Genomic DNA, 57,671 nt, shown 5'->3' on the forward strand with positions numbered 1-57,671 from the left:
CGATTCCACTTTCATTTCCTTCCATTTATTTCAATAAAATCAGACTTTAGATCATGCTGCCGCTTGGACAACCTAGAGAAACAACGCCGCCATAACTCGTTGTGGGTGTAGCTACCATGACTAAATCAACAGGAAGAAACACAACGTCCGTTGCTAACGACAAAGGAATGTCAATCAATGAAAGTGGATATAACGCGATGGAAGTAATATCAGATCTTAAATAGCAAGGTTGTCGTGCGACTGATAACGCTGTGCCTGAAAACGGCTTTCCGTATCCGCCACCAGCATGCGCATCTATAGACGAACACCCCACCATTAAAGATGCTGACACCACAAGAAATACAACTTGTAGCTTTTTAAATATATTTATTTTCATTTAACCTAGATTCCAACTAACTATTATTTTTTAAAACTAAACCCTCTCTCAAATTGTATATTCAATGAATTTACTCATATGGGCCTAGTGCAACCATGTTAATACGTTCTATGTATTAGAAACAATTCATTTATTTCCAATAGCACCCGTGAGTTCATGCGACGTGACTAGAATCGCACTTAATTTTTTATGCAAGCACCAAGTTAAGCTCAACCTATTCGTTTTCCCGTTGGAGTCGCGTACCTTTCATCTGATGTAAAAAAGCCGCCAGAACCATTTGGCTCTGGCGGCTTTTGTTTTTATCGAAAACTCGATTACTGCTGTAGCTTAGCTTTGGCTTCTACTACTTTGGAGAAGTCTAGGCCCAGCTCTTCCACTGCTTCTTTAATCAGTACAGGATTTTGCATTACCTGCGCCATTAACGCTTGAAGCTGATCTTGTGGCAGACCTAGTTGGCTGATAGTTGCCATTGCAGCCAGAGGGTTTTGAGTTAACGCCTGAAATAGCTCGTTGATTTGCTCGTCGCTAATATTGTTTTCTTTCAACATCGCAAGAATCGGGTTCATCAAATTACCTTTAAATACTATGTAAAACAGACCCGCAGTTTACCACTGGGGTTTGTTAGTTTGCACGCAGACTTTAACCACCACACTACCATCGACCAAGTTATGGTCGAATATTGGTGAACGTTGCGGTAGTGACTCCATCACTTTGCGATGAAAGCGCTTTTATATCCGCGTTAAAGTAATATGGATTAAGTGACATTTTACTCTCGGCTGGTCGCGCGTAGTAAAGCTTGGCAGGCTGTTTTGCCATTTGTTGCACGTACAAATACCCGACCAACGCATGTTCAAACTGGTGGTAACCATTTCCCCAATGGAACGCTTTGGTTGATTTAGGATTCAGACCAACACCTCCGTATTGATGATCCACCCACACGTCCATAAAGGTGGGTAACGTGTATTGAAGCGTTTCTTTCATCGAACCATCGACAAGAGAAACCGTCATCGCCGCTTGATCGAGTTCAGCCCACTCCCAAGACGAGCTGTAATGCTTGTGCGGTCTTGATTGCCAAGCAGGAATGCTCTCTTGCGTCCATTTACTCTACCATTCTGGCGAGAAGAACGCTTTGACTTGCTCAAAGTTTTGCTGGTATTGCGCTTGTTTAAGCGTATGTTTCATTCCTTTGAAACCAAACTCTGTCCAATTGGAATTCTCCAACAACTGACCAGTGAGATACGTCATCCAATACGCTTTGATGGTGTGTCCAAAATCATTGTGCTTCGCATCTGGCATCATTACCGCTTTGTGGTGTATCGCGCCATAAAAGCGCTGCTCTTTGTCAGAGTGATAGTTATCTAGCATCACTTGCGTCAGCCATTGCAGATCTTGCTTCCACTTGGCTTGCGCTGGTTCTGGTAAAAGTGGCGCCGTTAACAACAGGTAGCCATTGATTTGGTCAAGTTGAGCGACTAACTCTTGCTGCTTCTCACTTTCTCCATCACCATCTTTCAAAACCCACGCCAGACCGCGATCATCGCTTCGTCGGTATTGTTTAAATATAAACGCTTGCTGGTCGATAAGTGCTTGTTCAACCTTTGGATCTTGCGTCAAGTAGTAGTAAATCGCCAAGCCCACCAAGGCGTAAGCTTGGTCTTGAGAAGTTCGCTGTTGCCACTCCATCCCCGGTTTTCCACTACGCGTAAAGCTCACAAAGCCGCCGTTTTTCTCATCTTGTAGATGATCAATCAGGTAATAAGTCCCTTTCTTTGCCAGCTCTAATGCTTGTTTGTCACCCGTAAGATGAAAAAGCACGCCATAAGCGTAAGTTTGGCGCGATTTCATGCGTGTGTATTCGCGATCGAAGTGCGGGCTAATCCACCCTTTGTTTAATTCTTCACACGGCTTTTGTGGGTCGAGAATGACACCGTTATCACAACGAAATGTCGGAAAATTCCCCGCAGGTTGCCCATGCGCGCTTTCCATCACCCAATATGGGGCTAGGCCATTCGTCACATGGTTTAACCAATCATCCCCCGAAGGCAGGTCCACATCAGCAAAGCTGTTCATGCTCGTCGTTGCGAGCAATAAGGTAAGATATTTGAAAGACATAATACTCAATTAAGTTATTGAATTTTATCCAGTATAAATAACTCCCTTTACGCATATTGTCGTCGTGGTCACAATCGCCTTACGCATTTATTTGCATTATTCGTCTGTCTGCCTTATTCGATGACTGAGTCGAGAATAAACGCCACTCTGTCTTCGACTGAAATTTTGGGCACTTCGATCAATTGATAACCAAACTTGCGGTATGCATCGACCATGTGTTGATACGTGGCGACCGCTTCAGAAAAATCTTGCTTTCGCTCTTCATCGTTGCTGAATATCGACGACCACGGTGAAAAAATGAACACTTGAGAATAATAACGAAGCGTGTGGCAATGCGTGATGAGCTCATGCGAGATTGGCAATTGTTCCAACTTGCTGTAGCCATATACGTCCACAATACTGCGATCAAAAAACACGTCCCCCTGGCGGACATTGAAAGCTCGGTAATTGCTCACTTCTGCCTTCATCATTTCGTCTCTAAAGGCTTGTTTGTCATTCCAAGGTAATGCTGAACCGTGATTCGCAACCTGCATTTGTATCACGTGACGACCTGTTTCTGGCGCGCAGATAAAGCCTTGTGTTTTTAGTTGTTCGATAACCGAGGTTTTTCCTGCACCGGGACCACCAGTGAATACGATGAGTTTGTTCAAAATCTTTTCCTTATTTTTTGTTTGAGTGAAGTAATGCGTGTACAGCCAAGAAAATTGGCATTATCTGGCGTTTGAAATTGGCATGGCATTTGGCACGCCAGCGTTAAGCGAGATCGGCAGTGGAAAGTTTTGGGATAGAAATGAGCAGTGAAAAATATTGATGAAATGAAAGCTTAAACGGCGTGTTCAGCGTTTATGAAAAACGGAGGAATTTTGAGCGAACCAAGCTTGCCCAAAAATTGGGTTGGAAAATGGAGAGATTGGATCAGCGGGTTAGCGCGTCAATTGGCTTTCTATATCAAGAAGATGGCACCTAAGCCTAAGAACGCAAAGAAACCGACGACATCGGTAACGGTTGTCAATACTACCGAGCCAGCTACGGCAGGGTCAATGTTAAACTTCTTCAACGTGAATGGTATCAGCGTACCCGATGCCGCAGCCGCCAGACTATTGAGAAAAATTGCGCAGCAGATAATAAGCGCCAATGGCCAAGAGTCAAACACCATGTAGACGACACCCGCGATGACTAATCCCATGATCAAGCCATTAATGGTGGCGATTTTTAATTCCTTATTCACCAATAGCTTCAAGTTACTTTGGTGCAAGTGGTTCAATGCGATACCCCGAATGGCCACCGCTAAGGTTTGGCTACCTGCGATGCCGCCCATACTCGCCACGACGGGCATTAAGATCGCAAGCGCAACGACTTGCTCGACCACATTATCAAAAATACCAATGATTGCAGAGGCAACAAAAGCGGTCAGCAAGTTAATCACCAACCAAAGTGTTCTTAGCCTTGTCGCCACAGTTAATGGTGTGAACAAATCCTCTTCGCTTCGTACGTTTTCTGCCACTACAGCTTGTAAGCTGAGTTCACGCAAAGTAATCGCGATGGTCGCCATCGACAAAACACCCATAATTTTGCCACCAGCCATGATAGGAAACCAATGCGCGCCACCATCAATCGAGACCTGTTTACTGACGCTTTGAATCGTTTGGATATCTTCCAGAATTGGCGTGACCACGGTCAAGTCTGTGAGTTTGGTATGGTTCTCATGCAGCAACAGGGTTTGAGGTTCTATCGTCCCAATAACGCCTCCGACATCGCGCACAATGATCAATCGCACCGGGCTTTGTCCACGTTTTAACAACTCGGTTTTGATGCCTCCTACGCTGTTTTTAGGATTTGCGACCAAAAAATTCGGCTCGGCATATCTCCCCACTTTGTTATCTTCATACGACAGCGCTTGTTGAATGTGCGCGACCGACTCTTCACTTTGGTCGATAAGGTACTCATCCACAAACTCGGTCGGCAGAAAGTCTGCAAAGATGATCAGTTCCGAATCCGTGATGTACGCTAAGCGTTCATGTTGCAGCTCTTTGTTGAGTGATTGATGAATGTGCTTGGCGGTGTCGTATCGCAGCAAATTTAATACCGTCCAGTACTTCTCTGGCGGCACCGCTTCTATCACGCGTTTACGATAAGCAATGTTGACCGACTCCAAAATGTTCGCGATTTGCGCTTCCTGATAGTCTTTCAAAAAACTGAGGTCTTCGGTCGACTCTATCGCTTTAATGATCTCGGCAAGCAAGTGAGGCACTTTGCGATTAATTTGTAATTGGCTGGAATCTATCATCATTGTCACCGATTTCCTTGGGCATCACGTTAGTATCAACACGATGTCTATTACCTAAAGGCATGAGATCCTGATGTTAAAATTCTAGGCAATGGCGCGCACAATTGCGGAATTTATATTTTGCTCGCAGAAACAGAACGTCTTTGCATTAGGGGATGGTATAAACTTTTAGTGTGCATTAGGCGCATTTGCCTCGTTTGATAATGGAGTAATCAATGGCACCAGTATTTTTTCTGACTCAGCAAGCCGCCTTACCAAGTCGTAAGGTGCTTCGTAAAGTGATTCAGTTTGCGACAGCACTGGCTCAACCCATCGTGGTATTGGTGGAAGATCACCGCCGGAGTGAAGATCACGCGTTCGCGCATTTCCTTAGTTTCAACTCTGACCATATAGAAAAGAGACAAGCTGAGTTTGAAGCTTGGACATCAAAATTTAAAGACTTCGTTATCGAACTTTGTGAAGAAGAGGAAGTTGAAACGCCAACACTCTCTTACGAGCATTTCAAAGGGAGTCATTGGATTGTTCAAGTCGCGAAACGGCTTGTCGACGACACAGATTTACTGCTCGTGGGGCATTTTAACAAGCACGACATTCAAACCTTACTCACCGAGCTAGCAAAAAACGATTGTGATTTATTGCTATTAAGTGAGCGTTCATGGCCTTCTCACGCCAACATGCTTTGCGCGATAGATCCGCTTCATCGAGGAGATGCAAAGTCGGTCGTAGATAAAGCCATCGTATCGCGAGGCTCAAAGCTAGAAAAAACCTTGGGCGGAAAAATGACGTTAGTTTACTGCCGCTACGTTGCGCCTTATCTATCTCGCTATCGTGCAGAGATTTTGAGCAACCAAAAAGCAGGCATTACGGACTTTATTACTGCGCAAAAGTTAACACGAGTACCACTACTGCTGCCAGAAGGAAACCCTGAAACGGCGTTACCAAAAGCAGTTAAGCAATCACAAGCGGCAATTCTGATTATGGGCGCGTGTAAACGAAGCATGTCATCCCAATTTTGGTCTGGCAGCACTGTAGACACGTTACTTGATCAACCGCCTTGTGACCTGCTGCTCGTCAATAGCACGAAGGATTGATCAGGCTTCCTCATTCCGCCGCATCTTAAATAATATCACGCGCAGTTATTGGCTCTTCATTGTCTCTAGTTGCGCGGCTTCATGTTCCGCGTTCAAGGCTTGTTTCTGCTGCTGTTTAACCTCATCCCAACTGCGTCCCGATTCAATCGCAGATACACGCTGCTCGTATTTAGTGCAGGCTCTTTCGAGTACTTTCTCAGGATCTATGCCCTTTTCTCTTTCCAACGCTTTTAATACGTTAAGATAGTTCCACAACACATCGCCTAACTCGTCTTCCAAATGACAAAGGCGATCCTCACGAATCTCTTCACGGACTTCATCGACTTCTTTGCCAATGGCCTCCAGATAAGTCTCTACGCCTTTAAACCAAGTGTTGGTTTGGTCATATTGAGATTTTCTCGTCGCAATTGCGTACAACTCATCAAATTTCTTCATTATCTCTCCGTAGAACGAGTTTTTATTTACGCCTCTTTAGGGCGAATAAACTTCCCTTTTGCCGTCACTCTAACTTCATTATTGACCAGTAATTGAGCCACCAGTTGATATATACCGCGGCGTTCACCTTCACAGTGTGCAGTAATCGTGACGTGCTCATCTAACTCAATAGGTGCATGGTAGCGCACATCCAACTGCGCGGTAAGGGCTTGAATGTCTTTAAATAACAAACAGTGCGTCATTGCACCATCGAGCAGCGAACTCGCAATGCCACCATGCAACAGGTCGGTGTAACCTTGATGACGCGGTAAAACGTGAAACTCTCCGACAACAGAACCATCGGCTAGGCACTGGTAGTTCACCGCCAAAGAGTTCGGATTCGCATCGATTGAAGAACAAACCGCACATTGATAATGAGATTCGTGAGTGGAATGAAAGTGGCTGTTTGCGGACATGTTAAGTACTCAGCTTGTAAAAAGAGTAATTAGCATATGCCAATTATTAAAAAGAAACGGCGAGTAATCTTTGTTTGCACGTTGTAGGGCCAACAACCTCATTATCCATAAAGTTAAATAATCATTTTCATAATTAACGATAATTTCCAGTTTATTTAGAGTGGCGATAAGGTTTGCATCGTGATTACGCAACGTTATGAAAGGCGACTTATGAAGTTTCTCCACACGATGATCCGTGTTGTTGACCTAGACAAATCTATCGAATTTTATACAAACGTTCTGGGAATGAGCGTTTTGGATCGTTTTGAAAACCAAGAATACCGTTACTCACTGGTGTTTGTTGGTAACCCTGAACAACCAGATGGCGCGACCATCGAGCTAACTTATAACTGGGATACCGGCAGTTACGACTTAGGTAACGCATTCGGACACATGGCGCTTGGGTGTGAAGACATTTACGCAGCTTGCGAAAAAATCAAAGCGCTTGGTGGCAACGTCACTCGCGAACCCAGTCCAATGAAAGGTGGAGAAACGCACATCGCATTCATCAAAGATCCCGACGGCTACCCAATCGAACTGATTCAAACTGAACAATAACGAGGTTTCCTATGACAGATGCATTATTTCAACCGATTCAACTTGGCTCTCTCTCATTAAAAAACCGCATCGTTATGCCTCCGATGACGCGCTCTCGAGCCTCTCAACCGGGTAATGTTGCCAACGACATGATGGCCACCTACTACGCTCAACGCGCCGAAGCGGGATTAATCGTTGCTGAAGGCACGCAAATTTCACCAATGGGTCAAGGCTACGCGTGGACACCGGGTATTTATAGCCCAGAGCAAATTGCTGGCTGGAAAAAAGTAACTGATGCAGTGCACGAGAAAGGCGGCGTTATCTTCGCGCAATTATGGCACGTTGGTCGTGTGACTCATCCTGACAACATCGGCGGCGAGCAACCTATTTCTTCTTCTGCGCTTAAAGCGGAAAACGTGAAAGTATTTATCGACAATGGCACTGACGAACCTGGCTTTGTCGACGTGGTTGAGCCGCGTGAAATGACCAAACAAGACATCAAGAATGTTATTGAAGAATACCGCCAAGCCGCATTAAACGCGATAAAAGCTGGGTTTGATGGTGTCGAACTTCACGCAGCAAATGGCTACTTGGTTAACCAGTTTATCGATTCTGAAGCGAACAACCGCACCGATGAATACGGCGGCTCAATTGAAAACCGTCTGCGTTTTCTTGGTGAAGTGGTCGAAGCAATGACGCAAGCCATTGGCGCAGAGCGTGTTGGTGTTCGCCTTGCACCATTCACTTCGTTAAACGGCACCGTTGATAGCACACCTGTCAACACCTACACCGCTGCTGCTGCGCTGCTTGATAAACTCAATGTGGTTTACATTCACATTGCAGAAGTGGATTGGGACGACGCACCAGACACTCCGCACGACTTTAAAACCGCAGTTCGTGAGGCGTATAAAGGCAAACTGATCTATGCCGGTCGTTACAACGCAGAAAAGGCGCAACACGCGATTGAAAGTGGTTTAGCCGACATGATCGGTTTTGGTCGTCCGTTTGTTGCAAACCCAGACTTACCAAGCCGCATCAAGCATGGCTATCCGCTGGCAGAACATGACCCTACGACATTGTTCGGCGGCAATGAAAAAGGCTTAGTGGACTACCCTGCGTATCACGCGGGTTAATTCATCTGCGTAAAGCTGATTCGCAACTCGCGACAAACCAACAGCTAACCCAAAAGAACCTTGCTCTTCCCCCTGTGACGCCAAGATGCAGGGTTCTTTTTTAGGCAAGCCACCAAGAATTAACGTCTTTGACAAGATGTACAACCTCGACACGCAGAGCGTGTCGTTTTACTTAGTAAACTGCGTTGTACTTTACAGTAGGCGTTTTTGAGTGCGCGGCGGCCTGAAAACCAATCATCCGGTTTAGTGAGGATTAAGTAGCCATTAAATCTCTTAACCAACTCGGTTCGGTTGTTTTCGATAAATCGGCTATCAAACTCGATTTCGAAGTAATCCAACGCTTGTTCGATACAAGTAAAGCTGGCAATTTTTTCCTGAATCGTATTCTCTGTCATCGTTTCTTTAGCGTTATCGTTTTCAATGAAGTTTATGTGTCTCGCGCTTTACGTTCTTTGATTTAGCGCTTCTAACATCACTCTTTCTGGAATTTCCATATTGAAATTCAATTTGGGAATTCGTTATTTCCCCCTGCCTTTTCATTTTGATAATCACTTTAAGGCTCTGATTTAAAGTAATATTATTTCTGGTTCATATTTTGCTCTACTTCGTTAAACGGAATGTTGGAGGGACACGATATGACTTACAGAGCGGAAGTAGACGGATTAAGGGCGATTGCTGTCACGTTGGTGATTTTATTTCATGCAGGAGTTGAGCAGTTCGCTGGTGGCTTTATTGGCGTCGACGTATTTTTTGTTATCAGCGGCTATTTGATCACCACCATCGTGATTAACGATTTGGAAAACCAGAAGTTCAGCCTCGGTGATTTTTATGAGCGACGCATTCGCCGCATACTTCCCCTGCTACTGGTGGTGATTGCCGTAAGCTATTTGATGTCTTGGTGGTTATTTTTGCCACAAGCGCACAAAGACGTTGGTCAGTTCGCAGTCTCTTCTATTCTTTCTTCATCCAACATTCTTCTGTATTTAAAAGGCCACAATTACTTCGGTTTAGAAGATCAAGCCAATCCGCTGTTTCACACTTGGAGCTTGGGCGTTGAAGAACAATACTACATTGTCATTCCTTTGCTACTCATGCTTCTCGCTCGTGGCAAAAACGCGTTTTTCCTGACTTTTTTTGTCGCGGTATTTGCGCTGAGTTTGATGACTATTGTCTATGCGAGCAACGATCCTGATTTCGCCTTCTACATGATCTTCTCTCGTGCTTGGGAACTGGCAACCGGTTCATTACTCGCATTAGTAATGAGAAAAGCTCAAGTTCGTTCCAACGATACGCTGGCAACCATTGGCATCGTTTTGATATTAGCCTCTGCACTTTTGTTTGAAAAATCGCAAGATGGCGCGGGTATCACTTTGCTGGTGCCGGTCATCGGTAGCGCGTTAGTGATTTTGTTTGCCTCTAAAGACAATGTCTGCGGTAAATTGCTGAGCCTCAAATGGGTCGTGTTCGTCGGCTTAATCAGCTACAGCTTGTACTTGTGGCATATTCCGCTATTTGTGTTTTACCGCTACATGCTGGACGCAACTCAAGACGTCAATATCCCGATTTACATTGCCGCTCTTTTTGTACTGTCTTACTTCACTTGGCGCTTTGTGGAAAAGCCGTTCCGCAGCCGAAAAGCCATGAGCATGCGCACTGTGTCTGCGGTTATTGCGGTTTTGACGTTACCCTTGCTGACGTTCGGCGTTATTGGTCATCAAAACGGTGGTTTTCCAGAAAGAAGTGCATTTTTCGAGGCCATGCGCGTGAACAACGGTTACGGTTTAGATTGCAACGGCAACACCGACGTTAACGATGTGTGCTCGTCTGCGCCGCAGCCCACCATCGCTGTGTTAGGCAATAGTCACAGCATGGTTTACGTGAAGCGTCTGTCCGAAGTAACACCAACTGGCGTGGTGCAACTTACTCAAGATTCCTGTGCGGTCGGTTATATCGACATCATCAAAGAGGCTGGCTCAGTTTCTTGCCGACAGTTCTTCAAACAGGCAGTCGATACCATTTTGCGTACCCCTTCTATTCGTCGCGTCGTTATCTCTTCCAACTTCAATAAAGAGCTTTCACAAGCCGATTATGAGGCATCATTAACTGGATTGCTGAATGAACTGGAAGGGAAAGAAGTGGTCGTTTTCGGCCCAACGCCTTCTGCACCTTTTGCGGTAGGAGAATGCCTTTGGAAAGCGCGTTTGTTTGGCGAGACGGAAGAGTCTGCCTGCGACTTTTCTCCTAAACAACATCACCCTCAAAACGTGGCGAAGTTAGTGAACTACTTTGAGCAATTTGAGCACGTTGAGTTTGTCGACTTGACCGAGGCCATTTGCAGAAATGGCGCATGTCGAATGAAAGTTGGGGCGAACAATGCGATGTATACGGATGACAGCCATTTATCTTACAAAGGTGCTGAGTTGGTGCTTCGGCATTACCACAGCAGTACGAATGGAGCGCAACAGTTCACTTACGACCGACAATAACCAAGGGAATAAACTTTTATGCTTCAGCGCTTATCTCAGGTAAGCGCTGAATATTTTAAAGCAAGACAAAGCCAGCGCGTCTATTTGAAAATGCGTGGGTCAAACGCAAAATCGAGCTTTTCGGCTTTCTTGATGATCTCTTTCATTTTGGGATGATTTGGGTTCACCACGTAGTTTTTATCACGAGGTGAAATCGTTGAAGGCACTTGCAGTGCGGCAAACTCGGGATGAGGGTCATTGAGAAACTGGTCACCAATGTACTGTGTAGACTCGCTCGCCGGTATTGCTCGCCACGTCACAGGGAGATCTTCTTCATCTAAGGTGGCGATGAGGTATTCTGGCATTTCAATACGATATAAATCGTACAGTTTGGTGATAGCTGGAGCGTTATTTACGTGAACGAACACTTCCAACGAGCAAAGGGATTCCGATTCAGAGAAGTAGAGGGCTTCGGTTCCTTTTGAGTTCCATCGCCCTCCAAATAACTTTGCGCCAACGGGGCTAAATGGCGTGTCAGCGAATTTCTTTTGTGTGAGACGATAGAGCTTCATATTATGAGAACACCCCGTGCTCTAAACGGCCGATCAAATCTTTTACGATTTCAAAATCAACCGTAGTCGACACCATATCAAGTGGACGTTTTCCACCTAAGCCGTACACATTTTCTCTCATCCATTTTAACGCGCGCTCTTCATCGTCAAACAGTTCTGTCGCGAGTTTCAATAACATCGCTAATCGATAGATTGCATCACTCTCTTGAGTATTAAAACGCTCATCATTTTTAAGACGACGCTTAATTGTACTAACAGGAATCAGTGTCACATGTTGGAATTCACTTTGAGAAAGCTTTACTCGATCAACAATGTTCCGGTATACCTTGGGCTCAAAGCCTTTGTGAACCGCATCAATACGACCCGTTTCAGCGTCTTCAATACCTAACATAAGCCAGAAATTGGCTTTATGCGATTGTTTCGGCTTAAAGCTTTTTAATGCAGCAGTTGCCATATCAAGCTCCTCTGGTTCATATGGTCCAGTCATTATGGCTCAAATGAGCTTAATTTTCAATCAAAGTAACAATCAAAGTAAAAAGACAGGTAAAGAAAAAGGCGAGCTTTGCGCCCGCCTCTCTTACTTATTCATCAACTTTATTTACGCATCTACCGATTTGCATCGTTTCACTTATTACAAGTCAAAACGGTCGGCGTTCATGACTTTCGTCCATGCAGCGATGAAGTCGTGGATGAATTTTTCCTGATTATCATCTTGCGCATACACTTCCGCGTACGAACGTAGAATCGAGTTTGAGCCAAAGACAAGATCCACACGGGTTGCCGTCCACTTCACAGCGTCGGTTTTACGATCACGGATTTCATATTGATTAGCACTCACTGGTTTCCACGTATATGCCATGTCAGTAAGGTTCACGAAGAAATCATTCGACAAAGTGCCTACTCGGTCAGTAAATACGCCCTCTTTTCCACCGCCGTAGTTACTGCCTAAAACGCGCATACCACCGATGAGTACCGTCATTTCTGGTGCTGTCAAACCCATAAGCTGCGCTCGGTCGAGCAACAACTCTTCCGGCTTAACCGCGTAGTCTTTCTTCAACCAATTTCGGAAACCGTCAGCAACAGGCTCAAGAACTTCGAATGATTCAACATCCGTCATCTCTTGGGTGGCATCACCTCGGCCTGGCGCGAATGGTACGGAAACATCATGACCTGCGGCACGCGCAGCCAGTTCAATACCTACGTTACCAGCAAGCACGATAGCGTCAGCAACACTACAGCCCTCTTCTGCTGCTATTTTTTCTAGCACAGCAAGAACACGACTTAGACGCTCTGGCTCGTTTCCTTGCCAATCTTTTTGCGGAGCCAAACGAATTCTCGCACCATTTGCGCCGCCTCGGCGATCAGAGCCACGGTATGTACGCGCACTATCCCACGCCGTACTTACTAGCTCACTAATGGATAGGCCATTTGCTTCGATTTTTGTTTTCACTAAATCGACATCGTAGTCTGTCTTACCTGCAGGCGTTGGATCTTGCCAAATAAGATCTTCGCTTGGCACATCAGGTCCGAAATAACATGATTTTGGTCCTAGATCGCGGTGTGTCAACTTAAACCAGGCACGAGCAAAAACGTCATCAAAGTACGCTGGTTCATTTTGGAACTTTTCTGCAATCTTGCGATATTCAGGGTCCATTTTGAGCGCCATATCGGCGTCAGTCATGATTGGATTGTAGCGCTTAGAGCCGTCTTCAACATCGACAGGCTTGTCTTCTTCTTCAATGTCGATTGGCTCCCACTGCCATGCACCTGCTGGGCTCTTCTTCAGTTCCCAATCGTACTTAAATAGTAGGTGGAAGTATCCGTAGTCCCATTGTGTAGGGTGTGTCGTCCAAGCACCTTCAATGCCGCTCGTTACCGTGTCACGGCCAATGCCACGTGTTTTGTGGTTAATCCAGCCAAGACCTTGTTCATGAACGTCTGCGGCTTCGGGCTCTGGACCAAGGTTTGCGGCATCACCATTACCATGACACTTACCGACCGTGTGACCACCCGCTGTGAGCGCGACAGTTTCTTCATCGTTCATTGCCATTCGCGCAAAGGTCACACGCATGTCATGTGCTGTTTTGAGGGGATCTGGGTTACCGTCCACCCCCTCAGGGTTCACATAGATAAGACCCATCATTACCGCAGCAAGCGGGTTTTCTAAATCTCGCTCACCAGAGTAGCGGCTGTTATCAGCATCACTTGTGGCTAACCATTCTTGCTCGGAACCCCAGTAAGTGTCTTTTTCGGGATGCCAAATGTCTTCTCGCCCAAAGCCAAAACCAAAGGTCTTAAAGCCCATGGATTCATACGCCATGTTACCGGCAAGGACAATCAGATCGGCCCAACTTAATTTGTTGCCATATTTTTTCTTAATTGGCCATAAAAGGCGACGAGCCTTATCGAGGTTTGCGTTATCTGGCCAAGAGTTGAGAGGAGCAAAACGCTGGTTGCCTGTCGCAGCGCCGCCACGTCCATCCGCGATACGATAACTACCCGCTGCGTGCCATGCCATTCGGATCATTAAACCGCCGTAATGTCCCCAGTCGGCAGGCCACCAGTCTTGGCTATCAGTCATTAACTCTTTTAAGTCTTTTTTAAGTGCTTCGACATCTAGCTTTTTCAGTTCTTCTCTGTAATTAAAGTCCTGGCCAAATGGGTTGGTTTTGGAGTCGTGTTGATGCAGGATGTCTAAGTTTAAGGCATTCGGCCACCAATCCATCACCGACTTATCTGTAGATGTTTGCCCACCATGCATAACTGGACATTTACCTACCGAACCGCCGTTTGTGTTGCTCATATAATGCTCCTTCGTATCGTGGTTGTGGTAACCACTCTTTGTTATTCAATAAATCGAATATCCACCTCAAACAGCGTAGTTCATACACTGAATTTTTAGTTAACGCCAAGTCAAAATTTCCATATCTCGGCTAATAAATAATTGTTATCAAACATGTACCTATATGCAGAAAATATGGATAGAGATCAGTTTAAGTCCATACCTGAATACTTGATCCCAGACAGTCTCGCCATGTTGTGATCCCAAGTCGCTAAATCATGGCGACTAAATTCATTCAGAGCGTGGTGACCACATGCCCTTGCCATAACTTGCATGAGCTCGACCGAGGATTCGAAGAAATTTTTCAGTTGCTGAGATGATTTTTCGATATCGAGACGCTGCCTCAAATCGGCATTTTGCGTTGCGATCCCCGCAGGGCAATTATTGGTGTTACAAATCCGGGCCGCGACGCAACCGATCGATTGCATCGCACTGTTTGCTATCGCCACTCCGTCTGCCCCAAGTGCCAACGCTTTGACAAAATCCATAGGAACTCGCAACCCACCAGTGATGATTAATGTGACACGGTCACTTGCGCCTTTTTCATCTAAGTACTTACGCGCACGAGCTAACGCAGGAATAGTTGGCACGCTAATATGATCACGGAACATAGTTGGCGCCGCGCCCGTGCCACCACCGCGACCATCTAAGATGATGTAATCGGCACCCGCATCGAGCGCAAATTGTATGTCTTGCTCAATATGGTTTGCACTGAGTTTAAAGCCAATTGGAATGCCGCCAGTGATGCCACGGACTCTGTCAGCAAACTTTCTGAAATCGTGAGTAGTATGAAGATCTTTAAATGTTGGCGGTGAGATCGCTGGTTGTCCTTCGGGGAGACCTCTCACCTGAGAGATCTTACCTACATTTTTATTTGCAGGCAGATGACCACCCGTGCCTGTTTTGGCGCCCTGCCCACCTTTAAAATGAAAAGCCTGAACATTAAGAAGCTTAGATTCATCGTAGCCAAACTGAGCACTGGCAAGCTCATAGAAATACCGCGAATTTGCAGCTTGTTCTTCAGGTAACATCCCCCCTTCACCGGAGCAAATCCCAGTCCCTGCCAACTCAGCACCTTTTGCTAGCGCAATTTTCGCCTCTTCCGAAAGTGCGCCAAAACTCATGTCCGATACCAATAAAGGGATAGCAAGTTTGAGCGGCTTACGCGCGTTTGGCCCCACAATCAACTCAGTTGATACGGGAACGTCTTCCAACAACGGTTGTGTCGCCATTTGCGCCACCATGATTTGTATAGCATCCCAATGTGGTAGCAAATGCCTAGGAACCCCCATTGCAGCCATCGGACCATGATGACCGAGTTTAGAGAGCCCTTCTCTCGCTAACTGGTGGATAAACTCTAGGGTTGGTTCTTCTTGAGTAGCGGACGCAGTCGGTTTGTCACTTTTCTCTCGTTTTTTCTCATGGCCTTCTTTGCCGACTTGCTCAGAAGAAAAACGCTTATGTGTTCCATCACAAAATGGGGCATTAGAGGTATGCTTGCACTGGCAGAGATACGCCTCTTCATCTTTTTCCGCAGTAAAGCTCATTGGCTTTAAGCCTGTTCCCGAATGCGACCCATCGCAATAAGGTTGATTTTTAGAACGTCCACATCGGCAAAAGTAATATTCTTGCCCTTCGGTTAGATTCACTTTAATCGGCTTATTATCGGCGATGATTGGCTTGCTCATGTTGCCCCCTGTTTATTATTGTTAACCATGCTTTCTCGCTGGCTTGCAATAAGCGTAGAACAGGAGCGGAAAGAGCGTCAGCGAAACCAGAGTAAAATACGCGATTGTCGCTTGCCTCACCTATACTCTTTATGGGTCTCATACACGTGGAGGCTATATGACGATTGCAACCCGATTAGATGAATATTTGACTGAGCATAACATTCACTTTCAAACCGTGAATCACAGCCATAGTCATAGCTCGCTACAAAGTGGTGTTGCTGCAGGTGTGCCTTTAATGAATATCGCAAAAGGCGTCATTCTTGAGGATCATGAAGGGCATCATATGATGGCGGTCTTACCTGCCAACAACAAAATCAGTTTGTCGAGATTAAACGATGAATTTAACGCTACTTTCCACTTGGTGAAAGAGCGTATGGTTTACCGACTCTTCACTGATTGTGAGCACGGCGCGATTCCACCGATTGGTAGTCCTTACCACATGTCGACCGTTTGTGATGAAAGATTAGCAAACTTGGAACATGTCTATCTTGAAGCCGGCGATCATGAAACTCTGATTAAGCTAGATAGAAAGGCATTTAAAGAGCTAATGAACGACTGCAAATACTTAAGATTCAGCAGTGAAGTTCTGCATTAAACTTCCAAAAATCTGTCGACATTTCGTGAAAAAGGCTCTTTCAAAAAGAGCCTTTCTTTTTCTATTGGCGGTGCATGTCGGAAGCTTCTCGGCTTTTAGTAATCCGCAATTTAGAACGCATAGAAACCAGAAAATCCGCCCGTTTGGGCGTTTTTTTCAATCCAACCACTATCGAACAAAAATCTTTTGAATCGCTTTTATCGCCATAGCTCTGCGACGCATTAATGCCCCCGTCCTTGGCAGCCATTTCGGCGTGTGGAGTACGGTTTTCGCGTGGCTAAAGGTTCTGAATCCTTCCACTCCGTGATAATGACCAATGCCTGATTGACCAACGCCACCGAAAGGCGCATCTTCAGCGCCAACGTGTAATACCGTGTCGTTAATGCCGACGCCGCCACTGTGTGTGTTGCGTACAATATGTCTGATGGTCGATTTGTTGTCCGACATAACATACAGCGCAAGTGGTCTTTGGTGTTGATTAATGTAGTCAATCGCTTCGTCTATCGCTTTGTAAGGCTTGATGGGTAGAAATGGCCCAAATATTTCCTCTTGCATGATGCGCATATCTGTCGACACGTCTGTGATCAAATGAGGATACAAAAGCCTTTCCTGTTGAGGTGACGCTTCAACAGTATGGATGCTTGCGCCCTGAGCTTTGGCATCCTCAAGTAGCGCAGTCAAACGATCATACTGTCGTTGATTGATAATATGGGTCAGCTTTTGATTCTTGTTGGATTTCAAATAGAGTTTTTCAAAACGTTTTAAGAACAGCGTGATGAACTCTTCGACGCGTTCTTGTGGTACAAACGCGTAATCAGGCGCGACACAAATCTGACCGGCATTGATGCATTTACCAAACAAAATCGCATCAACGGTTTTCTTCATGTCTGCATCTTCCGCAATGATCACCGGGGATTTCCCGCCCAGCTCTAGCGTCACTGGAGTCAGGTTTTCAGCCGCTGCTTTTGCCACAGCGCGACCAACATTTGTCGAGCCAGTAAACAAAAGATGATCGAATGGCAGTTGGCTGAATGATCGTGCAACGTCCGCTTCACCTTCAAATACTTCGACATATTCAGACAACTCGCGACAAATATTGACGATGACTTTATTGGTTTTGGGCGTAAATTCGCTGAGCTTCATCATCACACGGTTGCCTGCGGCCAGTGCAGTGACTAAAGGCGCAAGGCTCAAAATGACAGGAAAATTCCACGGCGAAATGATCCCGACCACGCCGAGTGGCTGATACTGAACAGTCACTTTCGACGGAGCAAGCAACAGACCGGATTCACGCTTACTTGGTTTGCACCACTTTTTTAGCTGCTTGATGGTGTAATTGATGTGCGAGACCGTCGGCAAAACGTCGGTCATGGCGGTATCAAATTCGGAACGATAACCAAAATCGTCACTCAGCGCTTCCACCAATGCTTGTTTATTCGCAATCAGAGCTTGTTTTAGCAAGACAAGGCGCTGCTTACGCTCATCCAAACTAGGATAAGGTTCGGCGGCATACGCCGCTTTTAAGCGATCAAGGCTTTGTTGTAACAGGTTGTCCACTTCAACCTCTGCGATTGCGTTCATGATGCTTCTCCTAACCTAGTTTCAACCAATGACGCTCCAAATTAACACGAGCGCAACAATGTTACTATTGTAGCGCTCGCGAAATTAGGGTTCGAACTCTGATTAAAATATCAGTGGGTTTGGAGCTAAGTCAGACGCAACTCATAAATGCCGAGCCGTTGAGAGCGGTCAAGCGTCTCGAACTCGTGATCAATGTATTCTTTTAATGTAGCACCAGCACGCTCAGCAATATTGATACTGGCAATGTTGTCTTCCATACAGTGGAATTGGATGAATTGCGCGTGCCCTTTCTGCTTCAAAAAAGGAATCAACACCGCGAGTACTTGGTCGATCACTCGGTGTCCTCGCCCATTGTTGGCAAGCCAATAGCCAATCTCAGTGACGCGTGTGTGCGAATCCACACCTTTAATGCCAATAACACCCGAAAACTGCTCATCAAAATAAATCGCGCACCAGTGTGCATCTAACGCTTTGCTGTTCACGCGCTGAGAGATGTAGTTCACTGCTTCTCTGCGGTTGGTCACAAAGTCCGTCCAAGGCAAATAGCCAGAGAGGCTGTTTCGATACGTGTTCACCACTTCCAGTAAAACTTTCGCGTGTTTGGTGGTAAGAGGCTCAATTGAGACCCTGTCTGAAACAGAAAAACTGGCCTGCATGCTATTTCCTTGATACGCCTTTTGGCACATGACCTCATCCATCCACATTATCCCTTTTTCAGTAAACACTACTCACAAATCCTACCGCCTCATTGCGTTGAGAACAAACTTCCATATTCGTTATTTCAAACGTGCTTAAAAGGATGGTTATCTCGTCTAGTCTGTTTGTTCAATCAACGTAAATGGCGTCAACGACTCCACATCCACGTAATGCCTCCACACATGTTCGTAAAGGTGGTGCTGATTTGCAAACGGCGCTAGTCGCTTTGCTTCTTCAAGCGTACACCAACAATACTCAGTGTGTTCTTCGTTAAGTACAACCGATTGGTTAGGCGGACAAAATAATACGAAGCATGGAATAACCATGATGCGGTTATTTTTTGCTTCGTAGAACTGTTCTAGAAAGTCTGCAGTATGTAACTCAACATCGTCAATTTGCGTCTCTTCTTTCAGTTCTCTGAGAATAGTTTGCCATCCGGTTTCACCGGCCTCTACACCACCAGCAACATGGCACCAATAACCACCTTTAACACGTTTGAGCAACAGCACTTTATCGACGCCATCAATTTTAGAAATGACAACGCCAGAAGTATGCGTCGCTTGTACTGGGATCATGTATGCTCCTTAAATATCTAGATATTTCCTAGATGCGCTCCATGCGCGAATCAAAGATAGGGTTGCTTGAGACTCCATAGTCTACTGCTTATTCTCACTCTCGGCGGATGTGTTTGAATATCACGGATCATTTTGTGAGCTGAGTATGCTAAAGTGCGATCTGTCGCAACAAATGAGCAGTAAAATGTCTAATTCATTCAACACTCTGGTTCCCATTGGTGTGCGCTTTATGGTGCTCTCCGCATTCGGTTTCGCGCTAATGTCTGCCACAGTAAAGCATGTCAGTCTTCATGGTATCCCTGTATTTGAGATTGTTGCAGCGAGGGCACTCGTCTCACTTGTTATCAGCTATTTAGATGTTAAGCGAAAACGAATTTCTGTATGGGGCAATAATAAGCCATTACTGTTTGCGCGTGGCGCAGTGGGCACCATGGCATTGATGTGCGTATATTATTCGGTGACTACCTTACCTTTGGCAGAAGCGACCATCTTCCAATACATTCACCCAGTATTTACTGCGCTCCTAGCCGTCTTTTTCTTGAAGGAACGCATTCAACCATCGACGTTCCTTTGCATTGCCTTGTGCTTACTCGGCATCTATATAATGGTAAGTCCAGAAACAGGACAAGAAGCAGAGCGCACTTTACCTATGTTTAGCGTAATGATTGCAATCTTGGGCGCATTTGGTAGCTCAATTGCTTATGTCATTGTTAGAAAACTTAGCCAAACTGAAGATAGTTCAGTGATCATTTTCTATTTCCCTCTGGTTGCTCTACCCGCTTCACTCTTACTGATTGGCGATGATTTTGTTATGCCCGACCTGTATCTGACTTTCATGTTGGTTTTGGTTGGTGTATTCACCCAAGTTGGGCAATTGGGATTAACCAAAGCAATGCAAACTCAACAAGCGGGCAAAGCGTCTGCTTACTCGTATATTCAGATCGTATTTTCTGTGTTGTTAGGCATCATTTTCTTCGGCGAAATCCCGCTCATCTGGACGTACATCGGTGGTGCACTAATTGTAGCGGGCGCACTCATTAACGTATTTGGCCACCATTTGCGATTGCCATTCGTTAAGCGCAGCGCTTAACCCTTCAGCCCCAAAGCGAGATAACACTAAAACGTAAAAAGCCAGAGTCGACTCTGGCTTTCTTTTTATGTTTAACCTGACGTTAAGCGGATAATTTTAATCCGGCGATACCAGCTACAATAAGCAATAAACTCAGCAATTTTATCAGCGTCGCGGGCTCGTTAAATATGTAGATACTGACGATTGCTGTTCCAATCGCTCCTATACCTACCCAAACGCCGTAAGCGATACCGAGAGGTAGCGTCCTTAATGCAATTCCAAGTAACCAAAAGCTCAACACCATAAACGTAACGGTAAAGCCAGATGCCGCCAATTTGGTAAAACCTTGTGAGTATTTTAGTCCGACAGCCCATGCCACTTCGCATAAGCCAGCAATGAAGAGAATTCCCCAAGCCATGTCATATTTCCCAACGAGATGGGGTCGTCCCCGAGAAAAGATAGAGCGGTGAGGTCGTCCTCACTTCTTTGTGACTCGCTATTATATACAGAAAATTGAACGTAAAAAAATAAGGCCCTGATATTTCAGGGCCTCTTTACATAAAAATCGCTAGGGCTTAGCGATGATGAATACGGTACCATCCGTCAACGTAAAGCTAACCTCACTGGTTTTCTTTCCGATACCGGATAAACTGCACTCGTTATCGTTATCACACGGCGTATTTGAAATAACATTCCACACGCCATTCATCAAGCCAGAACCAGTAATAATCGCCGTCCATATTTTACCATTGTTGATTGATTGTGTAGTAACTTCATCAGATGGTGGTGGCGCTTCTTGTCCTACATAACTTGCTTCCACGTTCAAGTTACTGTAACTGCTGTAAGCGTACACGCCAATGTGCCACGTTCCTTCATTCGGAGAAGTAATACTACATGCTTCATTACTGTTGCTACTGTATGAGCGACAATCGTAGCTGGTTAAACTTGGTTCACTTCCCAGCTTAACGTAAAGATCCGCATCGCTGTTTGCTCCCGATGTGGTAACAGTAAAATCTGAACTGTTGGTAGGCACATCAATCGTAAAACAATGCCACTCACCAGTAGATGAAGAGTCTATGTTGCTGAAAACACCATTGTTTAGGGCGATAGCCTTACACGTGCTAGATGGTGGCTCGACGACTCCGCCATCAACTGAAACACCGACCTGAGCAAAAGCATCGGCTACATCATTCGCCGCCACGTTTAAGCTTTGGGCGGCCGCCAATACACCCAAAGCTGCAGAGTCAAACGTTTCGCTTGGCGTCCAGTAGTTCTGGTTAGCGTACGCAAAAACCTCGAATGCTTGTCGCGTTCCCCAATTGTACTCAACGGCCAATAGATAAAACGCTTTGTTAAACACACCACTTGAATAATGCACATCCATGCCACTCACATACTGAGACGCGTGATCAATTGAACGACCATCAAGGGGCGGATTATCCATATAGCGCAACGCCGCATTGGCAGCCTTTCTAATATCGTACCCAACTTTCCAATCGTTAGAACCACGTGAATAGAATTCAGCCGCCTCACCTGCCATATCTGAGAAAGCCTCATTGATTCCGCCAGATTGCTCTGAATAAATCAGATCAGAGTTTTGTTCTGTAAATCCATGGCTAACCTCGTGCGCTGAGACATCTAAACTCACTAAAGGATAGAAATAACTCGCACCGTCGCCAAAAGTCATACTCGAGCCATTCCAAAAGGCGTTTTCATAGCGTTTTCGGTAATGCACTCGCATTTGAAGCTGAAACGTTAAGGGAGCGGTATTTAGCCAATCTTTGTACATGTCGTATACCACTTTGCCAAAGTAATGCGCATCGTTTAACGGGCTGTACGCTCCATTAATTTCTTTAACACTATTGGTTGGACAAACGAACGTATGTGTATTGCCAGACGTCCTACCATTCAAGTTGATGGTTTTGACCACGCCAGGAATGTCCATCAAACACGTATCACCGGATTGCTGGACTAATAGAGACTCAAAGTCCACACCATAATGATAACGACCAATTTTTTGGTTTCCTCCTGGACCATTCGCTTCTACGTGCGCTAACCCCTCATATTGCAGCAAAATGTTTCCTGTTTTAGCATCAACAAGAAAGGTGGGACGCGTAGGCTTACCGCCATGCTCATTATCAGCAAAAAACTGGACAATATAAGCTAAGTGCGCCACGTCACTTTTATCGACATAAATACGCAAACCTTGGCGCTGATTCTCTATTTGGTATCCGTTTTCACGGTACGGCTTTTGCGTTGAAGACATTACTTGAGAAAGTGACAATTTAGGCACCATATCATTGATATCTCGGGCAATATCCTTTACGAGAGTGCCGTTGATATGCTTGATTTGGCCCTGTTCATCACGATGTACGACAATTTGCTTGCCCCAAATCGGGACGCCTTTAAACATCTGCTGATAACGACTATGCGTACCGCCGTTTTTACCTTTGTTGGTTTTCAGCTTTTGTACACGATTTCCATTTTGTAAACCTAACACACGATCTATATTTTGTGTGGCTGCAAGGTTGCGTTTTTCTAAAGCAACAACAAGACCATGGTTTTGCTCTAGCCGTTCGGACTGAGCGGCGGATAAAGATGTTGAAAAAAGAAGTGGTGAAGCAAGCATTGCCGTGACAAATAACCTGCTCTGATAGTTTGATACTGAACCCATCGGTTAGCCCCCTATTTTGCATCAATAGCAAAGCCAAACTGACCAGTTCTTATTTGTTTGTTTCTCACCCAAAAGTGAAGTCAAACTTATCGTAATCATCCCGCTAATTGATTTTAGCACACACAATCATACAGCTTATGTTTTAGTGCCATTTCATCTATTAAAAACGACACCGTTTTTTAACAATTTGCATATAACCTTTTGGTGTTGAAAGTGTTGCGTTTATTGCACAAATCACACAAAAACTAATTGAACATGTAAATATGAAAACGTTTGTGTGATTGATATCGCTTAAAACAATTACTGATGACTTTAATATTCAGCCGAATCAATTATAAGGTATGACGTACCCATGAAAACAATCAAAACCTCTATCGCTCTCCTGGTTGGCGCCGCTCTATTATCTGGATGTAATGACGACACTGAATACGTCAATGTTCAGCCTAAAGAAGTAAAAATAGCGACTTACAACCTCTCTTTTGACCGTGCAACTTTTGAAGCTTTAGTGAGTGAAATGCAAATTGAACCAGCGCAGCAAACTGTATTGGTTACTGCCTATTTAGACGGTTCTATCGCCGCTGAAGACAAAACCACTGCGGAAAAAGTCATTCAAATTCGAAACGTTGCTGCGATTATTCAGAAGAATCGCCCTGACGTTCTTATGATGGCGGAATACAACAACGACGGAACAGGCGAGAACAAAGCAGCTCTTGAAGGCTTCCAGAAGAACTACCTGTCTGTCGCGCAAAGCATCAATGGTGCAGGCGGTGAAGCGAATCTTGAACCTATCGAATATCCTTACGCGGAGTCTTACTCTACCAACACGGGTTTGCTAAGCGAGTTTGACCTCGACAACAACGGAACAGCAGGTCAAATGCCGGGCGATGCATGGGGCTTTGGCATGTACCACGGTCAATACGCCTTTGCCCTAATGTCTAAATACAAGATTGATACGGCAAATACGCGTACGTTCCAAGCGTTTAAATGGAAAGATATGGAAGGTGCGAAGATTCCAACCATTACTATCTGTGACGGCTCACAAAAGATTCCAGATGGCATGAAGTGTGGTGATGAGTGGTACTCTGCAGAAGAATGGGATCAAGTACGCCTATCTTCTAAAAACCACGTAGATGCACCAATTATCATTCCGACTCGCAATGGCGAGGAAGTTGTGCATCTACTGATGTCGCACCCTACTCCACCAGTATTCGACCCAGGTAAAAACAAAGCGCAAAACGCAGCCGAAGTAGAGTTCTGGCATCACTACATTCAAGGTAAAGACTATTTCTACGACGATGCAGGTAAGCAAGGTGGCTTAGCGAACGGGGCTAAATTCGTAATGATGGGCGATCAAAACCTTGATCCAGTAGCCGGTGACGGTATTAGCTCAGTAATGCAAGAACTGCATAATGACCCATTGGTTAACCAAACCGTGATGAATGGCGAGCTTTATCCGACAAGCTTTGGTGCAGCCGAACACGCTGTTGACCGCAGCTCCACTCACCCATATCCGAATCGCATCACTTCGACGTTTGGCTTGGGTGTAGATTATGCCTTGCCTTCTGCAAACCTAAATGTGGTGGACTCTGGTGTATACTGGTCAGCTTCTTATGAAGAAGGTCGTAAGCTATTTAACGATGCGCGTATCGGCAAGTATGGTGATGGCAAAGATGTGTCTTCCGACCATCGCATGATCTGGATTAAAGCACAGTTCTAAACTGTGTCATTTAAATAAAAAAAAGCCAACCACAAGGATTCGTGATTGGCTGTATATATTTGTGAACAAAGTGGTTCACTAACAACGTCAGTTGGCTAGGTGACCCTCGGCTTAGAAAGGGTCACTCATACTAAAGCATGAGACGTGCCAACTTTGTAGTGCACAAAAACAGGTTGTTATTTAACCACTTTCATTAAAACTTCACCAATAGCCACTGTTTGCTCACGCAATGAATTGCAATTTGCAAATTATAATTAGCATTTCGCAATAAACCCTACCGTTAACTTTTGTTCTATGGCTTCCTAGCCAAATCACGTGCGAGGATTAATGCGAGTCCGAATACTTGTAAGAAGAGCCCGATATTCTTGTACCAAGCGATCTTTTCATCTTGCTTTGCCATTACCTCATTGAGCTCTACATTCTCAATGTAATAGTCATCAATGCGACCTCTATACGAAGCTTGTGCTTGGTTTATCTTTGACATTAACTGAGGGAGTTTATCTATTTGTATTTCATCCGATTCGTGATGAGTCCAAGAGGATAAGTGCCCTTCCAATATCTGTTCTATCTCCGAAGGTATCGCTGCGCTCTGACCTATGTGCAAGTGAAGCAGCAACGCCTCTCTTTTTCTTTCTAGAGTTTCAACGCTATTCCACGCGAGTTGGATGGAATACAAGTTTTCCGCCTTTTGCTCTGCGAGTTGCGAATACTGTTTGCCAAGCCTATCAAGGACCAAGCTAGTAAGAACGATCGCGCCAATATTCAGTACTAACCCAATCAGAACGAGTACCCATGGCGGCGGGATATAGCTACGAAGACTTACCATAACTTATCGTACGGAAGATAAATCATATTCAACACAACCAGCGAAAGTATCACTAGGAATGTCACCTGCATGCCCCTAACACGCCTTTTTAAGTCCTCTTTTAATATACCTCGAGCATGGATAATTCGACCGATCACGAAAATAATGCCTGTGAGATGTATCCAGGTTGGGTAAGCACTATTGGATTCTAATAGTGCCATTAGAATCAGAGTAATGGGGATATATTCTGTCGCGTTACTCTGTGCACTACGAGCGATTTGGAGAGCCTCTACTCCTCCGTCAGCATAAGCAACCTGATTTAAGCGACGCTGCTTAATCACTTGAACGGCCAACCAAATAATCAGTATTGCAAGAATGCTAGCGTATAGAGCTGTGATCATATGTCGTCCTTTTTGATCCGGTTTTCATTATATAGCGTGTCACTTGGCTATAAATATAGCGGTATCCTAATGATAATGCGTCAATTAACCTCAAATTATGCTTATAAGAAAACGAGTAAGAGAATACTTTATGGAACTAAAAACGCCCTCGAATAGAGGGCGTGAGAGTGAAATCGTGAATATTCAAGAATAGTGCACTATAAAGGATGATTGGCCAACTTTTTACGCTTATGCCCTTTGACAGTACTTTCAAAGATTGTAAATAACAGCCCCACCCAAATAAAGGCAAAAGTCACTGCTTTAACTTCATCAAACAGTTCACCGAAAAACATCACAGCCAAAACAAATTGCAAGCTTGGTTCAATATATTGCATTAAACCAACTGTCGATAAGTTTGTTATACGTATCGCGATAGAATAAAAAATCAGTGGTAAAAGCGTGATCGGTGCGCTGCCAAAGTACAAAAGCAATGTTGTGATATCTACGCCTGAAGCCAACTCACCCACTGTCCATTGTTTGTAAAACAAATACGCCACGGCAACTGGAGTCAATAGCAGGGCCTCAACAAACAAGGTGGTGCTCCAGTCGTATGTTATCTTCTTCTTGTACAAGCCATACAAAGCAAAGAACAACCCCATCGTTAGTGCGATAACAGGCAACTGGCCATAATGAATCACTTGATACATCACGCCAATTGTTGCTAGCACAATTGCGATGAGTTTGCCTTTTGAAAGCTTATCTCCAAGAATAAACACGCCTAACGCCACTGACACCAACGGTCCAATAAAAAAGCCTAAGCTTGCATCAATGACTCGATGGTGAGTCAAAGCCCAAGTGAACGCACTCCATGAAATACACATCAAACTGCTCGCGACAAACGTGTACCACAAAGATTTTTTGTCACACCAGATTTCTTTCCAATTCGGTCCTCGACGGGTTATACCAAGCACAATTAAAAAACCGACCGGAACTGAGCCGATGATTCGCCATGCCAGCAACTCATCCATTGAAGCATTCGGTAAATAACGATAATAAATGGGTAGCAGCCCCCAAATTACAAAGGAGAATGCTGCCATAAAAGTGCCATAACGAGTGTTATTCATAAAACTATCGCTCATCTAAACGAATAAGTCAGCGCAAACAAATCGCGCTATGCATGATAAAAGGAACGCGATATCCCTGTGAGTTTAAGATGCTGAGGGCATTACTGGTTCAACGCTTGTACTACTGCTGTAAACCCACTCACAAAACACAACATAAGTGCTCCAAACCGAATTTTTTCTTTTGGTAACGATTGGGTGGTTTTCATCGCGAGCCAATACCCAAGTGCTGCCGCAGGTAATAGCGGAATAGTAATCACCAAATGGTGTAATGTGAAGAAACCTGCGGGAATTTGAACAACGAGCGAAATGATGGAACTGAAAACAAAAAATGCCGATAGGTTACCACGTAACTGATTCGCTTCTTGATGTTGCAACAACAGCGCCATCGGTGGGCCTCCAATCGCCGAACTGGTACCAAACAATCCAGAAAAGAATCCTGCTAATGTCATACGCGCTGGTGTGGGTTCAACCCGAAACGGTAAAACACTCACCACAACCGCGAATAACACCAAAAAACCAATCCAAAGTGTAAGAGCTTGAGTCGAGACAAAAAACAGTAGCAAGCCGCCAGCGACCGATCCGGGCACACGCCCAATCAATGCCATTTTTAAACCGCCGATTTCAACACTACTGCGGTGCTTCATCGCATTCATCAACGAAATAAATAACGCGACTAAACAGATTGGTGCAGGCACATACTCCGGCGCCCAAAGAATCAGTAAAGGTGCGGCAACAATTGCCAAGCCAAAGCCTATTGCGGTTTGTACATAAGAGCCAAGAAATATTAGCCCTATCGCAAGCAAGTTTATCGAATCGAATTCCATTTAGATTATTCTTATATTTGAAAGCCAAACACGAAAGCAAAGCACATTCGCACGATGAATGCGTCGAGTGTGTTGTGATATGAATCTCGCGTAGCATTCATCAAAGTGAACAAAAAGACAATCCATTTGTGCGGTTTGCCATCACTTCTTTTCGTCTTTCATTCAGCCAATGTACACGTATGCTTATATCTAGACGAATTCATGCTCGACTATTCATACAGCATTTCTTCAACGGAATTAATGACTGCTCAAAAACGGCCGCATTAGATCTTTGAACCCTCCTCCCGCTCTATATAGGCGTAATCGATTCTCACTACGTCGGTATAGCACTTTATGACTCATCGCTTTATACTATTGATCATTTTGTCATTACCGTACTTATTTACACAACAACAAGTGTACGGTCAGTGTTACTTTTTCTACCTTTAACTTGCTGTGAAAATAATATGAGAAAACAAACTGGATTTACTCTAATAGAGTTAGTCGTAGTTATTGTCGTGCTTGGCATTCTTGCTGTCACTGCCGCACCACGCTTTTTAAACCTTCAAAGTGATGCGCGTGAAGCGCGTTTAGAAGGCATGAAGGGCGCGATTGCATCAGCGCTCGGTGTCGGTTATGGAAAAATGGCGACTGCAGGGTTGGAGAGCAAAGCATATGTTGCAAATTTTGATAATAAATTCACCAAAGCAGAGCTGCCTTTCGAAGGCTGTACTATTGGCGCCAACAAGCGATGCGTCTTCTTATACGGATACCCTGATGCAGATGAGACTGCTTTGGGGTTGCTTGTTCATGAACTTGAACATCAGTACGGTACAACAGATTGGAAAATTGAGGCTTTTGAAGATAAAAGGCTCGTAGCGATAATGGCAAGAGATGACAAGAGTGCGTCAAAAGAGAAGTGCAGTATCATTTATGGTCCACCACTTAGAGAAAACCAAGACTATACTCTAGTAATTAATCATTGTTCTTAAAACAACAGGGCTGCACATCGGCAGCCTTATTTTTAATCTTATCGGGTTTGTTTACGCAAAGTTAAATACGTATTTATCCATCATATTCACCATACGGCCAATCTCTGGCTTGGTAATCGTATCATTTGCGCCAAGAGACAGTGCTTTCGCTCGGTTATCCTCACTCATCAATGATGAGAACATAATGATCGGCATTTCATGAAACGCTTCAGTATCGCGTAGTCTCTTCACTAAGTGCATACCATCCATTCGAGGCATTTCTACGTCCGTAACCACCGCATCTAACAGCTCTTTAACTGGCAAGTTTTCTTCTTTCGCGACCTCGATTAAGCTCATTAATTTCTCATGAGCCTCACCACCGTCTTTACAAGTGATCACATTGTAACCTGAAGAAGCTAATGTATCTTGAATCAAAGAGCGAATAAATGCTGAGTCATCCACCACCATGATCGTTTTAGCATTACGCTTACCCACCATTCTCTGGTTTAGATCTACCGACTTATCCCCTTTCACATCGTATTTTTCCATACTCAGCTCTGGGTTAATATCCGCGATGATTTTTTCAAAGTCGAGAATCATGATCAGGTTGCCTTCTTTGCGGACAACTGCCACTACACAATCTTGTTCGCCCGCTTCCAAAAACTGACTTGGTGATTCCACATCATTCCAAGAGATACGATGAATACGTGAAATACTATCAATCAGAAAGCCATTGGTCATTTTGTTGAAATCAGTAACGATAACAAACTTACGCTCTAGGTCCTGGCGTGTTGGTACACCTAACCAACCAGCTAAATCAACTAAAGGCGTCAATACATCTCTGGACGAAAACACCCCGATCATGTGAGGTTGTGCGTTTGGATAATCGGTTGTCTCTGGTACGCGAATCACTTCTCGTACTTTCGCAACGTTGATGCCGTAATAACAAGTTTTTGTGCTGCCATCCGGCAATGTTTTTTCTAAATGAAACTCGATGATTTCAAGCTCATTGGTACCACTTTCTGTCAAAATGGTGCTGGTTACGTTACTCATAAAGCCAATTATCCAACCAAAATACGCATCAGAAAAAGTTTGATGCAAACGCCATGAGAAGCCATTCTCAGGCTAAAAATCCAAGCATCCTTTTTAGTCGTTACAACAAAGTTTGTAAACCACCAAAAGGACGGCCAACGCACATTTCCATATCAAACTGTGAAAAAATGTCTCATTTTTGAACAGGATAACATGAGTTAACTTAGTGCGACCTTACCTTCCCACTTTTAGCGGCCATTTCGATGAAAAGTTTAGGGTTAATATTGATGTTTTTCGTTGGCCTATCACTATACCCACACATATGAAATCCCTCGTGTATTGGCGTATTCGACAGTATCTTATTCAATTGTGCTCAGTGAATTTCAATTATAGAAAATGTCATTTTCCTTTCCATCAGAAAGGTTTTTCCTACAATCCCTCTTAATACAATCATATTGCGTTGGGCGGTATGACAGTTCGGATAGTAGTGAGGCTCCATTTGAATAATGTTCTTATCATTGATGACCAACCACTTTACAGCGAAGCACTGACTTCTCTTGTTGAGAGCGTAATCAACACAGCCGAAGTCATTCAGTCGAAAGACAGCGCAGAAGTAATGGACTTAGTTCGAAATACAAAAATTGATTTTATTATTCTAGACGTTGTCCTTGGTGATCGAGATGGTATGCGTTTGGCGAAGAATATTTTAGCTACGGGCTATCAAGGTAAATTACTTTTCATTTCTTCACGCGACTATTCCAGCCTTTCTAAAGCGGCTTACGAGATTGGAGCTCATGGTTTCTTGAATAAAAACGAGACAAAAGAAGCGATTACTGACGCGATTGTGAGCGTCTCACGTGGGTACTCTATGTTTAAGTCTACTCACGCTCCTTCTACTGGTGATGTCACGCTATCCAATCGCGAAGCCATGGTGTTCCACTACTTAGCTCAGGGCTATTCAAATAAACGTATTTCAGAACAACTATCGCTCAGCGCTAAAACCATCAGCACTTACAAAACTCGTATTTTGAAAAAATACCATGCAGATTCATTGATTGAATTACTGCATACGATCCCAAGCGCTGAAAACATTCAATGCGATCGTTAGTTCTTCATATATTTTGCAATGGCATCGGTTAATATCTGGTGCATTGCGTCGTGACGATGGCTTTGCTTCATCTGAAGTACAACCTTTGGCCAGCCGTTGGGGTAATAAGATTCAGGAATACGAATAAAACGGTATCCTTCGATTGGCGCCTGATACTCCAGAAAAACCGTCGCCGCCTTTTTTTGTTTGAGCAGCTTTAGCACACTGCTCACGTTATCTAGCGCTGCAATTCGATTGATCACCATACCGTGGTTCTCCATTGCTCGTTTTGCAAGCTGCTCTTTCTCTTTCCAACCGATAATTTCAAGCATAATAAATGGCAGTTTGGCAGCCTCTTCAAGAGTGGTGATCCCAAGCTCTTCCGGAACAACAACCACAGCAGGCGCGTAGCCAATAAATTTCTGATGGATAGATTTTGGCAATTCATCATTGAAGTAATGAAGCTGGGCATCCACTTTGCCTAAAAGGATTTCGTCCACCGTATATTCCGTGATGGTTGCGACAGTAATATGAGCTTTAGGAAACAGCGTCATTAAATCCATCGCCAACAAGTGTCCAAATGAGTACTGAGCCGTTTGGGGTAAACAGACCGTTATATCCTTACTGTATTTTTCTGGTTTGAATTCTGATCGAACTAAGCATGTTTCTAAGTTATCTAATGCATCTGCTATTTTGGGTAACTGACGCATCAGAAAGTTGGTAGGTTCTAAATGATGTGGGTGACGAATGAATAGTTCATCACCAAGCTGGATGCGTAAGCGAGCAAGATATTTACTGATCGACGCCTCACTCTTGCCCAAGGCTTTCGCTACGGGTTTAAGCTGACGATGCTTTTCTAACAGAACCAGTATTTTTAATAGGTTTAGATCAAGGTCTTTGTTCACGATACAGTACCAGTTGGGTCTTATGCTAATCAGCAATCAAAGGAGCATTATGCATTGCTCGACTAATATAAAAGACCAAGGGTACTGCTTGGTCAAATTTATCAAACAGTTATGTCATGGTTATGTATTGTTGTCCTCAAACACGCTGTTTTTTCATTTCATATAATTCTTCATCTGCTCTCACGATCACCTCTTGCAGCGTTTCATCCTCTTCGCGCGCAGCAACACCAGTACTAACGCTGATCTCTATATCTAATGTACTTAAACGATTGTGTTTAACAACGCCACGGAGCTTTTTCGCTAACATGGAAGCTTTACTCATGCTGCATCCGGGCAAAATGACAATAAACTCATCACCACCAGTCCTGACTAAGTAGTCACTGTTCCGAAAAACCTTTCTCATTGAGTCTGCAATAATAACAATGACTTCATCGCCAACATGGTGTCCGTAACGATCATTAATCTTCTTGATACGATTTCCGTCAATCGCAATGATAGAGTATGGTTCAACCTCCATCCGATGTTTAAACCGATCTTCTTTAAATACTCGCCGATTTAATAATCCGGTTAAGTCATCTTGCGTTACATCACTCAGAGCATTTTCTAATTGAATTTTGCTCTGTTTAGATTCATTAGCTTTTCGATAATAGGCGAACGCTACGACAAAATAGATGACAAGAATAAAGCTGTAGTCCACCAAAATTTTACTAAACGGATATTGGTAAACGACGAGATTATTATTGTCGGCAACATAGGATTGAGTGTAAGCAAAATGAGCTAAGGGGTAGCTCGGAAAGTAAATAATTATCTGCTTATTTCCGTTACTAACCTCTACGTCAACGGCTTTGCCTTCATTATAAAGCGATGATAAATACAGTTGTTCCGAAAATTCGCCGACAAGCTTCCCTCTATAGTAGACGGGACTCATTATACTTAATGCCATCTCATCTGAATACGTGGTTTTGAAGGGCTTAGAGATAAGAACTCGGTCGGAGAGCTGCTCTTTCCACGCGGCAAGAATACAAGCGTAATTCACTCTGCACCATTCTATATCAAACGTCTCTTTAGATCCCTCTAGAGCTGGGATTGGTCGTTCTAAGATGAGTTTGTCACTAGTGTAAGAACGAAAGTACAATATGGCGTCTTCTCTATCGTAGACATTGGACAAATGAGCTTCTGCTTGGTGTAGGGCTTTACGAGCAACAGTTTCCACATAATCTAGGTTTTTATACGGCTTTAAAGCATAAATTGCATCTTGAAAACTGAAGTCAGTCAGTACTTCTATTTGTTCGATACTGAAGTTTTCATACTGCGCCAATTGAGCTTCGGTCAACAAGCCTAGCAGAATGACCTTCTGCTTTGTTTTTGCTAAATTGTTAGCGTACGTATTAAATTGCTTCTCCTCATAAGAGATGAGAACAGCACCAATCATGGCCACCGATACAATAAATAACAACATCGCAACCGCAAAAGAAGAAACAAAACTTCTTACATTCATAACACTTTATGTTCCCACTACTTTTGCAAGTTCAATAACATTATTTACATTAAACTTGTCTAGAAATCGACGTTTCTTGATACTCACGGTTTTATCACTGATAGCCATACAGATAAGCATTTGATCATCAAAGATCAAACAGTTCAATTCTTTCATATTTTTACTTCAAAATAGTGATTACCTCTAACGGCATGGGCTTATCAATGTAAAAGCCTTGGCAGATGTCTATTCCACATTCGCGCATGGTTTTATAGGTTGCTTCGTCTTCGACACCTTCTGCGACAATACGAATATTGAGGCTTTTCGCTAAAGCACAAATAGCGATGACAATGCTTTTCTTTTTCAGGTCTTCACTCGCTCCGTAGACAAAAGCGCGGTCAAGTTTGATCTCGTTAAAAGGTAACTTTGCCAACTTTTCAAATGTAGATGAGCCCGTACCAAAATCATCAATTGATACCGTGACACCTATCATTCTGAGTTTGATGAGGTTTTTGTAGATAGACGTGCTAGCTTGGAAAGCTTCCCGCTCTGTAATCTCAATGGTGATTTGTGACGGGTCGACACCACTTTCCGAGCATTGTTGAATAAAACGATGCGAGAAGTCAGGGTCGTTCAAGTTTTCGTGGTCGACATTAATCGAGACCTTTTGGGTTAATCCCCTATTGTTGATGTCATAGATTGTATTAATCAGCACTGATTGAAAAAGTTCAGAAGACAAATGGCATCGTTTTACGATCGGAAGAAAGTGGTTTGGTAACAACACGCCATAAATGGGATGCACCCAACGCGCTAACGCTTCATAACCTAAAAGCTCACCACTGTGTGCGTCTACCAAAGGTTGGTAATAATTCTTCACTCGCCCCTCACCCAAAGCAAACAAAAACTCTTGGTCTTGCAGTACGATAGGTTGAGCAAACGCTGTTTTTCGCGTTCTTCCATCTTTTATTTGGTTGAGGAGTTTAACCACTTGCATTTCGTCGTACGGCTTAGGCAGTTCTCCTAATATCTCAAAACTAAACCCTTCGCACATTTCTCGTACTGCCGAGATGATGCTCTGCTCCAACAAACCGACTAGCACGACTTGCCCGTGATACTGGATTTGGTCGAACACTTCCAAGATGTCGATACCGCCTTTTCCAGGCATCTGGAGATAGCAAAAGATCACATCAAAATATTGCTTTTGTGCACATTGAATAGCAGTGTCCACACAATTGAATGTACTGACTGAAGCGCCACTATGGCCCAATATTTGGGTAAGTATCTTGGTTTGTAGAGGATGACCATCAATCACCATCACATTAAGCTGTGTATTCATTTATCTCTATCCAATAGTCTATATTTTCGATCTCCTGCTCGATTGGTTAAATTAATCCTGCCACTCGCTGATCAAAATCGACCAGCATTACTCAGCCTCAATGTAAAACTCCGTCTGCTTGTCAGTTCTCAATAACTCTCACTATCAATGAGTTAAAAAAGAAACTACTGGCAAAAATGTGGCAACGGACAACGCTGTAATACGACTTATCGTACTGAGCATAAAGCCTTACTCGGACTGGGCAGTCAGATTAATTTGTGTCGGCTAAATGTCAAATTTCGACTAATAGCGAAATGAAATATAAATTACTGATATAAAGATAAAAATTTAAAATAAGTCAGAAAAAACCGACAAAACAATCCACCTTTGACTATACAATATTTGCGCTCAATATCTCACCAAAGTGAATACTTGTTGTAAGTCCGTTGGCGAGCATACTCAACAAATGTTTGCTTGCTCGTTTGTAAACCGTGGCTTTTTGTCTCCATCTTGAATGCTTCGCCTTCATTCCGTGATAAACTAGCTCATTAACACAAAAGAAACGCTCAACTTTGCGGTACAGAGCCACAAAAGTAAGTACGGTTTTAACACACTCTGTCTAAAACTATGCTGCTCGAAGCTCAAATTACTACTCGTACGCCCGTTGGAGCAGTAAGAAAATTAAGGTATTAAATTCAAATGGTTAATAACTCAATCCAGTGGTTTCCTGGCCACATGCACAAAGCACGCAAAGAGATCGAAGAAGCAATCCCACAAGTGGATGTGATCATCGAAGTACTGGATGCTCGTATTCCTTTCAGTAGTGAAAACCCTTTGATATCTCAAATCCGTGGTGACAAGCCAGTCGTTAAAGTCTTGAACAAGCGTGATTTGGCCGATCCTGAGTTAACTCAATTATGGATTGAGCACTTGGAGCAAGAGCAACACGTAAAAGCAATGGCGATCACGACGTCAGAACCGCAAGAAGTGCATCGAATCATGGAGCTTTGCCGTAAACTTGCCCCACACCGTGAAGAGATCGGTAAAAACATTCGTACCATGATCATGGGGATCCCAAACGTTGGGAAATCAACAATCATCAATACTCTAGCTGGTCGAACGATCGCGGTGACTGGTAACCAGCCAGCGGTAACACGTCGTCAACAGCGCATCAACCTGCAAAATGGCATCGTTTTATCTGATACTCCAGGGATTCTGTGGCCAAAAGTGGAAAACCCACACAGTGGCTTCCGTTTAGCTGCTACTGGCGCTGTAAAAGATACTGCGATGGAATACGACGAGGTTGCGTTTTACACCATTGAGTATCTAGCAGCCCACTATGCAGACAAGCTTAAAGAGCGTTACCAAATCGAAGAGCTTCCTGAATCAGATATCGAGATCATGGAAGAGATTGGTCGCCGCCGTGGTGCACTACGCGCAGGTGGACGTGTGGACTTGCACAAAGTATCAGAGATTTTGTTGCACGAACTTCGCCAAGGCACACTAGGCCAAATTACACTAGAGCGCCCAGAAATGATCACTCAAGAGCTGATTGAAGTCGAGATTGAAACCGCTCGTAAAGAAGAAGAAAAAGCGAAGCGTAAAGAAGAGCGCCGCAAGCGCTATCTACGTAATAAGCGATAAACTGATATTATCTTTTCCCAATCATATTTTAAGGCGCGATTTTCGCGCCTTTTTTGTTATCTAATGCGCCCATTTTTTCACTTTTCAAACTTTATATTCTTCATACAAAATCCAGATATGAAGCACGAAAAAAACACCGCAAAATCGCCGTATAAACTTTAAGCACAAACTAGTTTAGACCCCGGGCCCCTATAGAGTTACAGCCACCATCCAACCCTCAAATGTCGAGTTTGCAAGGGTCTGCAAACTTATGCAACCTGGTTAGTGACACTCTCCCCAAAATCCGCAATATGAATAAGTGTCAGCGCTGGCGTTTTTCCATATGAAGAAGAGATTTATTATGAGTGAAACTATACAAAGCAAACCACTTCCTTCCTTTATTGAGGAACGCCTAGATTTTCATATTCAAGATCTAATTGAACCGAACGAGAACAAAAAACACCTTGTTCTTGGTAAACGTCCACCATGTAATGCTATTGTTATGCAAAGCAATGATTACCTTGCACTGTCTCATAACAAGGAGATTCAAAACGCGCATCGTGATGCGATTTCTCAACACGATGACAACGTCGTGATGTCCGCGATTTTCTTGCAAGATGATGAGTCGAAACCTGCATTTGAAACTCAACTAGCCAGTTTTGTCGGCATGCCTAGCTGTCTGCTTTCCCAATCGGGATGGGCAGCGAATGTCGGTTTATTACAGACTATTTGTGCACCGAACATACCTGTGTATATCGACTTCTTTGCGCATATGTCTTTATGGGAAGGTGCACGTATCGCAGGAGCACAAATTCATCCGTTCATGCATAACAACACCAACCACTTGCGAAAACAGATTTCACGCCATGGTTCGGGAATTATTGTTGTGGATTCGGTTTACAGCACTATCGGAACCATTGCTCCTCTACGTGATATCTACGAAATAGCACAAGAGTTTGACTGCGGCTTAGTTGTGGATGAATCGCACTCGTTAGGTACGCACGGTCCGCAAGGCGCTGGGCTACTGCAAGAGCTGGATTTGACTCATATGGTGGATTTTGTAACCGTAAGTCTTGCAAAGACATTTGCTTATCGTGCTGGCGCAATTTTAGGGGCAGAAAAGCTGGCGAAGACGCTTCCATTTGTCGCGTATCCTGCCATTTTCAGTTCTACCGTGTTACCGCAAGAGATCATTCGGTTAGAAAAAACACTGGACGTCATAAAGAAAGCCGATGACAAGCGGGAGATTTTGTTTAAAAGAGCGAAGTCTCTAGCCGTTGGTTTAAAACGTATTGGGTTTACTATTCGCAGTGAGTCGCAAATTATCGCGCTAGAATGTGGCAACGAAAGAAACACTGAGCGAGTTCGCGACTTTTTAGAAGAAAGGAATGTCTTTGGCGCAGTTTTCTGCCGCCCTGCAACAGGAAGAAACAAGAACATCATTCGTTTTTCTGTCAATGCGGACATGACTGCCGCCGAAGTCGATCACGTTCTTTCCGCCTGCCAAGAAGCGTTTGTTCATCCTGATCTAGATTTTGTATAAGCTAGAGTGTAGGTAAAAATAAAGAGCTCAGCAGTTTTGCTGAGCTCTTTATTCGGATTCGCATTATGAGCAACTCGTCTCAAGATAACACAGTTGCGAGTGATTAAATCCAGTTTGCGATTTTGTCGAATAAGCGATTTTTATCCGCTGGTTTTACGATAAAGTCAGACATGCCAGAAGAGCCTATTTTGTCCAGCGTAACAGGTGAGCTATCCCCAGTATGCGCAATAATAGGTACCGACGCATAGTTTTTATCCGAGCTTCGAATTCGCCTTGAAGCTTCTACACCATCCATGATGGGCATCTCGATATCCATAAGAATGAGGTCAACGTTCTCTTGCTCTAATGTATCCAGTGCTTGCTGCCCGTCTTCTTTCTGAATCACTTCAAAGCCCTGCTTTTCGAGTAACATCGCGGTAAATTTTCGCAAAGATTCGTTATCATCCACGACCATAATTGTCCGCTTATTTGACGTATCCAAAGCCACTGAGGCCGTTGGTGTCGACACATAGCTTGAATCATACAAGAGACGGTCAATGGTTGGCTTAGTATTCAATAACCAGGCTTGAGTCTCGACCCAAATAGGCTCATATGCCGCTTTGCGTGCTCTCTGTGTTGGGTGATGCTCAAAAAGATAAACGATACGAGCTTCCGTGAAAGACAAAAGAGGTTCTAATCTATCCAATTGGTTTGCTCTTGCATCCAAGCTCTCAAGGTCGATAAAAATCAGGTCGAATTCGAACTCATACTCTTTCTTTTTGAGCACTTGATTAACATCTAAGATCGTTGATTCAAAACCCATAAAACGGCTAATGTCCGTCACTTTCGACACAAGAATATCTTGATTAGTCACCGTTAGGATGGTTTTGAGTTTGGTCAAATCGTTTTTAATTTCAGTCACGATATCAGATGTGATCGGCGGGAAAGTTAACGTGAACTGAGACCACTCACCTAGCTGAGACTGGCATTCAATGTTACCTCCAAAAGAACGCATCACTTTTTTACAAAATGGCAAACCCAAACCATAGCTGCCTGACTTACCAGTTGTGTAAAAGTCCTGAAATATATTACGTAGGACATCAGGAGCAATACCAGCACCATTATCGGTTACAACGATTTGGTTTGAGTGCTCCGTGCTCATCATGGACACATGTATGTGGAAATCTTCAGATGTGCGGTGATGGAAGGCGTTCTTGAAAAGGTTGTACATAACGTATTTAAGTAAGGTATCGCTACCAAGAAAATCAAACTCACTTCTCGCATCTAGGGATATAGCAAAGCGATCCGTCGCACGCTTATAACTAAAGCTTTCAATCGCTTTTTCAACCACAGAGTGAGCAGAATGCTTTTGAAAACTGGATCGCGAGACACGGTTTTCGTCTATCGATGTCAGAAGTAAATCTATCGTCTCGTTGCCCGACTGGATGATGTTCATCGCATCCTCACTAACTTCGCGCAGCAGGGTGACATCCTCTCCGCTCATCAGATATTGGTCTTTCTCGGCTTCTTTTTTATTGGGTAAGACTGATTGGATAACATCGATTGACGTGCAAAGGCCACTTAAAGGGTTACGCATTTCATGCGCAATTCCGGCCCCGAATGACTTGGCCAACGACACTTTCGCTTCGTGCTCTACTTGGTTCCGAAAGTAGAATAAATTGCCAAATACATAAATAAAGAGAAAGATTGGCACATGCGTCCAGTCCATTGTTAAATCGAGATGAAACCCTTTCGCCACCCAAGCAAAGAACGTCGCTAAACCTATTCCGGCAAAAGTTTGAGCGAACATAACTCTTGTGACATGAACCAATAGAATGTGCAAGAAAATCGCGGACATAAAGGACATGACCCAAACATTGGACCAGTCATTCATCAGTAACATATAGAAAAAGAAAAACGGTAAGCAAATCGTTATCGTCACTTGGTAGTAAATATGGATATATTCTCGCCACGTTGACGACAGGCGATTTCTAAAAATGATGCCAAAGAACAATAGTGAACAAAACAATCTGAGCGGCAAGTTTTCATAAGCCTGTGGGAAAACAAAATCCCAAACAAAGTAGTACAGCGGAAAGCCAAGAAACCCCATCCAACCAACGAGAGTCAGGTTGGGTTCTGCATATTGATAAACCTTACGTATCGAGTCCATATTATCTATTTTGCCTACTCCGCCTGACGTCCCAATAGTGTGATTTGCATTCATTCTTATCGTTTTATTATTAAGTAATTATATATTACTTAACGCTTATAAGCAGCGCGAAATGGCGCAAATATTTCGCGACGCTTGTCTTTAATTTCAATCTTTTAAGATAGCGACACTTGATTTACAACCAAATAAATGAAGTTGCATATAGTTTAGTGTAATTTTGCGATAATCGCGTTGTATCCTAAGGGATGTTAATCTCATATACGTTCGAGACATTTAAACAGCGCCTTTGGCTCGAACTTCCAAAGATTTAACGACAGCGCTCACTGTGGATGTAACGCGGTGATGAACAATTGGCTTGGGGTGTGTTATGGAACCTTTACAAATAAAAAACGTAATTTTTGATGTGGGAAATGTATTAGTACGCTGGTCTCCGGTAGAGATTGTTCGCTTAACATTTGGTCACTCAGTAGAAGCGGAAAAAATGGCTCAGTTGCTGTTTTCATCACAAATCTGGAAAGACTTAAACAAAGGAATCATTTCCGAAAAGGAAGCCAAACTGTGCTATCAACGTGAGCACAAAGTGACAGCGGAAGAAATGGACCGCTTTTTTTACTACGTCAAACATACACAAATATTACTTTACGGCAGTGTCGAACTGCTAAAAAGAATAAAAAGTGCAGGATATCGCGTTTATGCGCTCACAGACAACGTCAACGAAATTGTCGAGCATCTTCGTGCTACCTATGAATTCTGGCCGCTGTTTGACGGTGCAATCATCTCTTCTGAAGTGCAGTTACTAAAGCCACAACCAGAGATCTACCAAACCCTACTTTCAACGTATCAGCTTCAGGCTGAGGAAACGGTATTTCTTGATGATATGCCATACAACGTCGAAGGAGCCCGAACGGTAGGCATGTCTGCCATTCAATTTGAAAATGCTCAGCAATGCGAGTCAGAGCTAAAAGCCATGGGGCTTTGCTTTTAAGTCGCCCACTGAAACACAAAACTTTAGGACAGGCACAAAAAAGAGCAGCGTTGATGCTGCTCTTATTGCTAAGCTAAAACGTCAGACTAGGAGTAAATAACGTTTTCTTCTATCCCACTAACTAATGACTGAGCATTCTTCCAACGGAATACCTTCTCCAATACTTCTGTACCACCTGGCGCACGCCAAGTTCGCTCTTGACATTCTTGACCTCCAATATGGCGGTAGAATTCAATTGCAGAAATGTTTTGCGATACGACTTCTAGATAAAGACCAGTGTCTTTAAAATACTGTTGTTGCCATTCTGCGACAGCAAGTAATAGCTGCTTGCCAATACCACGACCGCGGTAGCTGTCATCAACATGCAGTGCGTCAATAAAGGTTCCACGCTCGAAATCATGGTTGCCAAACACACAAACGAAGCCGAGCAACAAACCACCCTCTTCCGCCAAGACAATGTGCTGGTTGAATGGTGGGTTGGTCAGACGGGTTTGCCAGATCAGTCGTTTGTCGTCAATCGCCTCTTTATCAAGATAGTTATCACTAAGAATGCCACGGTAATGACGCTTCCAACTATCCGCATGAAGATGCGCAATGCGCTCGTAGTCCTTATATTCCGCTAATCGTAAATCCATTACGTATTCCTATTTTCTTACATTTTTTGCTTCTTTATAGAGTCTCGGCATATTCCACCTTTATAACACTTGTTTCTTGGCAGATTTTATACACCTTAAGCCAGAGCTCATTTTTTAATACTACTCATTATTCAATTAAAAGCAAAATATCCCATCAAGTTCCTTAATGTACATCCAATGGAACAGTCACATTTGTCTAACTTAAATTTGACTTACACGTGTACGCTGATATTCTGGCGAACAGTTGTTAGCTCAAAGTTAGGAATACACCTGTGACTCAAAACAAACCACCCATTATCTGGTTGAATACATTGATATTTTCTTCCAGTTTTGTTCTGACTTTTATTGTAATGCCTTGGTATGCATATCATTTTGGACTGGGTTGGGAGCATCTAGTTTGGGGAGTGATGGCATTCAGTTTTACGAATCTTTCTATTACAGCAGGCTATCACCGACTCTGGAGCCACAAAACATACGAAGCTCATCCAATTTTACGTGCTATTTTTGCGATTGGAGGAGCATTTTCTTTGCAAAATAGTGCATTACACTGGTCTTCTGATCATCGTGTACACCACAAGCATGTCGACAATAACGACAAAGATCCTTACTCAGCAAAACGAGGCTTTTGGTATTCTCACATTGGCTGGATGTTACGCGACTACAACAAATCGCAGGAAAACGAATACACCAACTGCCGCGATTTAAAGCGTGACAAAATCGTCATGTGGCAACATAAGTACTATGTTCCACTTGCTCTACTCACCAATATTGGCTTTCCGGTCGCTCTTGGTATTATCTACGGCGATATTTGGGGTATGTTATTAGTAGTTGGTGCCGCTCGACTCTTTATGAGCCACCACACGACCTTTTTCATTAACTCACTTGCGCATGTTTGGGGAAAACAGACTTTCACGGACAAAAACACCGCTCGCGACAACGGCGTGTTAGCCTTTTTCACATTTGGTGAGGGCTACCACAATTTCCATCATATCTTCGAGAATGACTATCGTAATGGTGTCTATTGGTGGCATTACGACCCGACCAAGTGGTTGATTAAGTCATGCTCTTGGCTAGGACTGACATCTAAATTACGCACAACGCCTACATTTAGAATTGAAAAAGCTCGCGCAACTCAACTCTTGAAGAAAGCAAAAGAAAAACTGGGAGCAAAACCGAATACGCAGACGATTCTCGATCAGTTACAACACGAGTTTGATGCGCTAGTTCATCACATGCAGGAATATTATGAGATGCGCAAGGAAGTACTCGGTGCAAAAACAGCCAGTGTAGTAAAAAAATACGAGTGCTCTGTGACCAAGATAAAGTATCAGCAAATCAAAGCGGAGTTCGAGCGGCAACAACGCAGTTGGAACCTCATGGTGCGCCGATACGCTTAACTTAACCCATCCTTACGATTTAGCTTCGCTTCGGCGAAGCTTTTTTGTTGCAAGGATTATTACCCTCTTCCAACTCACTGAGTTGTTTCTTTTTCTCATTTTGAATCAATTCCCTCACTATTTATTCAAATTTCTGGTCATATTTTCCTTCCTGCAAACAGCTTCAAACCAGCACATAACACTTAGAAAACCAAATTCCAACAATACAATCTAACGAAATTAATTATTAAATTATTATTTGTCTCAGATCATGCAAGCCCCATATTTGTCTCGTGCCACAGTTAAGAATTCTGTAAATTCCTTGTCATAAACTGAAACAGTTTCTTTCTTTTTTTCATAACATTCGGAGATCCCTATGTTAGAGCTCTTAATTGGCTTAGTTGTCACCATTGCTGTGGGTTACTTTATCGTCAAAGGCTATAAAGCAGCGGGCGTGTTACTGACGGCTGGTATTGCTTTACTTCTTATGACTGGCGTATTGGGGCATGACGTGCTGCCCTCAAAAATCACCTCAACCGGTAACATGGTGACAGACGCGCTAGAATACGTGAAATACATGCTACAATACCGCGGCGGCGGCCTTGGTATGCAAATCATGTTGCTATGTGGCTTCGCTTCCTATATGACTCACATCGGCGCGAATAACGTTGTAGTGAAACAGTTCTCTAAACCGCTTTCTGTTATCAAGTCTCCTTATGTCCTTTTGGTAGCGGCTTACATTGTGGCGTGTTTGATGTCTCTTGCAGTAAGTTCTGCAACCGGCCTTGGCGTACTATTAATGGCGACATTATTCCCAATGATGGTCGCGATGGGGATCTCTCGTCCAGCAGCGGTTGCAGTTTGTGCCTCTCCTGCGGCAATCATTCTTTCTCCAACCTCTGGTGATGTGGTGATCGCCGCCGAAAAATCTGGCTTGGCGCTTGATGTATTTGCGGTACAAACAGTGTTGCCTGTTTCTATTTGCGCAATCATCGTGATGGCTGCCGCGGCTTTCTTCTGGAACAAATACTTAGATAAGAAAGAAAATACGCCAATGGAAAAAATTGACGTATCAGAGATCAAAGCCGATGCACCAGCGTTTTATGCGGCACTGCCATTTCTACCTATCATCGGCGTGTTCCTATTCAACGGTCGTACCATTCCAGGACTTAGCCTAGACATTTACACTATTGTGGTCGGTTCGATTTTCCTTGGCGCTCTGATCCATTACGTTGTAAATAAGTTTGATGGTAAGAAATCACTGGAAGATTTAGATTCTTGTTACGCTGGCATGGCTGACGCGTTCAAAGGCGTTGTGATGCTTTTGGTTGCAGCGGGGGTTTTTGCGCAAGGTCTAATGTCTATCGGCGCTATCGATAACCTACTTCACCTTGCAGACAATGCAGGTGCAGGCGGTGTTGCTTTAATGCTTATCCTTACTGCATTGACAGTTGCAGCAGCGATTGCAACGGGGTCTGGTAACGCACCTTTCTATGCATTTGTGGAGTTGGCACCATCTTTGGCTGCGAAAATGGGACTAAACCCAGCGTTCCTAATTATCCCGATGCTTCAAGCATCAAACCTAGGTCGTACTATCTCACCAGTGTCTGGCGTAATCGTTGCGACATCCGGTATGGCGAACATCAGCCCGTTTGAGGTTGTAAAACGTACATCTATTCCGGTTCTTGCTGGTCTTATCACAGTTATAATTGGTACTATGGTGCTTGTTCCAATGAGTGCCTAACGGCATCGCCAATATTGCTTATCGACAAGGCCCGGCTTCTAGCTGGGCCTATTTCTTTCATCTCTCCAGTGTCATTATTCTTTCTGTATTGCTTTGTAAATGCATTTTAATTGTTACTCAACTCGTGACATATTTCTCGGTTATTACATCGCTTCTTCAGAAGCATTTGCTTAATATCTCAACAGTTTATATAAGAACTGAATACATTAAGAAAATGGGATTTATTATGACTGCATTTATTGTCTTTATCGTTATTGTCCTGCTCATTGTGGTGTACGCCGTCAGTATCTACAACAAGCTCGTTACTCTACAAAACCGTTTCAAAAACAGCTTCGCTCAAATAGAGGTTCAATTAAAACGTCGATACGATTTGATTCCGAACTTAGTTAATACTGCAAAAGGCTATATGGAACACGAAAAAGAAACATTTGAACGTGTCATCCAAGCTCGTAATCAAGCAATTGCTGGCCTGAAAGCAGCCAGTGACGCACCTGGTAGTGATGCGGCAATTAGCCAACTAAACCAAGCAGAAGGCATGCTGCAAAGTGCGTTGGGCAAACTTAATGTTGTAGTGGAAGCCTACCCTGAGCTTAAAGCGAATGAAACCATGAGTCAGCTTCAAGAAGAATTAACCAGCACTGAGAACAAAGTTGCGTTTGCTCGCCAAGCATTTAATGATGCGGTAACCAGCTACAACACATACAAACAAACGTTCCCGCCCGTGTTGTTTTCCAACGCATTCGGATTCCAAGATGGCAAACTGTTAGAGTTTTCTGACAGTGCTGAAATACAAGCGGCCCCGAAGGTTGAGTTCTAATGGATTTCTTTGACCATCAAGATACCGCGCGTCAACGCACTGGGCTTTTGGTGTTCCTGTTTTCCTTAGCAGTTGTCACCATCACTGGTTTGGTAAGCGTATTATCGATTGGTATCTATTACGGAGTAACAGGCGAACACTTTGATCAAGAAACCGCACTTACCTACGTCTTGTTGTGCTTTGCCGGTGTATTGCTGGTTGTTGCGAGAAGTTCAACGGTTCGCTTATCCGCCCTCACCTCCAATGGAGGCCGAGGTGTTGCTGAGAGCATAGGCGGCAAGCTGATTTCCTCAAACACCTTAGATGCAAAACATAGACAACTGCTCAACGTTGTGGAAGAGATGGCAATTGCATCTGGTATTCCGGTTCCTCCCGTCTATGTGATGCAGGAAGAGCGCGGTATCAATGCTTTCGCAGCAGGAATGAGCATTGATGATGCCGTCATCGGCGTCACACAAGGCGCACTGGATAGCTTCACGCGAGATGAACTACAAGGTGTCATTGCTCATGAATTCAGCCATATCTTAAACGGAGATATGCGTTTGAATACGCGTCTTATCGGCGTACTGTTTGGCATCACTTGCATTGCACATTTTGGACACTTGGTCTTAGATAACACTCATCATACGAGTCGCGTATCAAGAAGTTCTTCCGATTCCGATAAAGGCTTTGCGGTTATCATGCTGATTGCGATTATCTGTTTGGTTCTGGGCTGGATTGGCACCTTGTTTGGCTCGATGATCAAAGCCGCAATCTCTCGTCAACGTGAATTTCTCGCTGATGCCAGTGCCGTTCAATTTACTCGAAACGATCAAGGCATTGCTGGTGCACTCAAGAAAATTGGTAGTCATATGGCGGGTTCTTCATTGAATACAAAAGCAAGCGATGAGATGAGCCATATGATGTTTGGTCAAAGCAAACTCTCCGGCTTTTCTGGCCTATTTGCGACTCACCCTCCACTAGAAGAACGGATTCGCCGAATTGAACCTGGTTGGGATGGAAGTTTTTCTCAAAGTTCGCATCGTCCAACGACAAGCTTTGAGAATGATAACGTTAGTGGATTCACATCAGGGACATCGACACAACCGGAGAAACCAACCACTGCAGAACTCAGCGAAGTAGGTCAACAACTACTTAACCAACTTCCTTCCGAACTTGTCGACATCGCTCGTGAACCATATAGTGCGCGCTTTATTGCTTTTGCCTTGATATTTGATGGCAGTGAACTCCAGCGAGAGATGATAAAAAGTCATATCCCAAATGTGTCTCAAGCACAATTATTACCATGGCTAGATTATGATTTGCCTCTTCATCTACGCTTTCCATTACTCGAACTCTCCATCCCTGCCTTGAAATCGCTGAGTGAGGGTCAGAAAAACAGACTGTGCCAGGTGCTACGTGAACTCTCTCAAACTGATGACCACTACTCACTCGCAGAATGGTGTGTCATCAACTTATTGGAGAAACAACTACTCGAATCGTATGGATGTACAAAACAGATCCAGTCTTTAAAGCAATTAAAAGAGAGTGTGTTTTGGCTACTGCGCGAATTGGCTTGGGTTAGTCACTCTCAACCGGAAGACGCTCAACGTGCATTTAGCAGCGCCCTAACTTGTTTGGGCTTTAATGATGCAGAGTTACAACCCGCAAATAAGAACTGGGGCCTAAATCGCGCCGCTTTAGAGCTCCTACTGCAGCTCAAACCGAAAAGTCGTCGCTTGTTCGTAAAAGCGTGTCGATTAGCGATTGAATCGGATGGAAAGGTTACCGTTGCGGAAGGAGAACTCTATAGAGTAATCGCCTGCTTCTTAGAAGTTCCAGAGCCGCCACTAACAGTATCAGTCAATACAGGACAAACCCTACCGAGCCAAACACAACAAGCTAACTGACTTAGCTTTAAACAAAAACGCCAGCACTTTTGCTGGCGTTTTTTCATTATGTTTTCTGATTTGACGATTTACGCTGACTTAAATCGATCAGGGATCTTAGTGATACTCTCTCGATAACTAAACCATAAGTAGGTCACGGCGAGAGAGAAGAATAAATACGAAAGTGCGAATACGATTGGAGATGTAATTAATTCAGCCGACATTCCCCACATCACACCAACAACCGTTATCGTCAACTTAGAAAGCATGCCGCAAATTAGTAAGAATAAAGCAAGCTGTGGAAAGCGCGAGCTACGGAATGCAAAGAAATAACAGCTCCCTACCGCTAGAGAAGCAATAGATAGACCCAACATAAATGAATGGATGTGATCTGCAGATGCGACACCAGCAGATACCGAAGCCATGAGTAATAGGAACAGTTTCATAAGTCACCTCACAACAAGTCTAAAAAAGCATCCCTTCATAAATGAAATCTCATTTTTCGCTATATTCTGCTCCTATAATCTGCAATTACAAGTGACTTTTTTGTTCACTTAATGCACAAAAAACCTAATCAGCTCTAGTTATTACAAAAGGTTAACAATTTAAATTTAAGAAACCCTTTACATCCAATACTTACGGCGATAAGACGATATTTCAGTCATTTTTGTTACAGGGAGTTAACACGGTAACATTTTGAAATTTTTTATATGAAATGTGAGCTGTGCACCCAACTGCGCACTGAATTCTCTGTTTTGACTAGTTCCTCGTTCCTCACAACAAAAATCATCACTTTTTGATAACACTCCAACCACATACAAAACCATGAATTCACATCCGCTTTTAATGTTTCAAATTATTTTATCAGTAACGGCAAAAAGAGATTCCAATCACATATTTATTGGTTATAATCCGCGCTCATTGCGTTAATCGTTGAAAAACGCAAACTAATTTTGAGAAAAAACATCTTTAAACCAACCCTCTTTGCGGCATTGCCAACAAGAGGAAAAACTGAGAATGAAAATGAGCAAGATTGATAAAGCTATGCGCATCCTGTTAGCAGGGTTCTGTATCAACCTTTGTCTTGGCATCCTGTATGCTTGGAGTGTATTCAACAAGGCACTGGTAACTGAATCAGGCTGGAGTGCTGCAGAAGCTTCTGCACCTTACGCAACTGCAACCATCACTTTCTCTATCTGTCTTCTTGTTGCAGGTATTCTGCAAGACCGCATGGGTCCGCGTATGATCCTTATCCTAGGTACTGTTCTTACAGGTCTAGGCATGATCGCGTCTGGCTTTGTTGACACTCCACTCATGCTGAACATTACCTTCGGTGTGATCACAGGTGCAGGTATCGGTTTTGGCTACGCATGCCTATCACCTTCTGCAATGAAATGGTTCCACGCTTCGAAGAAAGGCATGGTTAACGGCATTATCGCGGCTGGTTTTGGTCTAGCGGCTATCTACCTAGCACCAGTAACATCATCATTGATCGACAGCATGGGCATTCAAACGAGCTTTATGGTTCTTGGTGTTGGTATCTTGGCAATTGCAGTTCCTCTTGCTGCAACCATCAATAACCCACCAGCAGACTACACGCCTGCAGAGCCGAAAGTAAAAGAAGGTCAAGCACCTAAAGCGGTGAAAAAGTCAGATGACCTAACTTGGAAAGCAATGCTGAAGACGCCACAGTTCTACTCTCTATGGATCATGTACGCATTCGCAGCTTCTGTTGGTCTAATGATCATCGGTAACATCACGACAATCGCAAGCGTTCAAGCAAACTTACCAAACGCCGTTTACCTAGCGTCTATTCTTGCTGTATTCAACTCAGGCGGCCGTGTTGCTGCGGGTATGCTTGCAGATAAAATAGGCGGTGTACGTACGCTTCTACTTGCGTTCGTCCTACAAGGCGTAAACATGGTGCTGTTCGCAACGTTCGACTCTGAGTTCACTCTGATCATTGGTACTGCGATCGCAGCGGTAGGTTACGGTACACTTCTAGCGGTATTCCCTACTCTAACGGCCGAGTTCTACGGTTTGAAAAACTACGGAACTAACTACGGCGTGCTTTACACTGCATGGGGTATCGGTGGTGCAATCGGCGCAGCAGTTGTTGGCTTCTCTATGACGAACGGCGAAGGCTACACCTTGGCTTACACTATTTCTTCAGCAATGATGGCAGTATGTATCGTACTTGCGTTCATCACTAAGCCACTGTCTGAAGCGAAGGTAGCGCAGCTAAAAAACGCATAATTGCGAATTGATTTGATAGCGAAAAGGCTTAACCTATGGGTTAAGCCTTTTTTGTTATCGGTCGTTTATGGAAAGCCCTATCGAACTTGCACCAGACTACTATCTAGAAAACTTCTTTAAGCTGACTCACCACGCAGTAACCTGGTACAGCGATTTACTGGCTGAGGAAGAACACGCTTGGCTTTGCTCGTTTGATTCCTTGAGCAAACACGCCCAGTGCCTGTTAGTGCGTTTATACAGCCGAAAAGGGTGTTGGTTTCGAAGTGATAAGCTGAGTTATCAAGAAATACCTTCAATCAATGAAGCACTGGCAGAATTGAGTCAACATCAGTTTGTGGCCCTTTCCCCCACACTCTCTCATCAAGAGTTAGCGTCTAACTTACTGACGAAACCGGAGATCTCTGCACTTTACCCAGAGCTACCGAAGTCATTAAAGAAAGATGCCCTTGTAGAGCGTTTAAGCAACACGGAATTTGATCGTTTTGAGCAGCTTGAGTTTACGATCATCAAACTCAATTCAGCTCACATGATCGACGTATTACTCACTCTGTTTTTCGCCAACACCCATCAAGACTTAAGTCAGTTTGTGCTTGATGACTTAGGTCTACATCAGTTCGAGCAATACCAATTGAGTAAAGTGCGCCGTTTCTTTGATTCACGTGAGCAAATAGACCGCTTAATTGAACTGAGCCAACTGAGCAACCTGTACTGGCAATTTGATCGAAAAGACAAAGCGAACCTCGACTTATTAATTGAGGCAATGCCTCAGCCTGTTAATCACCATTACGTAGATCGTAAACGTGAGCACATGTTGAATGACATAGCACGTGATTACGAACGGCTTAATGATCTAGAGACCGCCCTATCTCTATTTAGCCAAACTCAGCTCGCTCCGAGCCGAGAACGACGTGCACGTATCTATGACAAACTAAACCAAGATGATTTATTTAGTGACATTGTCACAGAGATACTGCAGTCGCCAATTGATGTGTCTGAGCTCGAAGTCGCACAAAAACTTGAGCAACGGTTGAAACGAAAACAAGGCGCGAAAGTACCAAGAGTAGCGAAGCCACTCTGCTCCGAATACCATATTGAACTGGATTTATCTCAACAACGAGTCGAGCTTGCCAGTAAAGCGTATTTTGAGTCCTTAGGCTGGAATGTGTTTTACGCTGAAAATGCGTTGCTCAACTCGCTACTGGGGCTCACATTCTGGGATGCGATTTTTGCTCCTATTGAAGGGGCATTCATTAACGCTTATCAACACCGTCCTTTAGATTTATATCACTCAGATTTTGTTACCAAGCGCCAAGCTTTGATAGACACCGCTTTTGCCGAACTAGAAGCGGGCAACACCCAGACGTTATTGACAAAATACGATGATAAGTTTGGCATCAGTAATCCATTTGTACATTGGAATTTAATAAGTAAAGAGCTTCTCGAAACAGCGCTCAACACTATCCCAACCAATATGCTGATGGCGCTGTTCAAAATACAATTGAGCGACCTTAAGCTTTACCGTAATGGGATGCCGGATCTCATTGCTTTTAAAGAAAATGAGTTCGAGTGGATTGAAGTGAAAGGCCCTGGCGATAAACTCCAGGATAACCAATGGCGTTGGATCAAAGAGTTTACTCGCCTTAATGTCCCGTTTGCGGTGTGTTACGTCGCAGCAACTTAACTTACTCTATATAAAGAGCTTGGTGTTTGTTCACTCAAACCGCCCCTCGGTTATCGCCCCTTGCTCTTTTTTCTAAAAATTTTTTCGTTTCTTCACGATCGCTTCACGCTTATTCACACAAAATGCGCTTCTACTCACTAAGTTGACTTGAAGAGGAAAAATAAAATGAACAAAACACTTCTTGCGTTACTTGTTACCTGCTCAGTTTCGGTATCTGCGGCTCCTTATGTAGGTCTGGAATATGGACTAGGCACCACTGACCATGATTTGGAACCTCACTTTTCAACTGACAACGTAACACTCAACCCTGAGCTTGAAGACGGTATTTTCTCAGGCTTTGTCGGTTACGCGTTCAATGACAACTGGGCGCTAGAGTTGGGCTACAGCCAGTTTGACCTTGATGATAGTCGTTCAAAAAACCTAGGTATCAAGTCAATCGATGGCAAAGATTACCATCATGAAATGGATTGGGATGCGTCAATCAAAGCCAAGCAAGTGTCGCTGGCACCTGTGTTTAACTATGCATTAAATGATAAATGGACAACAAAATTCAAAGCGGGTTTAACGTACACGGAATACAACGCCAAGGTTTCTAAACATCAAGAATACGAGCTTGTCGCGAACGACGATGTGGAAATGAACAACACGCTTTTCCATAGCACGGAGAAAAACAACGAGCTAGGCGCAATGCTCTCAGTGGGTGCGGAATACAGAATTTTCCCGCAGCTCACCATAGGTGTAAACGCAAAATATCAACTAGACCGATACGCGAACACTGCATCCTTTAACGTAGGCACAACTTACTACTTCTAATTTAAGGAGACGATAATGAAAAAAAAGATTTTAGCAGCCATGTTTGCCCTACTTTCAAGCTCAGCTTTCGCCGCGTTTAATGGTCCAGAAATAGGCGTAATTAATTCGGTGAAAGAGGCGCACAACGCAACCGACGACAGCGCAGTCATGTTAACCGGGCACATTGTTCAATCTCTTGGTAACGAGACTTACTTGTTCAAAGATGAGACTAGTGAAATCGAAGTGGAAATCGACAATGAAGATTGGATGGGGCTAGACGTTGGTCCAAACGATAAAGTGACGATTCGAGGCGAAGTTGACTCAGAGTGGACAACCAAGCAGATCGACGTAGAGACCATTCAAAAGCTTTAATTCGCCTGACACCTCAACACAAACAACACAGCCACATATTGGAGGCTGTGTTGTTTATGGGCCGTGAAACTACTCGTTTAACTGACCAAGCAAGGACAATCTTGCGGCAAGACTAATCGTATACTCTTAGGCTGAACATCAAACCGTATTGTTCTCGAATGATATGGTTCGCCATCTAAATTAAGCGGTAGTGGATTTGGGAAGTCTATCTCCAACCAGCTTGCTCTTGTGTGTTTTACAAACTCACCTTTCTCGCTAGGATTATTGATCTCTTCGATAACTTTTGGCAGCTCATGAGGTAAGAATGGACGCACCAATGTTAGATCCATCAAGCCATCATTAATCATCGCTTTCGATGCTAACTCTTGCCCACCTCCAGCTAAGCGACCATTGCAGAAAGCGCCAAGCAACATTTCTCCCTGATAAGCCCCGCCTTCAATTGTTATTGTTCCGTCATAAGGTTTAAAGCCGAGCGCTTTTACAACACCGGTTAGTGTATAAGCGCCGCCACCAAGAAAGTTTTTAAGTTCAACAGGCGTTTCTGCCGTAACTTCTGCGCCAAACCCTGCTGTTGCCACGTTAATAAAGTAGCGATCGTTAGCCTTGATACAATCGACCAAAGCAGACTGCCCTTCTACGGCAAGAGATAAAGACGCCTTGATAGAAGCTGGCACTTGAATCGCGGTGGCAAAATCATTTGCGGTACCAAGAGGGATAATGGCTAACTCAGGGCGTTTTTCTTCTTCAATTTGGATGATAGCAGAAGCCGCCTCATTGACGGTCCCATCGCCACCAGCGACAACAATACGTTCAATCCCTTCATCAACCGCTTCTTTCACCAAGCGCGGCATGTCTTGAGATTCCCAAGTCACTCGCACTTGCACATCGACGCCCTTGTCTCTCATTTTCATGATTGCATCTCTTAACTCTGGGTTCCCAGCTTTTTTGCCGTTAAGGATGGCACGTATTGTCTTCTTCATTGCACTTCCTATTGGTTGATGACTTTCCCTGCTTGTTTAATCTGTGATCGCAACCATTGATGGGCACTGTCGTTTGTCCGACTAGGATGCCATATTGTGCAGAGCTCATAGGTTTGTTCATCAAATGGCATAGATAAAGATTTAACATGATAGGTGTGGTTGAACAAGTTGATCATCGACTCGGGCATTAAACCAATATATTCACTACCGCAGATAACAGGTAGCATTTCCAACACGCCAGAAGCTCGATACTTTATCTTTCTTTTGTCCAAGTCGACAATATCATCGGCGTTTAACAAGCTCTTACGACTCTGCCACTGCGAAACCACCACATGTTCTTCTTCAAAAAATTGTTCAGCCGTAATCTCGTCCTTTAAGCGTGGGTGCTCCTCGCTACACACCACCACCAAGCGCTCAGTAAGTACAGTTTCAACTTTTAAAACTGTTCTTGCTCTTGGCGCGATATCAATTATCAAGTCGTAACGTTGCAAACGCAGATCGCTTTCAAAATCTTCCGTAAAGAGTGGATGAACCTCTAAAGCAATATGTGGTGCTAACTCACGGATCTGTTTCATAACTTGAGGGAGCAACTCAAAACTTGCAACAGAGACACAAGCAATGGAAAACACTCGATTCGACACTTTAGGGTCAAATTCGCTAGAAGCCGTCAGAGTTGAAGTAAAGTTTTGCACCGAAGTAAGCAGCGCAGGGTAAATATCCATAGCAAAAGAGGTAGGTTCTACTCCCTTGGTACAGCGATGAAATAAAGGTTCGTCATAAATATCACGAAGGCGTGCCAACGCTTTGCTGACTGCGGGCTGCGTGATACTGAGACGTGCTGCCGCTTTAGATAAATTCCCCTCTTCATAGATGGCAATAAAGATGGGGATAAGATTCAGATCGGTCGGTTTCATGCTATTAAATTTTTCGAAAATCACTTTTTCTATTTTAATCTAACAGCATGATAGTTAACGTAACCAAGTACAAGAAATGGGCGGTAAGACCTGTTTTAATGAGTTTTAACTCAATTTTGACGTACTCCATTCACCGCATAAGTGAGCAGCTAGCGTGCAAGCCAAAGCTTACATTAAGATTTGCCTAAATATGGGGTAAGAAACTCGCAGACTTCCTCGCCGCATAAACCAATTTCCACCTCAATACCCGCTTGTTCTAGAATCTCGATTCCTCGACCACTGTTGCGCGGATCTGGGTCCAACATGGCTACGACGACTTTGCCAATACCGGATTTTACTAATGTCACCGCGCAAGCTGGCGTGCGACCTACAAACGAACACGGTTCGAGCGTAACGTATGCCGTCACCGCTTCTAACGAGCCTTGATATGCATTCAGCGCTTCTACTTCCGCGTGGTTGCCACCAATAGCTTGAGTATGACCTTCTGAAACGATTTGATTGTCTTTCACTAACACGCAGCCAACTGGCGGGTTGGGTTGACATTCAGGAAGCGCATTTTTGGACACTTCCAATGCGCGGCGCATAAACTCTTGGCTCATTTGAACTCTATTCTCTAATAAAAACGAGGCGCTATATTAGCGCCCCGTTTTATTCATTGCCATCTCTTCCAATGACTTTGTCCAGTTCTGGTAACGCTCGCGGTATACGGAATTTAAAGCGTTGTTGTTTGGTCTGGATCTTGCGCCACATCGACTTCATTAAATGAGCGCTATTTTCACCATTTTGCATTCGCGACGCACTTTTTTGCCACGATTCACTCGTATCGGCTTTGGTCATTTCCAGCTCTGCCGTATTTAAACGCAATTGTTTGTACAATACGGTCCTTGCTTCAGACCACCGTTTAGCCTTTAACAAACGGTGGAACGTCAACCATGCTGGTGTCGGTTTGTTGCGGTAGTAACGTTTAATGGCTACCAATGAAACAGTCACAAAACCCAGCAATACAAACGTGGATACAATCCATGCAAAGTACGTTTTGATGAAGGATTTCAACGTGTGCTTCGCAGCAAATGTTTTGCCCTCTAACACCACCGTTTCCACTTGCTGAGTCTTACTGTTCCACCAACGGAACTCATAATCTGGCAGGGTTAATTCACCACCTTGTTGAATCACGTACACGCTCTCTTCTGTGCGTGTTGACTGGTAATCACCACGTGTTTGCGTATCTGTAAGACGGTGCGGTTGAGGATACGCTTGGTAACGGGTTGTTGATTCTCCTTTCAACAAGTCTGGTAGCAACACAGATAGCGAATCTTGAGCTGAAATGGTGATTTTACGCGTGATTGCATCCCCAACTTTGAGTGACTCAGTGGAGGTTTCCCACTCTTGTTTTACGTCTACGTGCGTTGCAGAAAACCAAGGCGTATCACCGCTCAACAATCCCGATGGAAAGACAGTTTTGAACTTAATCGGCTGCGTGTAAAGTGTGCCTGACACCTTCTCGCCGTCCGGCGCCGACACCTGAACGCCCACAGCGACAGGTGGAATCACAAAATCACCAGATGCTTGCGGATACAAAGTCACTTCCCAGCGTTGACGCGACCAAGTTTGGCCGCCCTTTTGCTCCGTGAAGTTAGTGGCTAACTGATTACGCTGTTTGGCGATAACATTGGGCATTTCAATACTGCCAATTCGCGTTCCACCCGTAAACCAGCGCGGCGTTGCCACTTCGATGGTTAAAATGACTTGCTCGTTGACACTAAAACTTGGCGTTTTACGCTTTTCTCCAGCCGTTGGTTGTTGACCAACCCACGCTTGCAACTCAACACCATGATTGCGTTGAAGATCGTAAATGTCCTGAGCGAAAACGTGACGACTTACGAGCAGACTCAAACAAACCACTAACCATGCCACTATCCGTGCAGGAAGTGCAAAAGAGGTAACGCGATGGACATTCATCATCATTGGGCAGCCTCCTCTGTATTGTGTTCCGTTGTCGTAGTTAAGCTACCCGTTGTTGGCGAGCGTAATTGAATTTGGAATTTAGCGCGTAAGAAATACTTCGGATCCGCTTCGACTCGCTTTAGCCACTTGTCGGCTAACTCTTGGCTACCTAAGATGTCGTCTGCGCTTAACGTCTCTTTAATCATCAACTCTGCTGACGTTTGTTCATCCGCTCCTTCTGCGGTTTGAGGGTTGTCGCCTAGCTCGGTTGACGCCTCTTGCTCTGTTCCGGCTTGACTCTCACTCATCTGATTTATCTCATCGACGATGCCAGCAATCACTTTCAAGTTGTGCTCAACATCAGGTCTTAACGACTCGCTCAACGTTGGCTTACTGGCTAGGGATTTTAACAAGTCACGAGCAGCCAAATATTCACGCTGACGCGCCAATGCGCTCGCCGCATTGTAAAGACCGTAATCTCTAACCTCTTCGGACGGGTCGTTTTGCATTTCCAAAAACGCACTGTGCGCGAGCTCAAACTCGCTAGCGTAGTAGTACGCCGTGCCTTTGCGTAATGGATCGACAAAGTGTTTTGCAGCTTCTAAATACGCTTGTTGGTTGAACAAACGCTGTCCTTGTTGGTCTGGCGTCAGCCACAAATCCCACCACCATTGCGCCACCTTGTCGAAGGTCGTCACTTTTTGCACAACTTGTGGCTGCTCGGCTTTAACAGAAACGTTCTCCGCCATTGCACTGGTCGGCATCAAGAGTGTACCGCTCACCATTGCAATCACGCACCACTGCACTAACCACCCTTTTCTAAACCACAGCATCATGATCAACGCGATTGGGAACAGCAGTTGATAACCCATGTCTTTCCAAGGCATTGAGGATTCGCCATTAAGCTGCATATTGCGCTCAACGTATCGATTCAGTTGTTCGATATCACTGTTATCGACCGTCACTTCCACCAATCGACCGTTGGTCTGGCTGGCCAGTTTTTGCAGAGAATCCAAATCCATCGGGTTGTTACTCACGATGTCTGTATTCCCCGCAGCAAGAATTAACAGTTGATAAGGTTTGTCTGCAAAATACGCTTGGTATTGCTTAAT

At 44.1% G+C, this 57,671-nt stretch carries 53 protein-coding genes and 1 pseudogene (2 of these 54 cut by a window edge); 20 read left to right on the forward strand and 34 right to left on the reverse strand.

The features are described from left to right. The 6 genes and pseudogenes from NB463_RS10785 to NB463_RS10810 all read right to left on the reverse strand — a co-directional run. A protein-coding gene (locus NB463_RS10785; RefSeq protein WP_170892643.1) for an ABZJ_00895 family protein crosses the window boundary here: on the reverse strand, nt 1-15 show its beginning. Its footprint begins 444 nt before the window's first position; the window shows 15 of its 459 coding nt (coding positions 1-15); its start codon is at nt 13-15; the stop codon falls past the left edge of the window. 31 nt (nt 16-46) lie between these two features. Further along, nucleotides 47-376, reverse strand: coding sequence for a YceK/YidQ family lipoprotein (locus NB463_RS10790; RefSeq protein ID WP_080253353.1), 330 nt, complete (start codon nt 374-376; stop codon nt 47-49). 314 nt (nt 377-690) lie between these two features. Further along, nucleotides 691-942, reverse strand: coding sequence for a DUF2999 family protein (locus NB463_RS10795; RefSeq protein ID WP_005395194.1), 252 nt, complete (start codon nt 940-942; stop codon nt 691-693). A 100-nt stretch (nt 943-1,042) separates the two neighbouring features. Continuing rightward, a pseudogene (locus NB463_RS10800) lies at nt 1,043-2,488 on the reverse strand (N-acylglucosamine 2-epimerase). A gap of 113 nt (nt 2,489-2,601) precedes the next feature. After that, nucleotides 2,602-3,138 carry an AAA family ATPase gene (locus NB463_RS10805; RefSeq protein WP_053808470.1) on the reverse strand — a complete coding sequence of 179 codons (537 nt, stop codon included), beginning with the start codon at nt 3,136-3,138 and terminating at the stop codon, nt 2,602-2,604. A gap of 293 nt (nt 3,139-3,431) precedes the next feature. Beyond that, nucleotides 3,432-4,778, reverse strand: coding sequence for a magnesium transporter (locus tag NB463_RS10810; RefSeq protein ID WP_053808471.1), 1,347 nt, complete (start codon nt 4,776-4,778; stop codon nt 3,432-3,434). A gap of 212 nt (nt 4,779-4,990) precedes the next feature. Here NB463_RS10810 and NB463_RS10815 point away from each other — a divergent pair, with 212 nt between their 5' ends. Next, nucleotides 4,991-5,866, forward strand: a complete 876-nt coding sequence (locus NB463_RS10815; protein WP_053808472.1) for a universal stress protein — start codon at nt 4,991-4,993, stop codon at nt 5,864-5,866. A 45-nt stretch (nt 5,867-5,911) separates the two neighbouring features. On the opposite strand, the gene NB463_RS10820 is transcribed toward NB463_RS10815, so the two are convergent. Continuing rightward, on the reverse strand, nt 5,912-6,301 hold the full coding sequence (locus tag NB463_RS10820) for a MazG nucleotide pyrophosphohydrolase domain-containing protein (RefSeq protein ID WP_005395204.1): 390 nt from the start codon (nt 6,299-6,301) through the stop codon (nt 5,912-5,914). Between the two features lie 26 nt (nt 6,302-6,327). Further along, nucleotides 6,328-6,756 (reverse strand): PaaI family thioesterase, encoded by a 429-nt coding sequence (locus tag NB463_RS10825; RefSeq protein WP_045627353.1) that lies wholly within the window; start codon nt 6,754-6,756, stop codon nt 6,328-6,330. Nucleotides 6,757-6,966: 210 nt separating this feature from the next. On the opposite strand from NB463_RS10825, the gene gloA reads away from it, so the two are divergent. Beyond that, on the forward strand, nt 6,967-7,353 hold the full coding sequence (gene gloA / locus NB463_RS10830) for a lactoylglutathione lyase (protein ID WP_053808473.1): 387 nt from the start codon (nt 6,967-6,969) through the stop codon (nt 7,351-7,353). A gap of 11 nt (nt 7,354-7,364) precedes the next feature. Next, entirely contained in the window at nt 7,365-8,465 is a 1,101-nt protein-coding gene (locus NB463_RS10835; RefSeq protein ID WP_045545997.1) for an alkene reductase, read from the forward strand. A 119-nt stretch (nt 8,466-8,584) separates the two neighbouring features. Here NB463_RS10835 and NB463_RS10840 read toward each other — a convergent pair whose 3' ends face one another. Next, entirely contained in the window at nt 8,585-8,860 is a 276-nt protein-coding gene (locus NB463_RS10840; RefSeq protein ID WP_053808474.1) for a nitrogenase-stabilizing/protective protein NifW, read from the reverse strand. A gap of 240 nt (nt 8,861-9,100) precedes the next feature. Here NB463_RS10840 and NB463_RS10845 point away from each other — a divergent pair, with 240 nt between their 5' ends. Beyond that, nucleotides 9,101-10,951, forward strand: coding sequence for an acyltransferase family protein (locus tag NB463_RS10845; protein WP_258431183.1), 1,851 nt, complete (start codon nt 9,101-9,103; stop codon nt 10,949-10,951). Between the two features lie 80 nt (nt 10,952-11,031). On the opposite strand, the gene NB463_RS10850 is transcribed toward NB463_RS10845, so the two are convergent. From NB463_RS10850 to NB463_RS10865, 4 genes are all read right to left on the reverse strand, one after another. After that, complete coding sequence (locus tag NB463_RS10850; protein ID WP_258431184.1) at nt 11,032-11,502, reverse strand: RES family NAD+ phosphorylase; 471 nt, start codon at nt 11,500-11,502, stop codon at nt 11,032-11,034. A 1-nt stretch (nt 11,503) separates the two neighbouring features. Continuing rightward, entirely contained in the window at nt 11,504-11,956 is a 453-nt protein-coding gene (gene parS / locus NB463_RS10855) for a type II RES/Xre toxin-antitoxin system antitoxin (protein ID WP_006742299.1), read from the reverse strand. 177 nt (nt 11,957-12,133) lie between these two features. Then, the gene (katG, locus tag NB463_RS10860; protein WP_258431185.1) at nt 12,134-14,305 is read right to left on the reverse strand and encodes a catalase/peroxidase HPI; all 2,172 of its coding nucleotides are present in this window, start codon (nt 14,303-14,305) and stop codon (nt 12,134-12,136) included. A gap of 185 nt (nt 14,306-14,490) precedes the next feature. Further along, nucleotides 14,491-16,032, reverse strand: a complete 1,542-nt coding sequence (locus NB463_RS10865) for a glutamate synthase-related protein (RefSeq protein ID WP_258431186.1) — start codon at nt 16,030-16,032, stop codon at nt 14,491-14,493. A 157-nt stretch (nt 16,033-16,189) separates the two neighbouring features. Here NB463_RS10865 and NB463_RS10870 point away from each other — a divergent pair, with 157 nt between their 5' ends. Further along, complete coding sequence (locus NB463_RS10870) at nt 16,190-16,669, forward strand: aminoacyl-tRNA deacylase (RefSeq protein ID WP_006742302.1); 480 nt, start codon at nt 16,190-16,192, stop codon at nt 16,667-16,669. Nucleotides 16,670-16,837: 168 nt separating this feature from the next. Here NB463_RS10870 and NB463_RS10875 read toward each other — a convergent pair whose 3' ends face one another. The 3 genes from NB463_RS10875 to NB463_RS10885 form a co-directional block, all read right to left on the reverse strand. After that, nucleotides 16,838-18,250 (reverse strand): coniferyl aldehyde dehydrogenase, encoded by a 1,413-nt coding sequence (locus NB463_RS10875; RefSeq protein ID WP_258431187.1) that lies wholly within the window; start codon nt 18,248-18,250, stop codon nt 16,838-16,840. Nucleotides 18,251-18,375: 125 nt separating this feature from the next. After that, complete coding sequence (locus NB463_RS10880; RefSeq protein WP_258431188.1) at nt 18,376-18,948, reverse strand: GNAT family N-acetyltransferase; 573 nt, start codon at nt 18,946-18,948, stop codon at nt 18,376-18,378. 114 nt (nt 18,949-19,062) lie between these two features. Beyond that, complete coding sequence (locus NB463_RS10885) at nt 19,063-19,521, reverse strand: NUDIX hydrolase (RefSeq protein WP_258431189.1); 459 nt, start codon at nt 19,519-19,521, stop codon at nt 19,063-19,065. A gap of 184 nt (nt 19,522-19,705) precedes the next feature. Between NB463_RS10885 and NB463_RS10890 the strand changes: the two genes are divergently transcribed. Then, nucleotides 19,706-20,611, forward strand: a complete 906-nt coding sequence (locus NB463_RS10890; RefSeq protein WP_005395238.1) for a DMT family transporter — start codon at nt 19,706-19,708, stop codon at nt 20,609-20,611. A gap of 82 nt (nt 20,612-20,693) precedes the next feature. On the opposite strand, the gene NB463_RS10895 is transcribed toward NB463_RS10890, so the two are convergent. Together NB463_RS10895 and NB463_RS10900 are read right to left on the reverse strand one after the other, a co-directional pair. Further along, nucleotides 20,694-21,008, reverse strand: coding sequence for a DMT family transporter (locus NB463_RS10895; RefSeq protein ID WP_005395239.1), 315 nt, complete (start codon nt 21,006-21,008; stop codon nt 20,694-20,696). Nucleotides 21,009-21,158: 150 nt separating this feature from the next. Continuing rightward, nucleotides 21,159-23,264, reverse strand: coding sequence for a M4 family metallopeptidase (locus NB463_RS10900; RefSeq protein ID WP_258431190.1), 2,106 nt, complete (start codon nt 23,262-23,264; stop codon nt 21,159-21,161). A gap of 352 nt (nt 23,265-23,616) precedes the next feature. Between NB463_RS10900 and NB463_RS10905 the strand changes: the two genes are divergently transcribed. Next, a complete protein-coding gene (locus NB463_RS10905) occupies nt 23,617-24,981 on the forward strand; it encodes an endonuclease/exonuclease/phosphatase family protein (RefSeq protein WP_048624974.1) in 1,365 nt (454 codons plus the stop codon). 292 nt (nt 24,982-25,273) lie between these two features. Here NB463_RS10905 and NB463_RS10910 read toward each other — a convergent pair whose 3' ends face one another. The 4 genes from NB463_RS10910 to NB463_RS10925 form a co-directional block, all read right to left on the reverse strand. Next, entirely contained in the window at nt 25,274-25,807 is a 534-nt protein-coding gene (locus NB463_RS10910) for a DNA mismatch repair protein (RefSeq protein WP_258431191.1), read from the reverse strand. After that, on the reverse strand, nt 25,801-26,187 hold the full coding sequence (locus NB463_RS10915; protein WP_005395243.1) for an MAPEG family protein: 387 nt from the start codon (nt 26,185-26,187) through the stop codon (nt 25,801-25,803). Before NB463_RS10915 ends, NB463_RS10910 begins: the two co-directional genes overlap by 7 nt. A gap of 197 nt (nt 26,188-26,384) precedes the next feature. Then, complete coding sequence (rarD, locus tag NB463_RS10920; protein WP_258431192.1) at nt 26,385-27,290, reverse strand: EamA family transporter RarD; 906 nt, start codon at nt 27,288-27,290, stop codon at nt 26,385-26,387. A gap of 101 nt (nt 27,291-27,391) precedes the next feature. Continuing rightward, complete coding sequence (locus NB463_RS10925; RefSeq protein ID WP_005395248.1) at nt 27,392-28,114, reverse strand: sulfite exporter TauE/SafE family protein; 723 nt, start codon at nt 28,112-28,114, stop codon at nt 27,392-27,394. Nucleotides 28,115-28,560: 446 nt separating this feature from the next. Between NB463_RS10925 and NB463_RS10930 the strand changes: the two genes are divergently transcribed. Beyond that, the gene (locus NB463_RS10930; RefSeq protein WP_258431193.1) at nt 28,561-29,085 is read left to right on the forward strand and encodes a prepilin-type N-terminal cleavage/methylation domain-containing protein; all 525 of its coding nucleotides are present in this window, start codon (nt 28,561-28,563) and stop codon (nt 29,083-29,085) included. 51 nt (nt 29,086-29,136) lie between these two features. On the opposite strand, the gene NB463_RS10935 is transcribed toward NB463_RS10930, so the two are convergent. Next, nucleotides 29,137-30,117: a chemotaxis protein gene (locus NB463_RS10935; protein ID WP_025998672.1), complete on the reverse strand. Its 981-nt coding sequence runs from the start codon at nt 30,115-30,117 to the stop codon at nt 29,137-29,139. A gap of 478 nt (nt 30,118-30,595) precedes the next feature. Between NB463_RS10935 and NB463_RS10940 the strand changes: the two genes are divergently transcribed. Further along, nucleotides 30,596-31,204, forward strand: coding sequence for a response regulator transcription factor (locus tag NB463_RS10940; protein ID WP_258431194.1), 609 nt, complete (start codon nt 30,596-30,598; stop codon nt 31,202-31,204). On the opposite strand, the gene NB463_RS10945 is transcribed toward NB463_RS10940, so the two are convergent. The 3 genes from NB463_RS10945 to NB463_RS10960 form a co-directional block, all read right to left on the reverse strand. Continuing rightward, nucleotides 31,201-32,088: a LysR family transcriptional regulator gene (locus NB463_RS10945; protein ID WP_046876026.1), complete on the reverse strand. Its 888-nt coding sequence runs from the start codon at nt 32,086-32,088 to the stop codon at nt 31,201-31,203. The genes NB463_RS10940 and NB463_RS10945 overlap by 4 nt on opposite strands. Nucleotides 32,089-32,224: 136 nt before the next feature. Then, entirely contained in the window at nt 32,225-33,586 is a 1,362-nt protein-coding gene (locus NB463_RS10950; RefSeq protein WP_258431195.1) for a GGDEF domain-containing protein, read from the reverse strand. Between the two features lie 160 nt (nt 33,587-33,746). Continuing rightward, nucleotides 33,747-34,901: an EAL domain-containing response regulator gene (locus tag NB463_RS10960; protein ID WP_258431196.1), complete on the reverse strand. Its 1,155-nt coding sequence runs from the start codon at nt 34,899-34,901 to the stop codon at nt 33,747-33,749. A 678-nt stretch (nt 34,902-35,579) separates the two neighbouring features. Here NB463_RS10960 and ylqF point away from each other — a divergent pair. Then, nucleotides 35,580-36,524 carry a ribosome biogenesis GTPase YlqF gene (gene ylqF / locus NB463_RS10965; protein ID WP_005376521.1) on the forward strand — a complete coding sequence of 315 codons (945 nt, stop codon included), beginning with the start codon at nt 35,580-35,582 and terminating at the stop codon, nt 36,522-36,524. Between the two features lie 340 nt (nt 36,525-36,864). Continuing rightward, entirely contained in the window at nt 36,865-38,046 is a 1,182-nt protein-coding gene (gene cqsA / locus NB463_RS10970) for an alpha-hydroxyketone-type quorum-sensing autoinducer synthase (RefSeq protein WP_258431197.1), read from the forward strand. Between the two features lie 103 nt (nt 38,047-38,149). Here the strand turns inward: cqsA and NB463_RS10975 are convergent, their stop codons facing one another. Further along, on the reverse strand, nt 38,150-40,195 hold the full coding sequence (locus NB463_RS10975) for a hybrid sensor histidine kinase/response regulator (RefSeq protein ID WP_258431222.1): 2,046 nt from the start codon (nt 40,193-40,195) through the stop codon (nt 38,150-38,152). Nucleotides 40,196-40,562: 367 nt separating this feature from the next. On the opposite strand from NB463_RS10975, the gene NB463_RS10980 reads away from it, so the two are divergent. Further along, the gene (locus tag NB463_RS10980) at nt 40,563-41,180 is read left to right on the forward strand and encodes an HAD family hydrolase (RefSeq protein ID WP_258431198.1); all 618 of its coding nucleotides are present in this window, start codon (nt 40,563-40,565) and stop codon (nt 41,178-41,180) included. A gap of 86 nt (nt 41,181-41,266) precedes the next feature. On the opposite strand, the gene NB463_RS10985 is transcribed toward NB463_RS10980, so the two are convergent. Then, nucleotides 41,267-41,815: a GNAT family N-acetyltransferase gene (locus NB463_RS10985; RefSeq protein WP_258431199.1), complete on the reverse strand. Its 549-nt coding sequence runs from the start codon at nt 41,813-41,815 to the stop codon at nt 41,267-41,269. Nucleotides 41,816-42,087: 272 nt separating this feature from the next. On the opposite strand from NB463_RS10985, the gene NB463_RS10990 reads away from it, so the two are divergent. The 4 genes from NB463_RS10990 (at nt 42,088) to NB463_RS11005 (ending at nt 47,641) form a co-directional block, all read left to right on the forward strand. Continuing rightward, nucleotides 42,088-43,212: an acyl-CoA desaturase gene (locus NB463_RS10990; RefSeq protein ID WP_005398197.1), complete on the forward strand. Its 1,125-nt coding sequence runs from the start codon at nt 42,088-42,090 to the stop codon at nt 43,210-43,212. A 355-nt stretch (nt 43,213-43,567) separates the two neighbouring features. Next, on the forward strand, nt 43,568-44,935 hold the full coding sequence (gene dcuC, locus NB463_RS10995; RefSeq protein WP_065645920.1) for an anaerobic C4-dicarboxylate transporter DcuC: 1,368 nt from the start codon (nt 43,568-43,570) through the stop codon (nt 44,933-44,935). Between the two features lie 226 nt (nt 44,936-45,161). Then, nucleotides 45,162-45,752 (forward strand): LemA family protein, encoded by a 591-nt coding sequence (locus tag NB463_RS11000; RefSeq protein ID WP_005398201.1) that lies wholly within the window; start codon nt 45,162-45,164, stop codon nt 45,750-45,752. After that, entirely contained in the window at nt 45,752-47,641 is a 1,890-nt protein-coding gene (locus NB463_RS11005) for a M48 family metallopeptidase (protein ID WP_258431200.1), read from the forward strand. Before NB463_RS11000 ends, NB463_RS11005 begins: the two co-directional genes overlap by 1 nt. Nucleotides 47,642-47,709: 68 nt before the next feature. Here the strand turns inward: NB463_RS11005 and NB463_RS11010 are convergent, their stop codons facing one another. Further along, nucleotides 47,710-48,066 (reverse strand): hypothetical protein, encoded by a 357-nt coding sequence (locus tag NB463_RS11010; protein ID WP_005398137.1) that lies wholly within the window; start codon nt 48,064-48,066, stop codon nt 47,710-47,712. Between the two features lie 577 nt (nt 48,067-48,643). Here NB463_RS11010 and NB463_RS11015 point away from each other — a divergent pair. The 4 genes from NB463_RS11015 to NB463_RS11030 all read left to right on the forward strand — a co-directional run bounded on the left by NB463_RS11015 (nt 48,644) and on the right by NB463_RS11030 (nt 52,721). Continuing rightward, the gene (locus NB463_RS11015; RefSeq protein WP_031780690.1) at nt 48,644-49,876 is read left to right on the forward strand and encodes an L-lactate MFS transporter; all 1,233 of its coding nucleotides are present in this window, start codon (nt 48,644-48,646) and stop codon (nt 49,874-49,876) included. 67 nt (nt 49,877-49,943) lie between these two features. Then, on the forward strand, nt 49,944-51,557 hold the full coding sequence (locus tag NB463_RS11020) for a VRR-NUC domain-containing protein (protein WP_258431201.1): 1,614 nt from the start codon (nt 49,944-49,946) through the stop codon (nt 51,555-51,557). Between the two features lie 165 nt (nt 51,558-51,722). Continuing rightward, the gene (locus NB463_RS11025) at nt 51,723-52,370 is read left to right on the forward strand and encodes an AcfA family outer membrane beta-barrel protein (RefSeq protein ID WP_253645136.1); all 648 of its coding nucleotides are present in this window, start codon (nt 51,723-51,725) and stop codon (nt 52,368-52,370) included. Nucleotides 52,371-52,385: 15 nt separating this feature from the next. Further along, nucleotides 52,386-52,721, forward strand: coding sequence for a NirD/YgiW/YdeI family stress tolerance protein (locus NB463_RS11030; RefSeq protein WP_258431202.1), 336 nt, complete (start codon nt 52,386-52,388; stop codon nt 52,719-52,721). 77 nt (nt 52,722-52,798) lie between these two features. On the opposite strand, the gene yegS is transcribed toward NB463_RS11030, so the two are convergent. The 5 genes from yegS to NB463_RS11055 form a co-directional block, all read right to left on the reverse strand. After that, complete coding sequence (gene yegS, locus NB463_RS11035) at nt 52,799-53,701, reverse strand: lipid kinase YegS (protein WP_258431203.1); 903 nt, start codon at nt 53,699-53,701, stop codon at nt 52,799-52,801. 8 nt (nt 53,702-53,709) lie between these two features. Then, nucleotides 53,710-54,615 (reverse strand): LysR family transcriptional regulator, encoded by a 906-nt coding sequence (locus tag NB463_RS11040; RefSeq protein WP_258431223.1) that lies wholly within the window; start codon nt 54,613-54,615, stop codon nt 53,710-53,712. A 173-nt stretch (nt 54,616-54,788) separates the two neighbouring features. After that, nucleotides 54,789-55,214: a bifunctional diaminohydroxyphosphoribosylaminopyrimidine deaminase/5-amino-6-(5-phosphoribosylamino)uracil reductase RibD gene (locus NB463_RS11045; RefSeq protein WP_258431204.1), complete on the reverse strand. Its 426-nt coding sequence runs from the start codon at nt 55,212-55,214 to the stop codon at nt 54,789-54,791. A gap of 49 nt (nt 55,215-55,263) precedes the next feature. After that, nucleotides 55,264-56,580 (reverse strand): BatD family protein, encoded by a 1,317-nt coding sequence (locus NB463_RS11050; RefSeq protein ID WP_258431205.1) that lies wholly within the window; start codon nt 56,578-56,580, stop codon nt 55,264-55,266. After that, nucleotides 56,577-57,671, reverse strand: partial view of a vWA domain-containing protein gene (locus tag NB463_RS11055; protein ID WP_258431206.1) — the 3' portion only. Its footprint extends 636 nt past the window's final position; 1,095 of the gene's 1,731 nt are visible here — the last part of the coding sequence; its start codon lies off the right edge, out of view; its stop codon occupies nt 56,577-56,579. Before NB463_RS11055 ends, NB463_RS11050 begins: the two co-directional genes overlap by 4 nt.

The sequence above is a fragment of the Vibrio sp. RM-41-2B genome (genome assembly GCF_024744415.1).
In the GTDB taxonomy this organism is placed as follows: domain Bacteria; phylum Pseudomonadota; class Gammaproteobacteria; order Enterobacterales; family Vibrionaceae; genus Vibrio; species Vibrio diabolicus.

Bases quoted from the DNA above. Each gene is read 5' to 3' on its own strand.
- NB463_RS10790 (WP_080253353.1), bottom strand. From the start codon at position 376: ATGAAAATAAATATATTTAAAAAGCTACAAGTTGTATTTCTTGTGGTG.
- NB463_RS10795 (WP_005395194.1), bottom strand. From the start codon at position 942: ATGAACCCGATTCTTGCGATGTTGAAAGAAAACAATATTAGCGACGAG.
- NB463_RS10810 (WP_053808471.1), bottom strand. From the start codon at position 4,778: ATGATGATAGATTCCAGCCAATTACAAATTAATCGCAAAGTGCCTCAC.
- NB463_RS10815 (WP_053808472.1), top strand. From the start codon at position 4,991: ATGGCACCAGTATTTTTTCTGACTCAGCAAGCCGCCTTACCAAGTCGT.
- NB463_RS10820 (WP_005395204.1), bottom strand. From the start codon at position 6,301: ATGAAGAAATTTGATGAGTTGTACGCAATTGCGACGAGAAAATCTCAA.
- NB463_RS10825 (WP_045627353.1), bottom strand. From the start codon at position 6,756: ATGTCCGCAAACAGCCACTTTCATTCCACTCACGAATCTCATTATCAA.
- gloA (WP_053808473.1), top strand. From the start codon at position 6,967: ATGAAGTTTCTCCACACGATGATCCGTGTTGTTGACCTAGACAAATCT.
- NB463_RS10835 (WP_045545997.1), top strand. From the start codon at position 7,365: ATGACAGATGCATTATTTCAACCGATTCAACTTGGCTCTCTCTCATTA.
- NB463_RS10840 (WP_053808474.1), bottom strand. From the start codon at position 8,860: ATGACAGAGAATACGATTCAGGAAAAAATTGCCAGCTTTACTTGTATC.
- NB463_RS10845 (WP_258431183.1), top strand. From the start codon at position 9,101: ATGACTTACAGAGCGGAAGTAGACGGATTAAGGGCGATTGCTGTCACG.
- NB463_RS10850 (WP_258431184.1), bottom strand. From the start codon at position 11,502: ATGAAGCTCTATCGTCTCACACAAAAGAAATTCGCTGACACGCCATTT.
- parS (WP_006742299.1), bottom strand. From the start codon at position 11,956: ATGGCAACTGCTGCATTAAAAAGCTTTAAGCCGAAACAATCGCATAAA.
- katG (WP_258431185.1), bottom strand. From the start codon at position 14,305: ATGAGCAACACAAACGGCGGTTCGGTAGGTAAATGTCCAGTTATGCAT.
- NB463_RS10865 (WP_258431186.1), bottom strand. From the start codon at position 16,032: ATGAGCAAGCCAATCATCGCCGATAATAAGCCGATTAAAGTGAATCTA.
- NB463_RS10870 (WP_006742302.1), top strand. From the start codon at position 16,190: ATGACGATTGCAACCCGATTAGATGAATATTTGACTGAGCATAACATT.
- NB463_RS10875 (WP_258431187.1), bottom strand. From the start codon at position 18,250: ATGAACGCAATCGCAGAGGTTGAAGTGGACAACCTGTTACAACAAAGC.
- NB463_RS10880 (WP_258431188.1), bottom strand. From the start codon at position 18,948: ATGGATGAGGTCATGTGCCAAAAGGCGTATCAAGGAAATAGCATGCAG.
- NB463_RS10885 (WP_258431189.1), bottom strand. From the start codon at position 19,521: ATGATCCCAGTACAAGCGACGCATACTTCTGGCGTTGTCATTTCTAAA.
- NB463_RS10890 (WP_005395238.1), top strand. From the start codon at position 19,706: ATGTCTAATTCATTCAACACTCTGGTTCCCATTGGTGTGCGCTTTATG.
- NB463_RS10895 (WP_005395239.1), bottom strand. From the start codon at position 21,008: ATGGCTTGGGGAATTCTCTTCATTGCTGGCTTATGCGAAGTGGCATGG.
- NB463_RS10900 (WP_258431190.1), bottom strand. From the start codon at position 23,264: ATGGGTTCAGTATCAAACTATCAGAGCAGGTTATTTGTCACGGCAATG.
- NB463_RS10905 (WP_048624974.1), top strand. From the start codon at position 23,617: ATGAAAACAATCAAAACCTCTATCGCTCTCCTGGTTGGCGCCGCTCTA.
- NB463_RS10910 (WP_258431191.1), bottom strand. From the start codon at position 25,807: ATGGTAAGTCTTCGTAGCTATATCCCGCCGCCATGGGTACTCGTTCTG.
- NB463_RS10915 (WP_005395243.1), bottom strand. From the start codon at position 26,187: ATGATCACAGCTCTATACGCTAGCATTCTTGCAATACTGATTATTTGG.
- rarD (WP_258431192.1), bottom strand. From the start codon at position 27,290: ATGAATAACACTCGTTATGGCACTTTTATGGCAGCATTCTCCTTTGTA.
- NB463_RS10925 (WP_005395248.1), bottom strand. From the start codon at position 28,114: ATGGAATTCGATTCGATAAACTTGCTTGCGATAGGGCTAATATTTCTT.
- NB463_RS10930 (WP_258431193.1), top strand. From the start codon at position 28,561: ATGAGAAAACAAACTGGATTTACTCTAATAGAGTTAGTCGTAGTTATT.
- NB463_RS10935 (WP_025998672.1), bottom strand. From the start codon at position 30,117: ATGAGTAACGTAACCAGCACCATTTTGACAGAAAGTGGTACCAATGAG.
- NB463_RS10950 (WP_258431195.1), bottom strand. From the start codon at position 33,586: ATGAATGTAAGAAGTTTTGTTTCTTCTTTTGCGGTTGCGATGTTGTTA.
- NB463_RS10960 (WP_258431196.1), bottom strand. From the start codon at position 34,901: ATGAATACACAGCTTAATGTGATGGTGATTGATGGTCATCCTCTACAA.
- ylqF (WP_005376521.1), top strand. From the start codon at position 35,580: ATGGTTAATAACTCAATCCAGTGGTTTCCTGGCCACATGCACAAAGCA.
- cqsA (WP_258431197.1), top strand. From the start codon at position 36,865: ATGAGTGAAACTATACAAAGCAAACCACTTCCTTCCTTTATTGAGGAA.
- NB463_RS10975 (WP_258431222.1), bottom strand. From the start codon at position 40,195: ATGGACTCGATACGTAAGGTTTATCAATATGCAGAACCCAACCTGACT.
- NB463_RS10980 (WP_258431198.1), top strand. From the start codon at position 40,563: ATGGAACCTTTACAAATAAAAAACGTAATTTTTGATGTGGGAAATGTA.
- NB463_RS10985 (WP_258431199.1), bottom strand. From the start codon at position 41,815: ATGGATTTACGATTAGCGGAATATAAGGACTACGAGCGCATTGCGCAT.
- dcuC (WP_065645920.1), top strand. From the start codon at position 43,568: ATGTTAGAGCTCTTAATTGGCTTAGTTGTCACCATTGCTGTGGGTTAC.
- NB463_RS11000 (WP_005398201.1), top strand. From the start codon at position 45,162: ATGACTGCATTTATTGTCTTTATCGTTATTGTCCTGCTCATTGTGGTG.
- NB463_RS11005 (WP_258431200.1), top strand. From the start codon at position 45,752: ATGGATTTCTTTGACCATCAAGATACCGCGCGTCAACGCACTGGGCTT.
- NB463_RS11010 (WP_005398137.1), bottom strand. From the start codon at position 48,066: ATGAAACTGTTCCTATTACTCATGGCTTCGGTATCTGCTGGTGTCGCA.
- NB463_RS11015 (WP_031780690.1), top strand. From the start codon at position 48,644: ATGAGCAAGATTGATAAAGCTATGCGCATCCTGTTAGCAGGGTTCTGT.
- NB463_RS11020 (WP_258431201.1), top strand. From the start codon at position 49,944: ATGGAAAGCCCTATCGAACTTGCACCAGACTACTATCTAGAAAACTTC.
- NB463_RS11025 (WP_253645136.1), top strand. From the start codon at position 51,723: ATGAACAAAACACTTCTTGCGTTACTTGTTACCTGCTCAGTTTCGGTA.
- NB463_RS11030 (WP_258431202.1), top strand. From the start codon at position 52,386: ATGAAAAAAAAGATTTTAGCAGCCATGTTTGCCCTACTTTCAAGCTCA.
- yegS (WP_258431203.1), bottom strand. From the start codon at position 53,701: ATGAAGAAGACAATACGTGCCATCCTTAACGGCAAAAAAGCTGGGAAC.
- NB463_RS11040 (WP_258431223.1), bottom strand. From the start codon at position 54,615: ATGAAACCGACCGATCTGAATCTTATCCCCATCTTTATTGCCATCTAT.
- NB463_RS11045 (WP_258431204.1), bottom strand. From the start codon at position 55,214: ATGAGCCAAGAGTTTATGCGCCGCGCATTGGAAGTGTCCAAAAATGCG.
- NB463_RS11050 (WP_258431205.1), bottom strand. From the start codon at position 56,580: ATGATGATGAATGTCCATCGCGTTACCTCTTTTGCACTTCCTGCACGG.